This window comes from Bacillus sp. CCB-MMP212, assembly GCF_022748145.1.
Taxonomy (GTDB): domain Bacteria; phylum Bacillota; class Bacilli; order Bacillales; family Bacillaceae_G; genus Bacillus_A; species Bacillus_A cereus.
The window spans coordinates 288,358-346,028 of sequence record NZ_JALDQE010000005.1 but is presented as its reverse complement, the minus strand read 5'-3'; the positions used below and the strand labels follow the sequence as shown (position 1 = coordinate 346,028).

The window sequence follows — 57,671 nt, the reverse complement described above, 5'->3', positions numbered from 1 at the left end:
AACAGCGAGAGTTAAGCCCAACGTATTTAATGAATTAGAATATGGTCCCACATTAACAGTAAGAGTACTTGTTATACCTGGAGGTGTAGTGAAAATTGCGGGGGCTGATATAGAAGTGAATCCTGCAGTATATCCTAGAGAAGTACCTGAGCCAATGACTGGATTATTATTAAGATACATAGTGACACCTGCCGAATTACCTCCTGGTTGAATGATAACTTGCACTTCATAGATTGCCAAATAGGTTCTGCCACCTTCAAGTAAAACAGTTGTTGGCGGTGTGAATGAGATTGCCGTACCATTAGAATTTACCACGGTATCTAGTGGAATCGCAGAATTTACAGAAACTATTGATGGGGTAGTTTGAACAACATTTAAACTGTTAGCCGTGGGGGATGGACAAGAACAAGGTTTGTGAATGTTAGAGTTATTATCATTTTGGTAATTCACAAATAATCAAACTCCTTTATGTAAGATAATTTTTTATCCTATATAAAATGTAGTTCTTTGTGTATTTATATTATTTTTAATAAGTTTATAAAATTAGAACAATATTGTTGGGCATTCAATTTTTAACAGTATGATACTCTAAGAATTTTAAAGCGCATCTGATAAATATATATGAATGTTTTTTGGGGGACATTACTATAAGTTAGGAAACATAATAAAAGAACCCGTTTGTTATAAACGGATTCTTCCCACAAGATTTGCAAGAAATTCAAGGTAACTAGACCGGAGCACTTATTGAATTTCTTGGGATAATAGTGTATGCAAAGGAATCAATAAGGTTAAAGAAATTCAAACAAAAGCTTTATTTAATCGGACAAAGAGGCCCGGGAAAGCACTCTTTGACCAATACTCACATCATATTATGAAGTGAAAATGTAGCAGCAATATATTTTATGTATATTTTTAGGATATGTGCAAATGCTTATGTATTGAAAAGTTATTCAGTTATTTGAAATATAGTTTCATCAGGTCTAGAGAATCCATACAATTTCCTTGCGAACTTTAAAATACCTTCTTCGCTCTCTGTTAAAGTTTTAATATCGTTTTCAAAATAACGTCCTATAAGTTCTAATTCAGACAATTTTTTCTTTTCTTTATTAAGTGTAATTTGTTTTTCTTGAATCATTTGTTCTTGCTTATAAATGCAGATTTGAATGGAAATAACCATAGGTAGTATAAAAGCAAGTGCTAATAAAAGACGACGTCTTAGCTTTTTATTCGTTTGTCGATTCTTATTAGGATTAATTTGTTTTTTTGAGATTGATTGTTGTGGTGTTAAATTTGGGACACTACCCATTTTAAAGCCTCCATTACTTATGTATAGAATTTAAATTGTTTAAAAGTATTATATATGCTAAATAGATAAATTTGAACTTATTTTGGCAAAGAGAGGTTTTATGAAACTTAACAAAATAGTTATTTTGTATTAATCCAAAAAATAAAGAGCTCTTTTTAAAGAGCTCTTTACCAAAAGTGATCTTGAATATGAATACGCACGATATTGTATGCGTGCTATTCAGGTAGGTGCAAATTTAAAACAAAATTCTTATTTGGGCATAAAAAAGAGCACAATATATGTGCTCTTGGACAAGAAAGGTAGATTTCTATGAGTGGATGCCTCCATACAATAATATATGCTTGTCCAGTAAAAAGGTGAATAGATAAAAGAACCCGTTTGTTATAAACGGATTCTTCCCTTAAGGTGTGCAAGGAATACAAGGTAACTGGCCTAAGGAAACCTGTAGAATTCCTTGTGGTAATACTGTATGCAAAGGAATCAATAAGGTTAATAAATTTTAAAGAAAATCCTTATAGGAATAGAGAAGAGCATCCTTAGGGCGTAAGGCGCTCTTTGACCAAGAACTATATTGTGTATTTTTTATAGTCCGTATAAGTATATGGAAGTTGAAAATAAAGAGTGAATCAAATTTTAATAAAATATTTATTTAAAAAGGAGACGGGAGTTATGAGAGAACGTGAAAATTGGGATGTATTGTGTGAAGAGTGCGATAAGGTAATCATCATCGGTGTAAAAACGGAATTCGGAGATCATTATTGTAAAACATGTTATGACAAGCTAGCGTACGGAAACAAAGGAAAGTAATTTAATAAAATCCTTATTTAACAACAAATAAAAAGAGTGCATTTTTATATGCACTCTTAGTAAATCTGGTGAACGTCTCATGAAATATAAAAAATTCAAAAAATCGTAATCAGATTTTTTACGAGTAATTTTTTTATATTGTATGCCTTACTTGGAATTATGGAGCCTGTCATCAAAGAAAAAAGGAAAAAGAGGAAGGCGGAAAATTAAACAAAATCGTTATTTGAAACCAAATAAAAAAAGAGCACACATATAAGTGTGCTTCTAGACTAAAAGGTTTGAACGTATGGACTGTGGAGTGCCCTACACAATAATATATGCTTGTCTGATTAAAAGGTGAAAAATTTTTATATAAAGACGTTATTTAATTATGAAATACAAAAGAGCACTTATAGAAGTGCTCTTGATAAAAGCTATCCCTCTTGCTGGTAGAGGTACATGGTATTATATGTGAGATTTTTATAAGGGTGAAAAAATTAATGAAAACGCTGTTTTAGTAACCCCCCTTTTTAAAAAGGCCTGTTGTGAGGGTAGGCCTTTTTAAAAAATTTAAGGATAAAGTTTTACATGGAGATAAATTATATATTACTAGATTTAATTCATAAATCCTGTATGTTGAAGGTTGAAAAAATTTTTATGTATTTAATAAAAACTTCATTTTAATAAATAAGGAGGATGAATGATGGTTTTAGAGGCGAAGGTGAAATTTGAATTAGATGAAGAACAGAAATTACAGTTTCAAAATATAAGGGAAAACGAAGGGGAACAAGAAGCGTTTTACTTTCTAGAAGAATTGATAATGAAAGGAATTGATTTAGCTGAATTTGTAGAGATGGAGTACAAGGATAACAAATAACATTTCAGTCAAATCGAAAGGGGAATGGAGAAATGATTGAACAAATGGATATTGCGGAGGGGCAGTTATCAATATTCGAAATGGATGAAACGAAAATCAAATTGTATGAAGTCTTAGAAGCGAATGGATACCATTGCGAGATTAGGAGTTATTATCTACACAGCGATTACTTGGGTGAGGTTAAATACTTCTTCGTTAGAACAACTGATGACATGATCATCGATATGTGCTTGAGTCAGTTTCCAGAAGTGTTTACGGCGTATAAGGGATTCAGTGAAATTGAGATCAAGAAGATATACAGAGGAAGATTACAATAAAAATTTCATTTTGTTATAAATAAAAAGGCGGTTGTTTCCGCAACCACCTTTTTATAAAACAGAGCAACTTTTTCAGAAATAATATATGAATGATTCCTGAAAAGGTTATAGGATATAATCGCATTTTTATAACAAAAGTGACGAGCTCAGGTTATAAGAAAGGACTGACTATAGTGTATGCAATCCTACTTATAACAGTCACAAATAAAAGAGCAGCTAGTAAAAGCTAACTGCTCGATACAGATAAGTAGTGAAGGAATACATGGACGGTTAAAAGAGTTCTGGCTTATCGCCCATATATAGTATGTGTTTAATATTAAGGAATATTCGGATGTGTAAAATTAAAAAAGAGCACCTTCGAACAGTGCTCTTTCTCGGAGTGAATTTAAAACATTTAAGCAGGCCTTATGAAGGTGTATTGAAAAGTGTTCAATACAAAGTATGTCATTTTATAAAAAAGGTGATGAAAAATAAAAGAGCAGATAGCAAAAGCTAACTGCTCCACATTCGACAAAAGATTTCGGGCAGAAATCACTGCTAAGAAATCTGCTTATAGTTAGTATGTACAAGATTGCGCTTAGTATTCAAAGAAATAAAAAGCAGCCAGCAAAAGCTAACTGCTCCAAACAGGGATGTAACTCTAGATGTATATATATTATTGACGGAATGTTGGATTTTATTCAGGGGAGGAAGAGGGAAATGAAAGAAGTTGAGTTCAGAGCTTGGGATTTAAAAGATAAGCGAATGTATTATAACGTTGGTATTGTAGGAACTTTAATAATTTTAGAGCATGAACAAAGCGGTTATGAGTTCTGCGAATTGGAATTGAAATCATATGACCATATAGATAATAACTATGTGTTAATGCAGTATTCAGGCATTAAAGATGTAGAGGGAACAAAGATATTCGAGGGAGATATGGTAAGAATATTTGTTCCAAATGATCCAGAAGTAAAAGAATACACTTCTACAGTTTTTGAATTGGAAGGTGCACTTGTTGTTAAAATGGTTGGATTTGATATATACCAAGATGATCATTGTGTTGGATGGGTTCCGGAAGATTATGAATTAAAAGTGATAGAAAACATATATGAAAATAAAAACTCAATAAAATAATCCTTTTAATAGAAAGCGAGGTTAGGATAATGACTAATTTAAAGAAAAGAAAAATTAGAAAAGCTATCGCGCGTCGCACAAAACCAGTAGAGAAATATCATGTCGATAACGCTTGGAGAAATATTTTTGTGAAAGCTGGAATAATAAAATAACAGTACTGGAGGGATAGAAAATGAATGGTAAACAGTTTTTCGGAATGTATTTGGCTCTTTACTTAATCATCATGTTTGTGACCTTTAGTAATGCGAAAAGCTTCATACAAGCTGGAATTATTATGGTACTTGTAATTTTGATTTCAGAAGTTGATCATAGATATGGGTTTTATAAGGGAAGCAAGAAAGCTAAAAGCAAACAAATATAGTCCGGCTAGAAAACTAGAGGACACCAATTCATTAAAGCAGCAATAAAAGCTGTTTTAGGAATAGGTGTCCTTTTTATTTTGACAAGGGAGATGGGGAAATGAAGGGGTTAAAAGATCAGTTAAGTGAATGGAAAAAGCAATCGAATCAAGCAAAAAAGAAAAAGAAGAAAAAACGAAAAGAGAAATTTAGCACTCGTGAAATTGAGGATTTAATGGGAATGCATAGGCCTTGTTATGAACGAAGACGTGGAGCAATAAGACAAAAGTAATTTAAAAATAAAAAGGAGTGGTCTTACATGACTAAACAATTATCTTTCTTACCAAAAATCGATAGAACAGCGACACAAGAGGAATTAGAAGGTGTGTTGGAAAGCGTACGTATACATAGACAATTTGGGATGATGCGTAAAGAAATGAAAGTCACTCCTTCTTATGAAATACGTGAGCACGGTCCTACACATACAGTTGGTAAGCCGTTAGAAGATGTTGCTATAGCAAATATCCAACAAAGTAAACGAGAAGAGTGGCTTGAAAGAATGTCAGTACGTATAGATCAGTTTCTAAATCGATTAGGGAACGGACGTGCAGGAAGTATTCAAAGAGATATTATTTATAAACGATATTTAGAAGAAGAAGACGTATGTGATTACATGGTTTATAACGAAATAGGGATGTCAGAGCGCACCTATCGACGTTGGAAGTCTAAAGCGTTTTATAAACTTGCTTTCGCACTTGGATTAGAAGTTTACGAGACAGAAGAAACGGGAGGTAATGAATAATGAATTTTGTTCAACCGATACGTGATCCAGAGCAAATACAACAAATTAAGGAGTATTTAAAAGAAAAGAATGAGCGTAATTATATTTTGTTTGTAATGGGGATTAATACAGGTCTACGTATTAGTGACATTTTGAAACTGAGGGTTGGAGATTTAAAGGGAAGCCATATCTCAATGCGTGAAATGAAGACAGGTAAGCATAAACGTATTCAGATTACTGCAGCATTAAGAAGAGAGCTAAAGTGGTACATTGAAGATATGGGAGACTATGAGTATCTAATTAAGAGCAGGCAAGGAAAGAATCGACCAATTGGAAGAAGTATGGCATACAAAATACTTAGTACCACAGCAGCAGAGTTTGGCTTAGACGAGATTGGAACACATACACTACGTAAGACATTCGGTTATCATATGTACATGCAGACAAAAAATATAGCCTTATTAATGGAGATATTCAATCATTCAAGTGAACGAGTAACTTTGAGATATATTGGTGTAAATCAAGATGTAATGGATAAAGCGATGACTAAGTTTAGAATTTAAGATATAATTTACTATATATTTAAATTAATTTAGGTAAATATAACGTAATTTGATTTTAAATACAATTAAGTCAATGTAAGGATGGATTTAGGTGAAAAAAAACTTAGCTAATGAAAAAAGTACGAAAAAGGAAATGTTTAGTAAAAAATGGCACGGTGTTTTAGAAGAAATTGCACTTTTTAGAAGGGAATCAATGTCAAATTGGATATGGTTTAGAGGGCATAGTGATGAAAATTATAAGTTGAATTCAGGCCTATTTCGAACTGAAAATAAGAATAAAAAACTAATTTTGGAAGAGTATTTATTTATTGAAAACCAATTAATAGTGAATTTTAAGCAGCAATCGTCAACTTTTATTAGAGAAGATAATATTGATTTACAATTTCATATGCAACATCATGGCTTAAAAACAAGATTATTAGACTGGACAGATTCGTTTGCAACAGCTTTATATTTTGCTTTTGAAGGTTGGGACTATGATAAGGAAACTAATGCGTGTATATGGTTATTAGATCCATATGCCTTACATACTCATCTCCAAGGTGTTGCTTACATTGAAACTGCAGATTCGATTAGAGATATAGATGAAGAAGATATCGATGGTGAAATACGTAATTTAGCAGATGTTTTTACAAATACAGTTGCGGAGTATACGTTTCCAATGTATCCTTCAAAGAATAATGCAAGATTATTAGTGCAGAATGGATATTTTACAGTTCAAAGTAATCGGTTAGAAGATTTAGAAGTTGAATTAGAACAAGCTTGTCCAAAAAATAAAGAAAAAATATTAAAAAAAATAATTTTATCACCAGATTTATTAGAATCTATATATGAGTATTTGACTTTAAATGGAGTTAACCATTTCACGGTATATAATGATGTCGATGGATTGTCTAAGTATTTAAATAAAGAACTTACTGAAAATGCGTATGACGAAAAATTAAAACATATAGCTAAGTTTAGCAATTTCAGTTATATGACAAATAGATATGATTTATAAAAATTATGGCGGCCTTTGGTCCGTCTTTTTTATTAGGTGGTTTTTAAAAATTATAAGAGCTTAGGGTTAGCTAAAATTTTTGTACTGTGTAACTCAGAATGGAAAGGGTTATAAGACTATGATTGGCAAGAGCTGTAGCGATTGGCTTAGTTACACAAAATATAAGATATGGGTAACTGGTATTTATATGTAAATAGTTAAAGTGTATGATTAACATAGACTAATTTACAAAGGGGATGAGTATGTGAAGGGGAATGGTATGCAAGAAATTATGAGTGTAGCTAAAGAATTTGGTTTGGATAGTTTAGTTGATGTAGGAATGGATTTAATGCCTTATGTGAGTAATGTTAGAAATATGCTTAAATTTAATAGGTTAGAAAGTAGGATGAAGGAACATAGTGATCAACTTAAGGTTATTGGTCAATTGTCTCAAAATAGTATTCTTGCAGCAGATTATATATCTGAAAGAATATTCCCAATCGTATTAGCTGATTTAATCGAAGAACATGAAGATGCAAAAATCCATTTAATATTAAATGGATTCGAGAATGTTTTTATTGAGGAGAAGTCTGAAGAGAGCATAGTAATAAATTATTATGATACATTACGCAATTTAAGATATAGGGATGTTAGAAGATTATTGGATCTTGTAGGAGAAACTGGCACCTATGAAACACCTTTAATTAATACAGAAGAAGCTGCTGTTATTTCAAGTATTGATGTTAAGTTAGAACGATACGGATTAATCGAAATGCATAGGGTAGGCATAGGAGATGGAGAGTATGAGACTAATTATCCAGGTAATGTGAAACAAACACACTATGGCTATAGGTTTTTACAATTTATAATGTCTAATGAGAAAAAAGTGGCAGAGTCGTGACCGCTTTTTGGCAGTAAATGTGCCGGTTGTTTTGCATGTAGCGTGATAAATTTGTATTGTGAGAAATAGCAGAAATACATGTATTGTAATGTAACTAGAATGGAATTTAGATTTTATAATTGACCTCTTTAAATAAATAATGGAAAATATAGAGGGTTTTTTTAGTTTTTAACTAATTAAAACTATTATTAATCTAAATTGTTTAAGTAAGGGTGTAATTAGGATGTTAAAGTTGAAAGATTCTGATATTAGGGCTGTTTTATTGAGTAATCTAGACAAACGCTATAAGGATGAAGAAGGTACAAAAGTAGTAAATGAGATGGGAGTTCTTCATGGGCAATCCAGAGTAGATGTAGCTGTAATTAATGGTATTTTGCATGGATATGAAATTAAAAGTGAAAGTGATAATTTGGAACGTCTTCCTTCACAGATGAATGATTATAATAAAGTTTTCGATAGGATGACTATTGTTGTACAGAGAAAATATTTAGACGAAGTTAAAAAACTTATACCGAATTGGTGGGGTATTATGTTGGTAACTCGTTACAAAGGAAAACTACATTTGAGAGAAATTAGAAAAGGACGATTAAATAAAAATGTAGATTCCTTTTCTTTGAGTCATTTACTTTGGAGGGGAGAAGCAATTGATATTTTAAAAGAAAAAGGCTTACAAAAGGGGTACTTAAGTAAGCCAAGACATGATATTTATGAAAAAATTTGCAATTCAGTACCTTTGGACGAGTTACAGGCCATTGTTAACCAACGGTTAAAGATGCGTGGAAATTGGAAAGTTCATTAATAATAAGTGTTAAATGATGATTTGTTCCAATGGTTCTCCAAGTTTCTGCATTTCCAGTCCCTGTTTGATTATGAGCACAATCATAGATGTACTGATCACCGTAAGAATAGTCTTTTCCTGAATACTTAGAATGGGAAATGACACGCTGAGAGAGACCCCGTGTTTGTTGCCATTTTCCATATTTAGGACTAGTAACTGAAAAACCTCTAAAAATAAGATATTCATCGTCAGCAGTATAACGAATATTTGCAGACATTCTCATGAAGCGAGGATCAATTTTTGCATATTCGGGATTTGATATAATATAGTCGCCAAATGCTGGGTATCTTGGGAGTTTTGTATTAAATAACTTTTGATAAATAATCCATTCAATTCTTGGTATGCTTCCATCTGTACCAGAAGCAAATTCAGAAAGAGTTTCTGGGAAAGCTGTGGCTGTGAAAGTTAGTGTTCGCCATCTTTCTACATATGGTAAGGAAAGTATGGAGCCTACAACAAACTTTGTAATTCTACCCACAGGAGTTTTAGAATCAATGTATTTATAATCTATAATTATGTCAATTTCCTCAGGGGGACATTCTAATTCATAAAGAAATTTTTCAATGATAGGTTCTAAATCGTCTAGGTCATCTTCACTAACTCGTACGGCGTAGCCAGTATTAAAGGTCTTAATTATAGAATGAACAGCTTTTTGATAGTTAGTTCCACGATCCTTGCTAGTAACTGGAATTGCTTGTATATTTTCTTGAGAGAGAGTTTGAAAAATAGATTCTAAAGGATGAGTTGCATCCGCCATAACCTCATCATCATCTAAACAAATTTGTACTGCATCAATAAATATAACATTGGGATTATTCCAGGAATCTTTTAGCTGAGCAGTGAAATTTTTTAAATGTTCATCTATAGATTTTTTTGGACAGTCATTTTCAAAATCCCAATCAATAGGTGGAATCTCAATGACTGGCGTCATATTATTCTTTAGTTGAGGATTTAGTTCTGATAAAGCTGTTTGTTCACCTCTTTTCCATCTAATAATTGGTACATAATGTTCATGATTAAACATAATATTATTTCCTCCTATTAATATATTTAATAACTATTATTTCTTTGGAATTTACAAAAAACCTCTAAATTTGTAAAAAAAAACATTGATTTGTCACTGTATTTTGTGATTGAAAGAATAAAGGGATTAATTAGGTCATTAAAAGGGATTAACAAAAGCTGTTATCAATTATGATAGCAGCTTTAATTGTGTATAAATAATTAGTATGGGGTGAGGGTATTTTATGCAACCGCTAACAGTGCAAGAGATTAATAAACTATATGAGCAAGATAATATCATTAAGTTCTATAAGCATCCATATTGGCGTAAGAACATAAGATTGTTAGCACTCGAACGAGACAATAGCGAATGTCAGGAGTGCAAGCGTAAAGGTAAGTATAGTAAAGGTAGGAACGTCCATCACATCAAGGAGTTATGTGATAGACCAGACTTAGCATATATACTTAGCAACCTAGAAACACTGTGCATTCGTTGCCATAATCAGGAACACAACAAAGAGAAGAACATAGTGAAGAAGCGCTGCACGATAGTAGATGAAGAGAGGTGGTAAGTGTGGACACCTTAACGATACAAGGTAACACATATGTATTATCTTTTATTGAATCAATGAGAAAGAAAGAACCTGTAGATCTTATAAGGGAAAATCCTTTCGATGTATATAAACAGTTTCAACGTGACATCTACACAACATACAAACAGATAAGACACATATGTAATTCAAGAGCATGTGAGAAGACTACACTTGAAACAGTAAAGAAAAGTCTACGTGAACATTGGTTAGAACATTATCTAAACATGTCATTAACAGAAGCTCACATTATTATTGAATATGCTGAGCTATTCTTTGGTTTAGCTATCAAATGATTAACTTACTTATAAACATTCTTCTTATTCTTTTAATGATTTGCAATGTAAGTCTCATTGTTATTGATGAGTCAAATCGAAAGTTAGAGGAAGAAATATTTTAAGGTGAATTTCCTGAGACACCCCCCGGGTAAAATATAGAAACAATTTTGCTGGGGGACCGAACAACGCGAGGGGGGATTTCTCTTTTTATTTTCGCGTTACGCGCGTGGGAATAAAAAAAAGGCAAAAAAAATACCATCCCTTCTCTGGGATGATTAAAATTTTCGATATGTATTTGTAATCAGTGGACCGTCGCCACTGTTTCCTTCTAAGTAAAACTATACATAATTATTCTCGTCTTTACAAGTGTCATTTTTAAAATTAATCTTCGAAAAAATCCAATGAAAAAGCGTGGTGGTGATATTGTGAGCGGAAAACAAAGTAAATATAAATTAGCGTTCAAAGATTTCTTAGAAGGTGTTAAATACAAGGATATCGCGGATAAATATGGCGTATCTGTTAGCACTGTTAAATCATGGCGCAGCCGTTATTGGGAAGACATGATAAATGAAAAAGGTCTAAAAAATGTTTCGGAAAAGGTTGCAAAACTTCAAAAAAACAGAGAAAAAACGCTTAGAAATAAAATAAGAGATGATTTATATGAACAACTCGGCACGAACGGTATCATACACGCTCATTTTATGGATTTAGTAGAAGATTATATGTCATTTTGGGATATAAAAAACAGATTGATAGCTGATGTAAAAGATCGCGGTGTATCTGTACTAGGCGCTAATGGATTTATGAAAAAAAACGATAGCATTAACGAGTTGAATAAAACTAACACGCAAATGTTAAAGATTCTTAACGAGTTAGGACTTAAGGCGGTAAGTGAGGATGATGACGATGATGCAGAAGTCTAATCTTCCTTATAAATATCATCCTTTCATTAGTGAGTACATGCATGCTGTGGAAAGCGGATCTATCCGTTCTTGTAATGAACAAAAACAATTAATGACCTTAGTTCGAAAAACTTTAGATGATCCAAATGTTTATGTTGATGTTCAAGCTATTGAGGATAGTGTTAATATCCCAGCTAAATATTTTCCATTCGAATTATTCGCATGGCAACGTTTTGTTAACGCTTGTGTGTTCGGCGTTCGTTATAAGGACACCAACCGTCTTGTTTGGAATCAAATATTAATACTGATGGGACGTGGCGGTGGTAAAAACGGATATGCCGGATATTTAAACTTCTATATGCTATCTAAACAGTTTGGTATAGATAGATATCACATTGAATGGATCGCGACATCTGAAGAACAAGCAAAAACTACATTCGATGACGTGAAGGAAGTAATAGAAAATCCTGCAAATAAGGTTTTAAAGAAATCATTTAGTGCTACAAAGGTACTAATTAAACATAAAACAAACAAATCTCACATGAAATTCAATACTTCTAATGCTAGAACGAAAGATGGACGACGTCCTGGATCAGTTTGGTTCGATGAAATTCATGAATATGAAGATTATAAGTCGATTAAAGTATTCCGTTCAGCCTTGGGTAAAGTTAAAGATGGACGAACTTTCTATTTAACAACGGATGGATATGTCCGTGGTGGCGTTTTGGATGATATGAAAGAGAAGGCTCGAATGATTCTAAGTGGCGAAGTTGAAAGGAGTAAGTTATTCCCCTTCATCTGCAAATTAGACTCCGAAGAAGAAGTCGAAGATATTGCAAACTGGGAAAAAGCCAATCCTTCTATTCGAGATAATATGGAATTATTCGAAACGATGAAAGAAGAATGGGCCGATTGTCAAACCAACATTCCTATGCATGTTGAATTCATGACAAAACGGATGAACATTCCGAAGCAGCTATTTCAACATAAAATCGCTACTTATGAGGATCTTCTTGCAACAGATCAACCTTTACCTGATGATTTACACAAATATGAATGTATTGGTGGTGTAGATTACGCAGAATTACGCGATTTCTGCAGCGTCGGTTTGCTATTCAAACGGCAAGGGAAGCGTTATTGGATTCACCATACCTTTATATGGCATCAGGCATTGAAAATGCAGGATATTAATCAAGATATTATAGATATAGGTGTTGAAAAAGGACTCTTCACCATCGTCTATGATAAAGAAATCGAGCCCAAACGTGTTATCAATTGGTTTTTAGAAAAATCGAAAACATACGATATTAAGCGTATCGCGATTGATAAATTCCGTTCTGTAATCTTGAAACCTTTATTAGAAGAAGCTGGTTTTAACGAAAGAGTTGAGATAGTAAGGCGCGGGCAGTACATTCATGCTATGTTAGACCCATTAATCCAACATCTATTCATAAATCATAATATTGTTTTCCACGACGATCCTGTTATGCGTTGGTATTGCGGGAATGTTTATGTGGACGAACTAGGAAATGGCTCAAAAGAATATAAAAAAATCGACCCTGTCAAAAGAAAAACTGACGGGTTTTTTGCGTTCACACATGCGCTCAATTTCGACGGTGATCTTGAAGACTATGCAGTCGATTTAAACGATATGCAAGTATGGTCATTCTGAGAAAGGGGGTGAAAAAATGGGAATTCGTAATGTTTTTAAAACCTTTTTAGGAAAAAGTGATAATGGAACAGTCCCGGATGTTGATTGTAGTGTGATGACACTTAAAGCTGAAATTGCTTACAAGAAATTGTATGTTAACGCTGCTATCGATTTAATTGCTCGTAGTTTAGTAGCTTGTGATTTTGAAACATATAGAAGTGGCAAGTTAAAAAGAAGTTTGAACTACTACCAATTAAATGTGGCACCAAATAAGAATGAAAATGCCCATGAGTTTTGGTATAAGGTTGTCCATCAGTTAATTTACGAAAAGGAAGCGTTAATTTTACCTATAGGTGAGGAACTGTGGATAGCTGAATCGTTTCATCGTGAAACTACGAATGGTTTTAAGGAGTATGTTTATAAAAGTGTTTCGATTAACAATCAGCTTTTAACGAAGGAATTTAGAGAACAAGACGTTCTATACTTGAGCCTTTCTGTAGAGTCAATAAACAACGTGATTAATAGTTTATATAGTTCATATGGACTATTACTAGCTAAAGCGATGTCAGATTACAAAGGTAATGGAAGAATACGTTATTTGTTCAGAGGCCGTTTCATGAATTCGTTAACTGATGAAAACGGAAAAGCTTCGCAAGAACTTTTTGAAGAGAAAGCAAAAGATTATATGAATCCTGAAAAGTTAGCAGCAATCATGTTTTTACCTGACAACGTACAAATGGAAGATCAAAGCAAGGACCCACGTAATTTAGATACGAGGGACATCAAAAATCTTGCAAAAGATATGTTAGATTTCGTGGCAACTGCCTTCCACATTCCTCCGTCATTACTAAGTGGAATAAGTGAAGGTGGCATTTCAACTACCGGTAATCCTACTGGCGATTTAGATAACTTTATCATATTCGCAGTAAGACCAATAGGGGAAATGATTACTAACGAATATAACAAGAAGATGTTCTCTAGAGAGCAATATTTAAGTAAAACATACATTAGATTCAACATGGACAACTTCAAATTGTTCGACCTTACTAAGTTTGCTAATTCCGTTGACAAGCTATTTGCAGTCGGTGGCATGAGCATAAACGATGTATTAGAACGTTTAGGAAAAGAACAAATAAAAGAAGATTGGGCTAATGAACGTTATGTTACTAAGAACTATGAGAGAGCAAGGATAAGCGGAACTATGAAAGGGGGTGAAGATATTGGAAATGGAAAAGATTCAACCGAAGTTCCTAATGATGGACAACAATCAACAGGACAATAGTAAATCAGTCATTTATATGTATGGGAATGTTGGTAAAGCTCCTTTCGGTGACATTTCTTCTCAAGGTGTAAGAGAAATGTTAGATGGTGTTACAAATGACATTGAAATTCACATCAATTCAAATGGTGGCGATGCGTTTGAAGGGATTGCAATTTGCAACTACTTAAAAAATCACCCTTCTAATGTAACTGCCGTTATTGATGGTATAGCCGCTTCAGCCGCTTCATTAATTGCGATGGGTGCTAATAAAATCGAAATGCCTTCTAATACCACTATGATGGTACATCGTGCATCGACATATGCATTCGGTAATGCTGACTCATTAGAGAAGCAAGCTAAAATGCTACGTGACGTTGACGAAGCGTTAATTCAATCTTATAACAGCCGTTTTAACGGTGAGTTTTTCCAACTAGAAACACTTCTAGACAACGAAACTTATATGACCGCTGAAAAAGCTAAGTCATTCGGTTTCTGTGACGTAATCACTGATTCAATACAATCAAGTGTGGACAGTGAATCTGTAATTACAAATGAAGTTGAAGAACAACCCATCATCGCATCTATCGAAAACGAAGGTGACAAACGTACTCAAAACGCTGAAAAATCAGCTAACTTTATGGTTTCACTATTAAAATCTATTAAACTGTAGGAGGTAATTTACAATGATTAAAGACTTAGAAACGAAATTTGAAAATCAACAGAATTTAAGTAAGGTTTTAGCATCTGGTTCAGATGAAGAGGTGAATGATGCGTTAGTTGCATTCGCTCAAGGTATTCAAGAAAAAATTTTAGCACAAGCATCAGTACAATCTAGCGATCAAGCTATCTTAGCTGCTCGTGGTGGACGTGCTTTAACTAGTCAAGAAACGAAATACTACAATGAAGTAATTGCAGGTAACTCTTTTGCTGGTACTGAAGCATTAGTACCAGCAACTGTTATCGAACGAGTATTTGAAGACTTAGTTCAAAATCATGAATTATTATCTGAAATTACATTTGTTAACGTCGGTGCTTTAACTGAATGGATTCTGAAAAAAGGTGATATCCAAACTGCCTTCTGGGGTAAATTGTGCGCGGCTCACAAAGAACTTTTAGATGAAGGTTTCGAAACGATTAAAATTGAGGAATACAAATTATCAGCATTTATGCCTGTATGTAAAGCAATGTTAGACCTTGGCCCGACTTGGTTAGATCGCTACGTTCGAACTGTATTAGTTGAATCTTTAAAAATCGCTTTAGAATTAGCTATCGTTCGTGGTACTGGTAAAGATCAACCTGTAGGCATGATGAAAGATTTATTAACTGTTACAGGGGGCGTACATGCTGATAAAGCCGATACTGGTAAGTTAAAAGACCTTAATCCTTACACTTTAGGTAATATCATGGCTCTACTTACTAAAGATGGTAAACGTAATCCATCTAATGTGTTACTAATCGTTAACCCTGTAGACTACTGGTCTAAAATTTATGGTTATACTACACGACCTAACATGGATGGAACTTACACTTATAACGTTCTTCCGATTCCAGGTAAAATCGTTAAATCAAATGCTGTTCCTAAAGGTAAATTAATCGCTGGTATGGCAAAAGATTACTTCCTTGGATTAGGTGGAGCACAACGTTTAGACGTTTACGATCAAACACGCGCTATCGAAGACGAAGATTTATACATCGCTAAAATGTACGCTAATGGTCGTGCTGAAGAAAATGAATCATTCTTAGTTTATGATATTTCTGAAATGAAAGACCCAGGTACAGCGGTGACTACTCCAGCACCTACTAAATAGGGAGTGATCCTTTATGAGTGACAATCAATCAAAGGCGACGTTACAGTCGCCTTTTGATTTGTTAGAAGATGTAAAACATGCACTAGCAATCACTTGGGATGAAGAAGACAAGGACATCATAAAGCTTATAGATCGTTCCGTTTATTTTATCAATGATTTAGTAGGCGCTGAACTTGATCTAGCCGTCAATTTATCCGCAAGAGAGCTAGTTATTAACCGTATTCGTTATGAATATAACAATGCGTTAGACAGTTTCGAAAGTAACTTCAGACAACCACTTTCACGATTGATATTACATGTCGCAATCAATGAAAGGAAGAAGAATAATGGCAATTGAACAACATAGAAAAACATTTAATGATGGATTTATTAGCGTTAAGGAAAGTAAAACGATCCGGAATAGCGCTAAAAAAGTAATCGGACGTGAAAATGTCGAGATTATCAGACTTAGATTTTCGGAACTTTCGTGCCGTGAAGTTGATATTCAATTCGCTGAAAGTATTGATAAAAAGTTAGATATGAAAATTGAAACGTTATACGCTCCTATGTTCAAGAATAAGGATGTGGACAGCCTAATAATTGAATTACGAGGACATTCTTATAGCATCATTAAAGCGGATCGTTTTAAAAATAGCATGTATTTATACTTGCAAAAGGTAGGTGGTCTAGATGACACTGAATGATTTAATTGAAAAGTTTAATAGTAAACTAGTCCAGCATTTAGAGTCTTTCTTCCACACTGTAGAAGTATACCAAGACTCAGTTCAGGAGGATGAAGCGAATCTATCCACAATCAACCATGTTGTATTTGAAACAGGTGGGTTTGTTAGAGCGGGGGCAAGCGCATTTACACAAGATGTAACAGTTTATTATTTTTCGGAAAATCGTGAGGACTTAGATGTATTGCAAGTTGAGTTTATGAGTTCACTAAGTAAAACTGGCCACACATGTAATAAATCGCTCAAAGAAAAAATGAGGAAGAAAGATACAGAGTTTTTTGTTGATGTATTAACATTCGAGCTTACAAGGAATGTAAAATATGCCTGCTAATTTTAGTGTTGATGCTTCTAAATTTGAATCTTTGCAAAGAAACATTGAGCGATTACCAAACGTTGCGGAAAAGATAATAAATGAAGATTTAAAGTCTAGAATTGCACCAGTAATGAAAAAGTCAGTTCTTGGCTTAATGCCTATATCGAATAGAAAGAAAGCCCACGCTAAACTATATCAATCTATTAATGACGATAACAAAGAGAATTTAACATTAACATTAAAACCAAAATCAAAATATAGATATTTAGTTTTCCCTGATTTGGGATTAGGTACAAGTAAGAAAAAGGCGGCCAAAAAGTTCATGGAGCGTGGTGTGGATAAAAAGGTCGATTACTCTATTGAGGAATTAAATAAATCTTTAATAGAAGAAATAAATAAAACTTTAGGAGGGCAATAATATGCCAGTTACAGTTGATGTATTTGATGCGGTCGAGATTAAAAATGCTAGTGTACTTTTTAAAGGTGAACATGTAACTGACCCATTCGGTTGTGTAGGTAAATTAGATGCAGAAACAGAAATTAAATCAGTTGAAAAGAAATGCGGCGGCTTTACTCAAAAGAAAAAATCAAAACCAACACAAATGAATGTAAAAATTAGCGGTCACATGCAATTAAAGGTTATTCGTAACATTTTTGGTATTACAAACGAAGGGTTGATCGATGGCGTTTACTCATATGGTATCGACAGCTTAGGAAAAGATTTTGCGTTCGTTGCGGAAGAGCTTGACATATTCGAAGAAAACACACGTTTAATCGCATTCCCTAATTGTACAAGTGCAACAGGTTTTGTTAAGAGTGTAGAAAACGGTGCTGAAGAACTAGCCGAAGTAGAATTAGAAGTAACAGCGTTATCTGACGAATTCGGTCGTTTCTATTATGAAGGTATCGAACTACCGGAAACAGTTGCAAAAGAATGGATGACAAAATTTGATTCGGCTAAATTACGAAAAACAGCACAAACAAAATAAATTCTATCAAAGGTGCTCTTTATGAGTGCCTTTTAATTTTGATTATAGGGAGAGAAATTACATGACAAAAGAAATTACGTTATCAAATGGTGAAGTAGTGAAGGCGAATCCTAACTTAACAGCTTTAACATTATTCAAATTAGAAAAAGAAGGCATTATCGATAAAGGATTTTTAAGTACTTTATTAAACGCTGGCGGAATTCAGAACATTGATTTATTAGATACGTTCCGTATTGTTTATGCGGCTTATCGTCAAGCAAATCCTACTGGATATATGGAATTTGAAGCATTCATGGAAGTATATGAAGTTGATATGTCAGAGGCGTTCGATTATTTCGGTGCAGTTATGAAAAAAGAAGCTAAAAACAACATGGCAAAAGGTTTTCAACAAAAAGCCGGAAAAAAGGCTTAAAACTTCCTAAATTCGAAATTGAATTCGTTGTGGACTTATACAGTCTATACGTATTTATTTTTGAAATATCGGAAAGTGACTTTTGGAATTTACCCTTAAGGGATGTTCAAAGAATAGCAGAAAACAAAAGTGCTTACGAAGGGTGGAAAGCCTATATCCAAGAAAAGGAGAGTGGAAAATAAATGGCTACTCCTTCAAAAGAAACCATAATTAAATTTAAGGCTGACACCGCTGATTATAAATCTAAGATAAACGAAATGAATCAGGCGAATAGAGCCTTAACACAAGAGTTAAAGTTAGCTCAAACACAAATGAAGTTAACCGGAACTGATGTTGATAAATATAAGACTTCGTTATCCACACTTGAGAAGCAATATGATATCGCTAAAAACAAAACAAGAGAGACAGCGGAACAACTTCAAAGAACAAAACAAGTGTGGGGAGAAAATGCAACAGAAACAAAGAAGGCTGAAGAAGCGTTACGACGTGCACAAATTGCTGAAACTGAAATTTCTAACAAAATAAAAACTACTACCGAATCATTAAAAGAAGCTAAACAAGCTGAAGCATTACGAAATAGTGAAATAGGTAAGTCAAAGCAAGCGTTAGAAGGTTTGAAAACAGCCCATTCCAGTTTAAAAACTGAAGCTGATAAATTAAAATCGGCGTACGATCTCCAAGCAGCTTCACTAGGAAAGAACGCTTCGGAAACTTCCAAGGCGAAATTACAATATGACTATTTAAAGCAAGCGCAACAAAACGCTGGTGAACAGTCTCGAAATTTAGCGCGACAATTAAATAATGCTAAAACTGCATTCGGCGCTGGATCTGAAGAAGTTAAAAGGTTAGAAACCGAATTAAATAGGGCAAGACAAGCTGAAATTGAACTAGGCAGAGAAACGCAAGCTCTAGAAAGAAGAGTTGGAGACAGCTTTAAAACAGCTAAATCACACGTTCAAGAATTCGGTAACAAAGTAAAAGAAGTCGGTCAAAGTGTTTCTAGTGTAGGAAAAGACATGTCAATGAAAGTGACAGCTCCTATAGCTGGCGCCATGGGTTACGCTGCAAAAGAAGCATCGAAATTCCAACATGAAATGGCTGATATTCGAAAAGAGGTAAACGCAACAGGGTTAACTTCTCAACAAGTTAACGACGTTATGAGCAGAATGTGGGATAGTTCCCTTGCTAACTCTCAAAAGTTTGGTGTTAGTACCGAAAAAATAAATGAAGGTTTACTTGTGTTAGTTAAAGACGGTTACACAGCAGAAGAAGCGATGCGAATCATGACTGTTTCTCTCCATACTGCCCGTGGCGCGAATGAAGATTTATCAAAAACTGTGGACGGATTAGGATCTGCTTATGAAGCTACAGGACAAAAAACAAATAACGCTGAGCAGAATATAGCTGGTATCAATAAGATGGCTGACATATTCGCTTATACAGCTAACCATACAAAAGCTAGCGTTCATTCTCTAACAGAAGCAATGTCAATTATTGGGCCAACTGCAAATTCAGCTGGACAAGATTTATCAACAACCGCTTCTGCTGTAGGTTTATTACAATCTAATGGTATTGAAGCGTCTGTAGCGGCAAGGGCTTTGAAATCTGGTTTCGTTAACTTAACTAAGCCAACAAAGGCTATGTCTAAAGCTATGGCGAAAATGGGATTCAGTGCATTTGATGCAAACGGACAAATGAAACAATTACCTCAAGTCATGGACGAACTTGAACACGGTTTACAAGGAATGACACAAGAACAACAAAACGCTACAATCGCTACAATATTCGGTAAAGAACATTTAGCATCGTGGCAAATACTTGTTCATAGTGGCGGCGAAAAGCTTAAAAAAATGTCTGATGATGCCCGGAATGCTACCGGAGAGGTTAAACATTTATCTGAACAAATGGAGAACACACCGGAAAATAAATTCAAAGAATTACAACAAACACTTCATACTTTAGCCGTACAATTCGGGACTGAAATATTACCTGCTTTAATGCCTGTTGTTGAAAAATTAAAAGAATTAATGGACTGGATTTCTAAACTTGATCCTAAAACTAAACAAACAATCGTAATTATTGCGGCATTAGCGGCGGCAATTGGCCCGTTATTAATAGTCATAGGAGCTACGATAACAGCCATAGGGACGATAATAACCGCCGTCGGTTCGGTAATTGGTTTTATCGGTACTCTAATAGGTTGGATTTCAGCTATAGCTGAAGCGATAGGGATAGTAGTCACCGTAATAGCTGCATTTGTTAGCGCTCCTGTCGCATTAGTTGTAGCCGCAATAGCTGCAATAATAGCAGCAGTCGTAGCAGTTATAGCTATATTTAACAACTGGGGAGGTATTACAGATTGGCTTAAAGAAAAATGGAGCCAATTTTCAACATGGATGTCAGAATTGTGGACAACAATTAGCGATGCTTGTTCTAAAGGTTGGGATAATGTAACCCAATCGATTCAAATGGCATGGGATATGATATCGCAATGGTTTAGTCAACAATGGGAAGAGTTTAAAAATAATTGGAATAACTTTTGGGCTGAAGTTGGCAACATAGCAAATGAAATGTGGACAGCAACGATTGAATGGTTTTCAAGTACATGGGATTCGTTCAAACAAATTTGTTCTGACGCATGGGAAGCTGTAAAATCAGGTTTCTCAGCATTCTGGGAAGGTTTGAAAGAGATCGCGCAAATAGCTTGGAATATTCTATTCCAAATCATAACATTCCCTTTACAGTTGTTATTAACTGCTTTCATTTTAGGATGGGAATTAATAAAAGAACCGGTAACACAATTCTGGGAATGGATTAAACCTTACATCGAAGAAGCTTGGAATGCTATTTCCTCTACTTTTATAGAATATAGAGATATGTTAGTTAACACTATCACAGAATTGTGGAATGCAATCACAAGTGCAACCAGTACAGCGTGGAATTGGATTACTAATATAATCCGTGAAGCATGGCAATGGATCACTGATACTGTAAATGAATTTTTGGGCCCTATAAAACTTAAAATACAGGAAGGTTGGAATTACGTATTAAATATAACATCAAAGGCGTGGAACGCGGTTTCGACGTTTATTTCTGATGTTTGGAATGAGATTGTTGGATATATTAGGAACAAGATAAATAAAGCAACAGATACTGTTACAAGCGGTTGGACTTCAACTAAAAATACAACATCCAACAAATGGAATGAAATAACTTCTACTATTTCGAGAGTTTGGAATACGATAACTTCGAATATTAGTAATGCAGTAAATGAAGTGAAAAGCAGAATTGAAGGCGCTTGGAATGTAGTTTATGCCATAACTTCTGGTATTTGGAACAATGTCGTATCTAATGTAACTGGCGCTTGGGATAGGTTGTCTTCTGGCGTGTCTGGAACATTCAATTATATCTCTAACATCGTGCGTAGCAATTGGAGTTATGTTTCAGATATCCTTCAAAGTGTTTACAAACCGATTAATAGTGTAGTTGGTTTCTTTTATGATCTTTGGAATTCTATTATAAGAGTAATGAACGGTATTATCGATACGGTTACAAGAGCGTGGAATAAAGCTGGTGGCATTTTAAATAAATTAAATCCATTTAGCAGTTCTTATTCTATAAGTGTTAACGATAATACAGGAAATCAAGGAATTGCCCCAGCATCATTCGCAGCACCTGCATCGTTCGCCGCGCCAAGGGCATTAGCTGTTAATTTAAATCAAGGCATTCCATTAGCTCCATTCTCTTCTGGAGGTGCACTAGGAGATACGGTACAAAGGATTACTAAAACAATAGGTGGCAATGGTATTCTTTCTAATTTACCTAACATTGTTAACAATTCATTGTCATTGAGTAAAGGTGTTAACGCTAATCAGCAACAACAACCACAAGAAATTAAAAATGAAGTGACTTTTAATACAACTGTTAAAAATGAAAGTGATCTAAATAAAATGTTTGAAAAAGCTGATGATTGGTTTGCAAAGAAAGGACAAATGTTAAATATCGGTATAGGGAGGGCGCGACGTGGTTGATATTCGAATAAATGAAATATTAGGACGTGACTATCTTCTTTGTATGGTAGAGCGCCCTGACATACCAACAGCAAAAGAAAAAATAGAGTTTATTGAAGTTCCTGGTAGAGAAAACGGATCATTAACAAAGAAAAATGGTTATGAAGACGTTACTTTCAAGATTGACTTTAACTTGTTAGAAGATTATAACATCAAACCATTGTTACGACGTATAAAAGCGTGGCTATTGAACGCTAAAACCCTTTCTTTTACAGATGATAACGTTTATAGAAAAATAAAAAGTGTGGAAATAGGTAGTATCGCTAATGAAATAGAAGAATATGGACAATTCGAAGTTACTTTTGTAGCTGATCCATTCGAATACGCTATTCTACAACCTTTGGAAATAACTAAGACAACTACTCTTGTAAACTCGGGCACTAAGTATTCATTACCTAAAATAACGATTTATGGTAGTGGATCAATTACTGTTACGATAAATGATGTTTCATTCTTAATTAAAAATGTAAATAGTTCAGTAGTAATTGATTCCGAGTTAAAAGAAGCATATTCGAACACTACGCCGATGAATAGTAATATGATCGGTAATTTTCCCACATTCTCTGAAGGTGCAAACACAATAAAATGGACTGGAACTGTTACAAAGTTACAAATTGACCCGAGGTGGCGTTACTTATGATTACATTATATAAACCAACTGAAACGGATTTTACTCACAATGGTATAGGTATTTTAGACGATAATATTTACGATGCAGTTATTGAAGAAGAATTAAATGGTTTATATGTCTTAAGTTTTAAATATCCGTTATTCGCTCCGCACGGATTAGAAATAGGTGGTCAATGTTTAATCAAAGCGCCAACACCTGATGGCAATCAATTGTTTCGTGTAGCACGACCTGCACCTTCTATGGGTGAATTACACGTATTTTGTTATCACGTATTCTATGATCTCGTTGATAACTTGATTGAAGATACATTTATTCAAGAAAAGGGCGGACAAGCAGCATTACAACAAATGAAAGAACGTATGCAATATAACACTAATTTTAATTTCATTAGTGATATCAATACAATTTCTAGTTCTCGTTTGGTTAGAAAAAACCCAGTCGAAGCAATACTTGATAACAGCCAGGACAACTCTTTTCTTAGTCGTTGGGGCGGGGAATTAAAAAGGGATAATTTCACCGTCCACATGCTAAGAGAACGTGGAAAAGATCGCGGTGTTGTTATTCAACACAAAAAAGATTTATTAGGATATGAAGGCGATGTTGATTGGCAAGGTGTTATAACTCGAATGATGCCTAAAGGTTTTGATGGACTACTGTTACCAGAAAAGTACGTGGAAAGCTATAACGCTAGTAAATATATTAAACCTAAAATTAGAGTTGTTGAATTTGAACACATTAAAGCAGCTATTGGTGATTATGCTGACGACGAAGACGCAGTTCCGTTACCACAAGCATATGAAATGTTACGCAATGCCGCAAAAAAAATGTACGATGAACAACATGTTGATTATCCAAAAGCGACATATAAAGTAGAGTTTCAAGAGCTATCTCAAACTGAAGAGTATAAAGATTTGGCGGTATTACAACGTGTATATATGGGAGATACAGTAACAGTTATACATGAAGAAGACGGTTTCGAAATTGAAGCTAAAGTTAATCATTACAAATACGACCCGATCAATGAAGAGTATATCGAATTGACATTAGGCAATTTTAAAGAGTCATTCGTTGATATAACAGGCAGAGTTGATAATGTTGAGAATAACTTCAATGATATTAGAGATAGCGTCAATGGTATTAAAAACAACGTTAAAGGAATGGAAAAATCAATATTAGAACAAGCACGCGAAAATGCTACGAATTTAATCAATAGCGGTTTCGGTGGCCATGTTCGTATATATCCAGAAAGAATTTTGATTATGGATACAGCTGATGAAAGAACCGCTAAAAAAGTGTGGCAATGGAATATCAATGGATTTGGTTATTCCTCCACAGGCATTAATGGACCCTATAATACGGCAATCACAATGGATGGAAGGATTGTCGCTGATTTCATTACAACGGGTGTGCTAAACGGTAACTTAGTACGTGGTGGAGAGATAGTTGGTTCTACAGTACGGACAGACAACGGTACTAACTATGTACACATCCAAAAACAATTCATACGCTTGATGGAATCGAATTTAACGCGAATGTTTATTGGTTATTACAAAAGAGCTGTTGATAGCCAAATACAACCAACAATACTTATGCATGATGATGTGGATACATCACGTTTCCGCGATGGTACTTTAACAATATCTCAATTCCCAGTGAAAGGAGAAAATTACTATACCGGTACCTTTGGTATTGTTAAAGGTTATGATGCGGATCAAACTCCACATTATTGCGCTAAATTAAATGTGGATACAAAGGGGGATGTATCTCTTAATGGAGATAACTATATTTATATTACTGGTAATAACGGAGTTACCCTAAGGTCTGATAAACAATTTAGCGCTTATACTAATACAATTCGTTTAGATTCTGTAAGCCATGTAGATATTCTTACTGGTGGGGCTTTGTTTATGAAAAGTAATCAGAATACAGAGGTCAATTCTGGTGGGCATACAATTATCACTTCTGGAAAAGGTATAAGTCAGTATGCAAAAAATGGATCATATTGGGTTGAAGTAGCCAACGGTGCTACCTTCACAGTATCTAATCCATCGAACGCATTTTGGGTAGACTCTGCTGGTGGAATAACGTTAAAAGGTGGATCTAAATCCGTATGGATGGACAGTCAGTCTTCCATTGTATTCAACTTAAAAGGAAAAAATATGCTTGATATAGTTGCAACGCCCAACGCTGAAACAGACCTTCGATTCCAAACAGTAATGCTACGAAATGGTAACGTTGAGGGATATAAAACACTTCAAGTTAAAAATGGGTCAGGAAGTGCATATAACGCTGTTACGGCATCAGCTTTCCAAACAGCATCGAAACGTGAATACAAAACAAATATTCGTGACGTGCAGTTTAGCGCAATAGAAAAAATTATGGCACTTCAAATCCAACAATACAACTTGAAAACAGATATAGAAGACTTATATGAGAAGCGAATGAATCGTGTTGAAGGTGACCCAATTCTTACGACAAACGATATAGAAACTCACTATGGGTGGATTGCAGATGATGAAAATACTCCTGAGTGTTTTGTTACAAAAACAAAAAATGCATCTGAAATATATTCTTCAGTAGCAATTCAAATAAAGGCATTTCAAGAAGAAAAACAAGCGAAAGATGCTGAAATTCAAGAGTTAAAAGAAGAAAATAAACAAATAAACAGTAGAATTGAAGTTTTAGAACAACTATTACTTCAAAATTTAATTGATAAGAAACCAGAACAGCCATAAGCTGTTTTTTATTTTGCATAAAATACGGCTTTTATAGACAAATGTATGATAACCTGCTTTTTATTTTTAGAAAAAGTTTATGGTGGTGTTCTATAATGACACGATTAGAACAGGTACTGAGTATAAGGAAAGGGCGACTGTAAGCGGAGTATAAATGGTTCAAAATATTAACGAGCAGATTTGATTCATGGCAAGTTATCTTTGTAAAAGAATCAAACATTAAGATTAATAAAAAGTGATTTAAAAAACGTTACTCTTGATGTCAATTAAATCACTAATATTAATTAATCTTGTGAATTTACGTTTTCATGATTCCCTAAGTTTGAATCATGATGATTACTTTCCGAATGATCCTGAGCACTTTTCATAGATGCTGTAATAAATGCGGTTGTCATAACGGCATTCATCCAGTCAGCTTCAGCATCATTAGTATTTGTTCCTGAATCGTTATGACTACCATTTTTTTGTATTGAGTAAGGATTTTTTAATTCTTTTTTAATAGATTTGTTATCTTGTTTCTTCCTGTCAAAACGCTTCATTATTATTAATAACATCAAGCATACAATGAAGACTATTAAAGAGAAAATTATACTTTCCATGTGCACACCCACTTTCTACTTTATACAATAACAAATAAAACGGTACAATAATAGATTATAAGGGGATTCCTAAAAGTAATACTATTCTGAATAGAATGTGGTTTTTGTTTTGAAATTTCTGCAAAATATTCACCATAAATAAGGTTGTCTCATATCATGTAGAGATTGCTTTATTAAGATTTTAAAAGGATGTGAATATATTGGAAGATGTATATGTAAAAATCGACAGTTTAAAAGCAGAACAAAAAGAAATTATGCGAGATATTCGTAATTTAGAAACTCGCACAACAATTAATGAGAAAGACATCACCACAATTAATAAGCAATTAGAAAAGATTAGCATGAATACAACTTGGATTTTACGAATCATTATTAGTGCAATCACTATGTCAGTCTTAGGTTTAATATTAAAAGGGATGATTTAATATTTTAAAATAAAAGTACTTATTGAGAGAGGGACAAGCGTCTCTCTTTTTTATTATAAATAAGGAGATGGAAAGATGGATCGTATGGATGTATTAATAAAAGTATTTATCGCTACATTTGGTGGCTTCTGTGGGTATTTCTTGGGAGGATGGGATGCAACATTGAAAATCTTAGTAACAATGGCGTTTATTGATTATTTAACTGGCATGTTTGCAGCAGGGTATAACGGAGAATTAAAAAGTAAAGTTGGTTTCAAAGGCATTGCCAAAAAGGTGGTGCTTTTTCTTTTGGTCGGAGCTGCAGCTCAATTAGATGCAGCGCTAGGAAGTAACAGCGCTATTCGTGAAGCAACAATTTTCTTCTTCATGGGTAATGAATTACTTTCACTTTTAGAAAATGCCGGACGAATGGGTATTCCGCTTCCGCAAGCTTTAACAAATGCAGTTGAGATTTTAGGTGGTAAACAAAAACAAGGAGATAGAAAAGGAGATGTTAAGTAATGGGACAAATTATTGATATTTCAAAATGGAATGGTGATATTAACTGGCCTATAGCAAAGCAATACATTGATTTCATCATCGCTCGTGTACAAGATGGTTCAAATTATACAGATCCATTGTATAAAAGATATGTACAAGCCATGAAGCAACATCGTATTCCTTTTGGTAACTATGCATTTTGTCGGTTTGTTTCTGAAAATGATGCGCGAATAGAAGCTCGTGACTTTTGGAATCGTGGAGACAAGAGCGCTACAGTATGGGTTGCGGATGTTGAAGTAAAAACAATGAATGATATGAGAGCGGGCACACAAGCATTTATTGATGAACTACGCCGATTAGGTGCTCAGAAAGTTGGTTTATACGTTGGTCATCATCTGTATGCTCCGCTTGGTATGGCAAATGTAAAATCTGACTTTGTTTGGATCCCTCGTTATGGTGGGAATAAACCAGCTTATCCATGTGATATCTGGCAATACACCGAGACAGGACATGTACCAGGTATCGGAAAGTGTGATTTGAACAAATTAATTGGTAGTAAATCATTATCTTGGTTTACAGAAGAAAAACAACCAGAACAAGCTATTACCAATGGCGGCTATCAATATGTGAAATCTGGTGGTTTTGGTATTTCATTGGTTCAGGAAGTCGTAAATGCTATGAATGAGCGTGGAACAAAAGGGAAGGTTGTCTCCGATCCATTAACTGGTTTAGCGTACTTACAAACTGAAGTACTACCTAATGGTGAACTTGATAAGATCACAGCTTGGATGGATGAAAGAAACTGGTGGTACGAGTACATTAAAAAATAAAACAAAAGAATAGTTTGATAATTAAAGAGGAGTTATCTATTGGATAGCTCCTCTTTAATTAATATTCAATCATTCATTAATATCCTATAACAGCAGTATTAACTTCATTGATAATTTCATCAGGTATTGTATTTATAGGTAATAAATAAACTTTATTTAGACGAGGATTAAATATCCCTAAGTTCTCGATTTGTTTGAATTCAGAATGGACAGAGTGAATACCCATTAAATAGTACATAAGTAATTGTAATGTATGCTTGTTAGTTGGTGCTGATTTTGAAACTTTAAAATCCCATAATGTGTTTTTTGTCAAGAAATCACCATCACCAGTATTAATTAAAGATGTATATCCACCTTCAAAAGTAAATCCGTCTTTTACTATAGGCCCATAGGATTCGAAGAAACTTAAACTTCTATTAATCATAACTCGTATGTTTGATATAGTTTCTTTATCAGGATTAATAAACTCTACAGGTTTATACATCGCTTTTCCTGCACGATACGCCACATCAAATCCTACCATTTTGCATGTGTTTTCAATTGAAATATCATCTATTCCTTTTATATTGAGTAGTAAATTATGTGCTAACTCAACCTCTTCAACATTAATTGCACCCATTATTGAAATTTTAAATGCTTCCTCAATGGATGTACCATTTAAAAATCTGGTTAAATAATCTACTGCTAGTCCAATTAAGGTACTATGAATATTTTCATTTCCGTGTAAAATATCAGTATCTAATAAGTCTGTAACCATAAAGTCTTTTGGCTTTATATAGCCTCCTCTTGGCTGTTTGAACTTAGAAATTCTCTGAGTAACTGATACCATAAAATAATTCTCCTTTTGTATGTTATTTTTCTTTTTGAAAAATCTTAATTAAGCGTAACAAATACGATTATCTATAGTGTGTCGTATCCTGTCGAAGGTAAATAAAAAAAGAACTGAATATATATTCAGTTCTTTCTTGAATCGTGAAACAGCCACGAATTAATAACAAGTAGTAATATCGTAGAAAAACGTTATCAGATAAACATATATTTAATAAGACGTGTGAAACGAAATGAAACTATATAATAGGATGGTATATCTTTAGAACAAAAATAACTAAATGGGAATATATTCAGTATATAAGAAGGAATGTGTGTATTATCTAAACAAAAAAGTGCTAACAAGTTTGCAAACGAACTTGCTAACACTTATACGAAATAGACATAAATTATCGCTGATATGTTGTCTTTGAAAATAGCTTTAATCAGTTACATCATACTTATACGAAATGCTCATAAAAACAGTCTTAATATCAAGAATATAATCATCCAGATATTCCTTTACTTTTAAGACGAAAACGAGGCATGATATTGATTTCTACCTCAGAGTTTGCGTCAAATAATAAAAAAATACGGTTTGTAAAACTAAAAATACAACAAGCTACAACCGGCATGAAATGGATTAAGATATTTAGAAATTTAAAAGATGATTTTCAAATAGGGGGAGAGGTGGATTTAGACCATATTCTCCAATATCCGAAAGATTATATTGTAGGAGAAAATAAAAGGGTGTTATTTCCATACAATGAGAGAATTTATAAAGTTCAAGGTACTAAAATAGAACCGGGTATAACAGTAAAGGAAAGAGAGTATTTATTTAAAGAATTTCAGCGTAAATTCTCTTATTTCACAATACTTCCAGAATGTAAAAAGGTATCTACAAATAACAAAAATGAATTATTTCCTTTATTTGCACCAAAAGGATTAGAGACATTAACATTAGAAGTTTGGTCTGAAAATATAGCGCTGGAAATAGAACAAGCATTACTTGATAGCGAAATTGTTTTGACTAAAGTTGGTGAAAATTCTTATGTATTGAATACAGATTTTCCAGTGTTATTAAAGATTGTGAGATACAATATTGAAAAGGTGCTACAAAATCCATATAAAATGCAATATTGCCAAAAATATAAAACAAATCTTGTAGATGATGTTAAGAAAGCTGTCTATGCTACCGCGGGTAAGCGCAGTGATGCGACATTAGCATTAATCGCAATGAAAAATTGTGATGGACGCGAAAAAATTGATCCAAAACAAATCATTAGAGAGGGATTTGCACGAACAAACCGTATTTCAACATTTATTAATTTATTTATAGGACAAAATGTATCTCGTAAAACAATTGTAAATAGTGTTTTTAGTCTATTAGAACAAAAAGGATTTTTGAGGCGTAGTTGGAATAAGATAAATTTACCTTGTACATATGTTAGTTTATCAATTGAACGAATATCGAAATTCGATTTCTTACCTATTTTTTCAAAAATAAAAGGAAAAGAAATTTTATATAAATTATATGGGAGTACAGAGTGGCAAACGATTGATTACGTATTATTAAATATAAATAAACATAATGCATTTTTACCACAACCATCAAAGAGAAATGATATGGGGGCTCTTTTTAAACAATATGTTTTCGAAACATTAATGGAAATTGTACAATATGCAAAAGAACAAAATGAACAAGTTTACTTCATTGTAGATGCAAATTTGAGAAAATATTGGATAAAAGAGTTACAAAATAAAGAAATTAATATAGATATTTTACCTGATATTGTTCCAGAGGTGTTAAAGGTTCCAAATTTAAATATTATTAGAATAAATACAGGTTTTGATGTACCGAGTTACGGTGTAATAGAATCTGATGATGCTCTAGATAGCATTGGCTTATATGCAGATCAAAAAGGGATGTATTATAGCACTGGTGAATATTCACTTAATTGTAGTGGGATTTTTCAGCGATATATACTTGAAATTTTACCATTGGGTGTAAAACCTGTAGAAAGGGATTATATCGCTAAAATGATACATTACATGTGCTGTAATTCTAGTATGCTTTCGAAAAAGAATGTACACATGACATATTCCGTACATATGGAAAAGGTAATGAAGACTTATATTACTGACATAGATGCAAGAGAGTTTAAAGAATTTGATGATGAATTGGATGTAGATGTAGTAAAGGTAGAAAAGAAAGATTCAATTACTCTACTTTAAATACTAGTAAACAAATCCTGCTCGTTATATCGATCAGGATTTGTCATTTTTTTATGTAAATAAGGATATCCTTTGTCAAGTATCTTTTCGTTTACATATTTACTTTATGTGCAGACAGGATTAATATGTTTTTTAGAAATACAAAAACTATATCATATGAAAAAAGATTTTTATTAATTGAAAAAATTTGAAAGGAATGGGGAATTGTGAAGAAATTAGATGTGCTCTTAATGCTATTGAGCGGCCTCTTTCCAATTGCAGGACTTACAAAGCAAATCCCTCTAGAACAATCTATATATATTGGAGGGCTTTTATTTTTTACTAGTTTCGGTAGTTATTTTGCTAAAAAGATGTATTCACGTATATGCAGCTGGATAGCGTATGCGCCATTTATAACATTACTGTTAGTTATTTGGCATCAGGATATTTCAACAAGTTCAATCATAGCAAATGCGAAAATTGCTGCATGTGTCGCGTTAATTCCATGTTTATTCCGTTTTCGTACATATGGACTTACTTTGGGCTTATTCTCATTATGGGCCGCTTTACTATGGGATATAAAAGAAGTACAGTCGTTAGTCATACTTGAACGCATAACGAGTTTAATGACAAGCCATTATGTATATATATTACTATTAATTGGAGGACTTGTATTAGGAGGATTACTTGCGATGTTCATTCACCGCAAAGAGAAAGATAATAAAGAAAATATAAATCTACTTGGACCAAAAAAGAAACGCAAAAGATTATCAATTAAGATTCGACTTCCAAGATTGCCGAAATTAAAGATGAAACTATTTAAGTTTGGTGGGAAAGAATCTAAAAGTAAAATGCCAGAAAAGATCCATGAGTATAAGTACGAAGAACCAGTTGCAACATATGAAATGACAGAGCAAATAGATCCATTCAAAGAAAATGCAGTTCAAGGTCAAACAAGGATGGAACGCCGAAGAAATAGGTATAATGCATAATGAGGTTTAATAACCCCGTAATGACTTATCTTAATATTGATAAATCATTACGGGGTTTTTTATGTAATTAAATGAAGGTTGCTAATGAAAGGGGAATAGCATATTTTATAGATGAGAAGTTAAATAAAATAAGGGGAGGATAAAATGCTTATTATTACATATATATCTGTTTGTATATTATTCTTAGTTAGTTTTTTACATGTATATTGGGCTTTCGGAGGTAATTGGGGGACAAATAGTGTTATTCCAACTAAAGCAGGGGAAAAGGCGTTTACACCTCATGCCGGAATGACATTGGTCATTGCATTATTATTAAGTATGGCAGCAATAATTTTGTTGCAACAAGCAAAAATTGTTCATTTTGCAGTTCCTAATGTTATTATTCAAGTCGGTTCCTGGATTTGTATGATCGTCTTTTCTATTAGAGTAATTGGTGAGTTCAATTATTTTGGTATCTTTAAACGACAAAAAGATACACACTTTGCTAGAATGGATACCGGTTTATATATTCCACTTTGTGCATTGTTATCTTTATCTTTCTTATTAACAATAATTTTGTGAGTAAATAATAGTAGTTTCTTTTCTCAAAATACATGTAAACGTGAGAAATCTAAGAGTAAATAAAAAGGATGTAAGCGCATTCTTGTCGAAATGTAAATTATTATGAAAGGCGGTGACACTATGAAGTATGTAAAAGTTAGTATGAATGGTGGAAGTGAACACAAATTCTCAATGACTTTAGATCGGTTTGAAGAACTTATTACTACAGAGAATGGGATATTAGAAAATAAATTAGTATGTATTGAAAATGTAATGATTAATCCTACTAATATATCTTCTGTAGTTGAAAAAATTGGTGTACCGGCTAAGTTTATGGAAGCTTAAAATGTTAGATAAAAAACATCCATTGGGGATGTTTTTTAATTTATAAATATGATAATCGTACAGTAAATATTTGAGTAAATTTTATAGCAATGACTATGCATATATTAAGTACCTGAACATGTTGCATAATATATGCACGAAATAATAAGTACAAGCATATATTATGTAGTAGGACAAGATCTTCGTGTCCTATTTAATACTCAGAAAAAACCTCTAATCACATAAGAGCATCCAATTGCAGGGTGCTCTTATTTTTTATGAAAATCTACTACGAGCCTTATTTTATAGTAGGATGCAATAATAAAGGGCTATTTTGAAATAGTGTTTTTTAGCCTTTAATTTTAAATTTATCTTTAACGTTAATAAATATTAAAAATAATATGATAGCAGAAATTAAGTTAGATAGGTAGAAATCTTGATGAAACAGTAGTTCGAAGATGACATAGAAAGTAACGAATAAGGCGATAGCAGGTAGTATGCAAATAAATATAAATCTCCAATTTTTTAAGTAATGTTTATAATTTGTAAGTACTTTATCCATAAATATAGCTCCTATATTTTTGTTTTTATATAATTATACATTTAGATACAAGGATTTTCAAAGTAAAAATATTTAGCAATTCAAAAATATAAGAAGAGCTTTTGTTAAAAATCCAGATTGCTGTAGTAATCTGGATTTGACTTTAAAGAACTATACTAAAATGATACACTATAATCTACGTTATTTTTGAAATGAATAGAGGGATTTGTGTGATAGATAAAATTAAAAATGCTGTAGAGGATATGTATGAAGATGAGGCTAAAGATTTACTTCAAAGTATTCTCATACAGTTAAACTTATTAGAAGAAAACTATAGTGAAGATACAATTAAAAATTTGATGGATATTCCGAAACAATTAACAAGTAATCCTACTTATAAAAGGAATGTAAAAGAAAGTACGCACGTACATATTGCTTTTGATGATTCAACGGCTGGTTGCTTAAAATATATGTTAAGTCAAGAAGAATTATTTGAAGAGAGTGTTGTTGCTTTTTCGGAATTTTTTTCAATTGGACCGATATATAGGTTGCATACGAATGAGGGGCAACTAGCAAGACAGGAGTGGTTAATAAATAACTTAACTGCTTATGATAGTTATTTTGAAGAAGAATATTTATTAAGATTTATAGCAACTATAGAAGAACTACATACTATTCCTGTTGAAACGCCTATTACAATTTGGAGGGCTGATAATGCACATGAACATGTAGGTCTAAGTTTTGTAATAGCACAATTAAAGGATAAGAAAAACATTCGAATAATTAATACGTCTGAAGCAAGCAGAGAAATATTAAAACAAGAGTATGATATTCGTGGCACGGGAGAATTACCACCTGAAAGTTTAGCTCTATTCCAAAAAAGTTTTATAAAGTTACCTTATTTAACTGAAGAGAAGCGCATGAAGTTTGAACATGAGTGGAATAGATTATCGGAAAGCATAGAATGTTTAAGAGTGTGGAAAGAAAATGAAGTGCATTTTGTACAAGAAGATTATTTTGATCAATTTATAATTGAATGCGCGAAAAGTGTGGGTGCTGATCGAGAGTTCCTCAAAGCTCCTAGAGTAATTGGTGAAGCACTTGGTCTTGTTGAACAATTGGTTGGAGATACTTTCTTAGAATATCGCTTGAAACAATTAATTAAACAAGAAGTATTTGAATTTGAAGGTTCGTTAGATGAAATGCGTTTTTATAGTGTGAAGTTAAGGAGATGATAAAAATATTCTATTTTTGAAAAACTCGTATTTTTAATAATACGAGTTTTTTAAGTTGAATTTGGGCTATACATAAGCTTCCCAGAGAGGGCATATCACATATGAATGATAAAGGTAATGAATGAAAAGAAGGTGATTTGTTAATATGTATAACCAACAAAATTATCCATATGATCAAGCGATGTATTATAATCCACAAAACTACGGGTATGAACCTACAAATGAAGTGAGAGATATTGAACAAGAAGATTACAGACCAGATGATGCGGAGGATGCTCCAACGTCACCACCACCGTCACAAGCGCCATCGTTACCGTCTACATTTGTTTCTCCAGCACAACCAGGCAATATGAAATCATGGATGTGTAACTGTTTAGGAAGATGGGGCTATTTACGTTTACATCGTCCTGGACCTTTTGGAAGGGATTTATGGTTCTTTCCGACTGAAGTGAGAAGAAGCGGAGTATCAGGTTACACTTGGCAAGGTGGTCGTCGTCGTAAAGTAAGTTATCGCTATCAACAAATTAGTAATTTTATGTGCTTCGCATAAAGAGAAGTGGGAGAGTAAAACGATTGTACTCTCTCACTTTTTTATTTTTCAATATACGAAGTAAGATTTCCATTGAAAATTTACAATTTTCGCGTTTTTATTAGAGTATAATGCATATGTTGGTTGGTTTTCAAAAACAAATGAGAGTGAGGGAATACAATGTCAATGAAAAACAAAGTTGGGTTAAGCATAGAGGATGGCATTAATTTAGCTTCAGCTCAGTTTAAAGAAGATGCGTATGAAATTTATAAAGAATCTAGAAAAATGCAACCTATCTTATTTGTGAATAAAACTGAACTAGGTGCGGAATGGCTTATCACAAGATATGAAGATGCCTTGCCGCTTTTAAAAGACAGTCGCTTAAAAAAAGATCCAGCCAATGTATTTTCTCAAGATGCATTGAATGTGTTTCTTACCGTTGACAATAGTGATCATTTAACTACTCATATGTTAAATTCAGATCCACCTAACCATAATCGTTTACGATCACTCGTACAAAAAGCTTTTACACCGAAGATGATCACGCAATTGGAAGGAAGAATACAGGATATTGCAGATGATTTGTTAAATGAAGTCGAGCGAAAGAATTCATTAAATCTTGTTGATGATTATTCATTCCCTTTACCGATCATTGTAATAAGTGAAATGCTCGGTATTCCAAAAGAAGATCAAGCGAAATTTAGAATTTGGTCTCATGCTGTCATTGCTTACCCAGAAACACCAGAAGAAATAAGAGAAACTGAAAAGCAACTATCTGAGTTTATTACATACCTTCAATATTTAGTTGATATTAAACGAAAAGAGCCAAAAGAAGATTTGGTGAGTGCTTTAATACTTGCAGAGAGTGAAGGACATAAACTTAGCGCTCGGGAACTATATTCAATGATAATGTTACTAATTGTGGCGGGACACGAGACGACAGTGAATTTAATTACAAATACGGTATTAGCACTTCTTGAAAATCCAGATCAATTACAGTTATTGAAAGAAAATCCAAAATTAATTGATGCCGCTATTGAGGAAGGATTACGATATTATTCTCCAGTTGAGGTTACAACTTCAAGATGGGCAGATGAACCTTTTCAAATTCATGATCGAAAAATTGAAGAAGGAGATATGGTTGTCATTGCCTTAGCTTCTGCAAACCGTGATGAAACTGTATTTGAAAACCCAGAAGTATTCGATATTACTCGGGAAAATAATCGCCATATTGCCTTTGGTCATGGTAGCCATTTCTGCTTAGGAGCTCCACTTGCGAGGTTAGAAGCAAAGATTGCTATTACTACTTTGTTTAATCGAATGCCTGAACTACAAATAAAAGGGAACCGTGAAGAAATTAAATGGCAAGGTAATTATTTAATGCGTTCTTTAGAGGAATTGCCTTTAACTTTCTAGAATAGTTAAAAGTAGACATGCATACATCGAAAATGATTTACATAGAGTATGTATGTGTTATTTAAATTCGAAACGGAAGGGTGAAGACATCCCAATGATCAACTAATTCTATTTGTAAGAGATCTTCGTTAAAAAACGAAATATTCTTCTGAATAGGGTTAGTCTGTACATTTATAGAAAAGGGATGTATTTCGCTCTGCGAATATATAGTCTTTTTATATGATTTGTGCTGCCTCCTGTTCAGAACATGAAATAGGAGGCTTTTTTATGTCGACAAATGTAGTAACGAAACAAAACAATGGGGTATCACAAGTATTAAAAAATCGGTTTGTACAAGGGATTTTAGCATCAGCATTATTTTTACAAATAGGAATATGGGTTCGAAACTTTGCGGTATTACTATATGTAATGGAAATGACAAAAGGTGATGCTTTTGCTATTTCAATGATTTCAGTTGCTGAATTCGCTCCAATTTTTATTTTTTCATTTATTGGCGGTACTTTTGCTGATAGGTGGAAGCCAAAGAAGACAATGATATGGTGTGAAACGTTAAGTTCCATTTCAGTATTCGCTGTATTAATTACGCTTATGTTTGGAACGTGGAAAATTGTGTTTTTTGTGACACTCATCTCTGCAATCCTTTCACAGTTTTCACAACCATCTGGAATGAAGTTGTTTAAACAACATTTATCAACGGAACAAATTCAATTAGCAATGTCTATATATCAAACGATATTTGCAATATTTATGGTATTAGGACCAATCCTAGGGACATTTATCTTTCATAGTTTTGGAATTTACATTTCAATCATCATAACAGGTATCTCGTTTTTACTTGCGGCAGTTGTATTGTTATTTCTTCCGAAAGATCTTGAAAACGACGTAGAAAAGAAAGATATCACTCTGCTGCAGGAGATGAAGGATGGTATTAAGTATGTCAAAAAGAAAAAAGCGTTAACTTTGCTAGGGCTTTGCTTTATGGCTGCAGGACTAGGTATAGGATTAATTCAACCATTAGGTATATTTATTGTGACTGAGCAGCTAGGATTATCAAAAGAGAGTTTACAGTGGCTACTAACAGTTAATGGTGCGGGAATGATTGTTGGCGGAGCATTAGCAATGGTATTTGCGAAAAACGTTGCTCCGCAAAAGATGTTAATTATCGGTATGCTTGGTCAAGCAATTGGTATTGGCATTATAGGATATTCTACAAATTTATGGGTGACACTTACTGCGCAGCTTTTTAGTGGTTTAGCTCTTCCTTGTATCCAAATTGGTATTAATACGCTTATTATTCAAAATAGCGATACTGATTTTATAGGTCGTGTAAATGGTATTTTAAGTCCGCTTTTTACCGGTTCAATGGTGGTAACGATGAGTATTGCCGGTTCTTTAAAAGAGATGTTTTCATTAAGTATGATGTATGAAGGGACGGCTTTACTTTTTATAATTGGATTATTGTTTATTTTACCTATATACAATTTAAAGCCAGTAATAGTGGTGGAAAGTGAAATAAGTGGTAAAGGAAGTGCCGTACAAAATGAATCCTAATCCAAATGTTAAATACCCTATTGAAGGAAATCAAAACGTTCAATTTATAAAAAATACAATAACAAAACCTAATATACTTGTTGGTGACTATTCTTATTATGATGCGAAAGATGGAGAAACATTTGAAGATCGAGTATTACATCATTATGAATTTCTTGGGGATCGCCTTACTATTGGAAAGTTTTGTTGTATTGCATCTGGAGTTAACTTTATTATGAACGGAGCGAATCATCGGATGGATGGATTTTCGGCATATCCATTTAATATCTTTGGAAATGGGTGGGAGAAGTATACACCTAGTTTGTCTGATTTACCTTACAAAGGCGATACAGTTATAGGAAATGACGTTTGGATTGGTATGGACACAACTATTATGCCCGGAATAAAAATAGGAGATGGTGCAATCATTGCAGCTAAATCTGTTGTGACTAGAGACGTCGCACCATATACAATTGTTGGTGGAAATCCAGCAAATAAAATAAAAGAGAGATTTTCAAATGAAATAATAGAAGAATTATTACAAATTCAATGGTGGCATTTTGACATTGAAAAAATAACTGAAAATATAGATGTGATTGTACGAGGAGATATTGAACCATTAAGAAAGCTAAAAAGGGAATAAAAAATGCATGACAAAGAGTATCATACCTCCGAATTTTGTTAATGATAATAGAACAAGGAGGTGTGATACTATGGCACAAGACGTTTTATGTGAAGTAAATAACTGTAAATTTTGGGCGAACGGTAATAAATGTAGTGCAGAGGCAATTTACGTAGTAAGTCATAAAGGTAAACATGCATCTACAACGGAAGAAACTGATTGCAAAACTTTCGATCCAGAAGTGTAAATGTTTGAAGGGTAGCCAAATCGTGGTTGCCCTTTTATTAATTATAGTATTGATAATAAATATCATTTTCATTCATTGTTTTTAACTTTTCTTGTTATTTTTTCATATTTTTTTCATAAGTGATGTAATCCAACTCAATTCATGTTCAATTCGTGATTTACTAAATTCAATGACTTCAGTAATAAAAGATGAGGTAACATCTAGAGACTGAATAGCAGTAAGCTGATTATATAGTACGTTTTGACGTACAGTCAAAATCTCTTTTCTATCCTCATAGTCAAGTTTTTCAAATAGCGCAATACGAACAAGAAATTCTGTATTGTTTGTCGCAAGTTTTTCGGGAAACTCTCGTAACATTTCAGAAAAAATTTCTTCTCCTGTTTCTGTTATATCGTACATATTTCGGTTTGGTTTTCCGACTTGTTTATGTATTTTTTTCGTTATAGCACCCATATTTTCAAAGCGCCGAAGGGCAGGATAAAGCATGTTGTGATTTAATTCGAAATTTTCACCTAAACGATTTTGAACATTTTTTTTAATTTCATATCCATGTTTTGGTCCTGTCGTTAATTCTGCTAGTAGTAAAATGTCAACGTACATAAAAATCCCCCTTATATATTTCTCAAGTTCTCTAATGAAAAATCCCCTTTGGTATATGTTAAAATAACATATGATAGTTTATACAACTTTGGACTGCCGACCTATCACTTTTATTGTAAAAGAAAAGGGAGGAAAGAACTATGGCTTCACCTGAAAATGTTATTTTAGTTCATGAAATTTCAAAGCTGAAAACAAAAGAAGAATTATGGAATCCATATGAATGGTATCGTTTGATGAGGGATAATCACCCAGTTCATTATGATGAAGAGCAGGATGTATGGAATGTTTTTTTATATGATGATGTAAATCGTGTATTATCAGATTATCGCTTATTTTCAAGTAGAAGGGAGCGCAGACAATTCTCAATCCCTCCTTTAGAAACTAGAATAAATATAAACTCTACAGATCCACCAGAACATCGCAATGTACGTTCCATTGTTTCTAAGGCATTTACTCCAAGAAGTTTAGAACAGTGGAAACCTCGAATACAGGCTATCGCAGATGAACTTGTACAACATATCGAAAAATGTAGTGAAGTTAATATCGTTGAACAGTTTGCTGCACCTTTACCTGTTACCGTTATTTCCGATTTATTAGGAGTCCCAACAACAGATCGTAAAAAAATTAAAGAATGGTCTGATATTTTATTTATGCCGTATAGTAAAGAAAAGTTTAATGACCTGGATGCCGAGAAAGGGATAGCATTACATGAATTCAAAGCATACCTTCTACCGATTGTTCAGGAAAAGAGATATCATTTAACCGATGATATCATTTCTGATTTAATTCGAGCTGAATATGAAGGCGAAAGATTAACCGATGAAGAAATTGTAACCTTTTCATTAGGTTTACTAGCGGCTGGGAATGAAACCACTACAAATTTAATTATTAATAGCTTTTATTGCTTTTTAGTAGATTCACCTGGAATTTATGAAGAGTTAAGAAAAGAACCTAACTTAATTTCAAAAGCGATTGAGGAAGTATTACGCTATCGCTTTCCTGTTACATTGGCCCGGAGGATTACAGAGGATACAAATATATTTGGTCCTTTCATGAAAAAGAATCAGATGATTGTTGCGTGGGTTAGTGCAGCGAATTTAGATGAGAAAAAATTTTCACAAGCCTCTCAATTTAATGTACATCGAACAGGAAATGAAAAGCATTTAACCTTTGGGAAAGGTCCTCACTTTTGCTTAGGAGCACCACTTGCACGTTTAGAAGCTGAGATTGCATTAACTACCTTTATAAATGCTTTTGAAAAAATAGAGCTATCTCCATCTTTCTGTTTAGAAAAATGTATATTGGAAAATGAACAAACATTAAAATACTTACCTATTCGATTGAAAGCCAAATAAAAATCTTAACAAGGTGCATACATTTGCATCTTGTTTTTTTGTTTCTCAATTGTGAGTTTTCGGCAATTACCTTAATATGGAATTGTATAAAACGTAGAGGAGGATTCTTATGTTGACTTGTAATGGAAGTAAATCATTTCAAAAGTTTATTAAAGGTGTTACAGATCTTATGGAAAACGGTTTATTTGAAGAAGAAATAGTGTGTGGCATTGAAAAATTACTAGAAGAACTTTTAGAAAAGAAAACATGGCTTCCGTTAGAAAAACAGAAGGCCAATTTGACCCAATATGCAAGACATTTATTGTATGAAGATCCGCTCAAACGTTTTGAAGTACTAGCTCTCGTATGGAAAGATGGACAATCTACACCTTTACATGATCATGACGGCACATGGGGAGTAGAAGGCGTTTTTTCAGGAAGGATAATGGTGCAGAACTTTATACAAACGAAACAACTTGGAAATTCACTTGTTTATTTAACACATACAGGAAATCTTTATTTGGGAGAAGGAGAAACTGATAAAGTAATTCCACCAGCAGATTGTCATATTCTTGAAATTAGCGAAAATGAAAGCGTTATTACGATTCATGTCTATGGAAAACGATTAGAAAAGTTTAAAGTATATATCCCAACTGAAGAAAAAAACGTGTACATGTGTGAGACAAAATACATTAGTTATAATTCATAGTTTAAAATCCAAAGCTTTTTTAAAAAGAAAAGCTTTGGATTTTATTTTTAATTATTTCTTGACCTGAAACGCTTTTCATAAATTATAAATAAGAAGTACCTCACGAGGATTGTATGGAAACGATACCTAATAATTAATTAGAACTCGTGTATTTATAGAAAGTGGTGAAGAAATAATGAAATTAATCGCAATTGATTTAGATGGAACTCTTCTTTCGGGGAATAAAATGATAAGTAAAGAAAATGCAGAAGCAATTCGAACATGTCAAGAAGCTGGCCATGTTGTAGCAATTTGTACAGGACGTTCTATTGTTGACATTGAGCGATTATTGTTAGAAGTTAATTTAGAGTGTCCAATCATTGCGGAAAATGGGGCTCTTATATATAAAGATAAAAAAATGATGAAGAGATATCCAATTCAAAATATGCAGGCACTTGAAATTGTAGAATATCTTGAAGAGAATGGTTTATATTATCAGCTTTATACTGATAAAGGTGTGTATGTACCGGATTATGGAGTAGAGAGTGTACGTAATGAAATTGAGTATGTGAAGAATTCAAAAGAAAATTTCGACTTGAAAGAGTTAGAAACAATCGCAGCATTATATCTTGAGCATACAGCGTTTCATAGTGCGGAAAGTTGTAAACCAATTGTAGAAACAGATATACATGTGCATAAACTATTACCATTTTCTTATGATATTGAGAAATTAAAAAAACTAAAAGAAACATTTCTTCATAATACAGATTTAGCAATTACATCTTCATATTGGCACAATTTAGAGATTAATCATCGAGATGCTCAAAAAGGGAATGGATTATATACTTTAGCAGAACATCTTAATATTCCGGTTGAAAACACTGTAGCGATAGGAGATGGACTAAACGATGTTTCTATGATGGAAAAAGCGAATATATCAATTGCAATGGGAAATGCAGTTGAAGAAATAAAAGCAATGTGTAAATACGAAACGTTATCAAATGAAGAACATGGTGTGGCACATGCTTTATATAAATATGTAATGTAATTAAAAAAAGAAAAAAGAATCCAAATGGATTCTTTTTTCTTTTTTATTAGGGGTAAGGTATTCTATGAGATTCATAGAAGCCTTATTACATTTTATTATATAGAATATATTGGAATAAATGTGTATATTTTTCATAAAAATTGTGAATATTTTATGAACTTTATACTTATTGCATGTTTATACCGCTATTAGTGACGCGTATGACTCTCAAGTGAAAATTCAGTGAATGTAAGGAGGAATTCAAGTTACCTAGACAATAAATGAGGAATGAACGAAATATATTCTTTTCTTGTTTTAATTGAAAAATAAAATTTGTTCGAATAATTATTCTACAGCTATATACCTACACTAGCTTTCTTCGTATAATGGAGAAGTATGAATTTTAGATTTGTATTAATTTTACATATTGAGGTGAACAAAGAATGAATTCGCGGCTAATGGAACTTATTGATGTGAGTACAATAGAAACCATGGCAGAACAATTTTATAAATTAACTAACATATCACATCAACTTCTTGATGCTGAAAAAGAGTGTGTTTTTTCATTCGGAATGAATGAGATAAAAAAGAGTAAACTTCCAAAGATTGAAATCCCCATTTTCTTATACAATCAACATTTAGGATCTTTTGTTGTATGGTCCAAAAAAAGTGAAATTTTCAGTTGTCAAAAATACTTTGAAATGCTCTCAAGTTTAATTTTAGATGGTGCAATAAAAGTATTTCAAAGTAAAAATACAACGTTGCTTTCTCGGAAAGAGGAGGAACTACATACGATTTTACAAAACATGCCTGTTATGGTCGATGCGCTTGATTATAATGGAGATTTTGTTTTGTGGAACCGAGAATGCGAAATCGTAACAGGTTATACCGCTGAAGAAATAATTGGAAATCCAAATGCACTGCAATTATTGTATCCTGATCATAATTATCGCCATCAAATACAAAAGAAATTTTTAACTTGTGGAAAAAATTTCAGAGATTGGGAAATGCACTTAACATGTAAAAATGGTGAAATCAAAACAATAATGTGGTCGAATATATCAGAACAGTTTCCTGTAACAGGATATAGTTATTGGGCTGTTGGTGTAGATATTACGCATTTAAAAGCGATAGAAGAGCAGTTAAAACAACAAACATCTGAACTGGAATTAATTTTTAAAGCTTTACCAGATTTATGTTTCTTAACAGAAGATGATGGCACGATTATTGATTACAAGGCAGGATCTCCTACGAAGTTTTACGTACCCGCAGAAGCTTTTATGGGAAAAAAGTTTTACGAAGTATTACCATCTTCAGTAGCACAGCAGTTTCAGGAAGCCATTAATCAAGTGAAGGAAAAAGGAACGAATGTAATTGTAGAATATCCACTCACACTTAATGGAAGTATTGATTTCTTTGAAGCTAGGTTCTTACCATTATTACGTGATAAAATTATGATTATTGTACGCGACATTACAGAGCGAAAAAAGACAGAAGAATTGTTAAACAAATCAGATACGCTTGCAGCAATTGGTCAATTAGCAGCTGGCGTGGCTCATGAAGTAAGAAATCCTTTAACTGTAATTAAAGGTTTTATACAGTTATTCCAAATTAATAAAGAAGATCAAGAAAGATATTTTGATCTTATGCTTTCTGAAATTGAAAGGATAGAAGCAATCCTACAAGAATTTCTATCAATCGCTAAAACAGATGAGATAAATACAGAAAAGAAAAATATTTATCAAATTTTTAAAAATGTCGTATCGTTAATGAATACAAAAGCAATTATGACAAATATTCAAGTTGAACTTTTTACGGGTGACAAAGATATAATTATTGAATGCTCAGAAAATCAATTGAAACAAGTATTTATTAATATTTTGCAAAATTCAATCGAAGCTATGCCAAATGGTGGGGGAATTTCAATTCACATAAAAGAAATAAATGATGATGGTGTCATTATTCATGTAATAGATGAAGGAATAGGAATACCTGAAGAAAGAATTAAGAGATTAGGTGAACCTTTTTATAGTACGAAAGAAAAAGGGACTGGTATTGGATTAATGTTAAGTTATAAAATTATTGAAAGTCATCAAGGGACAATTAGTATCATGAGCGAGGTTGGGGTCGGGACAACAGTAACTATTTACTTACCGAAAGTACTAAATAAACAATCTCTTTCTAATTGTGACGACAAATGTATAGCGATACGCACTAGTAGTAATTCTTAAATCAATTAATACCCAATAACAAAGCGATTAGTGAAAACTAAACTTTTTGTTATTGGGTATTTTTTATATTTAATTTAGTAAACTTTACCTTTTCTTTACCTTTGTTTTAATTTCTATTAAGTTTTAAACATTATATTAATATTTGTACAAAGCAATGTATAGAAATTGTACATTACTTTTAATATAGAAATATGATTATTATTTGGAATATTGTAAGGAGGAGATTATGACAAGGTGAAAAAGCAAGAGAAGAAAAGTGGTAGAGTAGTACCTCTCCGGTTAAATATTTTATTCCTTTGTGTATTTTTATTATTTTCTGGCATTATTATTCAGTTAGGGAAAGTGCAAATTTTTGATGGAGAAACATATAAAAATGAAGTAGAGAAGAGAGAAAATGCAACCGTGGGCCTTTCTGTACCACGTGGGAAAATATTTGATCGTGAAGGAAATCCAGTAGTTGATAATAAGTCTTTACGTACGATTACATATACAAAGGTGAAAGGTGTAAAACAAGAAGAAATATTAAAATCAGCAAGACAACTTGCAGACATTATTGAAATGCCACAAGAAGATATTGATAAGTTAACTGAGACTGATAAGAAAGACTTTTGGATGCAATTAAATCCAGAACTTGCTCAAGACTTAGTATCCAAAAAAGAAATAGATAAGTTCCGAAATAAGGATATTACCGGAAAAGAGCTAGACAAAAAAATAGAAGATTTAAAAAGGAAGCGCGTTACAGATAAAAATCTTAAAGAACTAACAGCTAAAGATATAGAAGTGTTAGCTATTAAAAGTAAAATGACCTCAGGTTTTCAAATGGCACCTCAAATTATTAAAAAGGACGTTAGTGAACAGGAATATGCGGTGATTAGTGAAAATTTAGCGAACCTCCCAGGGGTAGATGCATCAGTTGATTGGGAGAGAATCTATGTAAATGATGGTCTATTCCGTTCTGTCCTTGGTAACGTTTCAAATGCTGATGAAGGATTGCCACGTGAAAGATTAGATTATTATTTAGTGCGTGATTATAGTCGAAATGATAGGGTCGGCAAAAGTTATATCGAACAGCAATACGAAGATGTACTTCATGGTACAAAAAAAGAAGTAAGAAGCATTGCTGATAAACAAGGAAATACTATTAAAACGGAAACTGTTACTGAAGGGAAAAGCGGTAAAAATTTAACTTTAACAATAGATATGGAATTGCAAAAAAAAGTAGAGGAGAGCATAGAAAAAATATTAAAACAATATAAAGGATCAGAATCAATGTTAGACCGTGCTTTCGTAGTGATGATGAATCCAAAAAATGGTCAAGTATTATCAATGGCTGGGAAAAAGCTTGTAGAAAAAGACGGGAAAATGGAAGTAGAAGATTACGCTTTAGGCACGCTGACTAGTTCTTATGAGCTTGGATCAACGGTTAAAGGTGCGACAGTGTTAACAGGGTTTGAAACAAATGCAATAACTCCTGGAACACATTTTTATGATGCACCTATGAAGTTTAAAGGAACTAAGGAGAAGAAGTCTTGGAAAAATTTTGGTGATATAGACGATCTAAGAGCGTTACAAGTATCTTCAAACGTTTATATGTTTAATATAGCATTAAAAATTGCTGGAGTGGATTATGTGAAAAATAGTTCACTAGATATTAAACAAGAATATTTTGATAAAATGAGGTATTATTTCAGGCAATTTGGATTAGGCGTACAAACTGGTATTGATTTACCAAATGAAACTGCAGGGCAAATTGGAAGAAAAGATAATCAGCCTGGTTTCTTATTAGATTATTCTATTGGACAATATGATACGTATACACCACTTCAGCTTGCACAATATATTTCGACTATCGCAAATGGAGGGTATCGAATGAAACCGCAAATTGTTCAAGAAATTAGAGAACAAACCGTTCAAAAAGATGAGGTTGGTAAAGTAGTACAATCAATAGAACCCGTTGTTTTAAATAGAATCGATATGAAACAAGAATATATTAATCAAGTAAAAGAAGGATTTAGAAAAGTATTTCAAGAAGGAGATGGAACGGGAGTAAGAGCGTTCCAAAAAGCACCATATAAACCAGCTGGTAAAACAGGGACCGCACAAACTGTATATGGTGGAGAAAATGAAATTGGGCGAAATGCGAAAGGCGATCGTAGAGAATGTTATAACTTAACATTGGCTGGATATGCGCCATATGATGATCCAGAAGTAGCATTTTCTATTGTAGTACCGTGGGTTGAAAATGATAAATCGGGCATTAACTCCGACATTGGAAAAGAAGTTTTAGATGCTTATTTTGATTTGAAAAATAAGCGATTAACTGGTGAAGCGCCAAAAACAGATAACTCTAAAGAGAATTAAAATGGACGAAACGTCTCTAGCATTAATGTGAACTAGAGGCGTTTTTATCTGGGAATAGATTGGAAATGAGGTATATATGAAGCTGTTTATTCTAAAATATTGGAGGAACATATGTAGCTACATCTTAATTATAATAGGGGTTATTTTTATTAATAAGTCATTTTTATTTTGTATGGTAGAAGGAATTTCGATGCAACCTACTTTAAATGAAAAAGATTATATACTTGTTAATAAGGTAAACGTCTGTTTATCGTCTTTTCATCATGGGGATGTTGTCATCATAAAAAAAGAAGACGAGCCTACTTACTATGTGAAACGAATTATTGGATTATCGGGGGATAATATACAATTAAAAGAGGATGAGGTATATATTAACGGTAAAAAGCGTGATGAGTCGTATATACATTTAGATATGTTACAAGTATCCAATCGTTTTTCAAATTTTAGAGAAATAAACGTTCCTACGCATAAATTATTTGTGTTAGGTGATAATCGTAATCATAGTAAAGATAGTAGGAATACACTTGGACTTATTGATGAGTCAAATATAATAGGTAAGGTAGAAATGGTATTTTATCCATTTGATCATATAAAATGGATAAAATAATTCTATTAACGATTCACATTTTATAAAATAAATCATATATTGATAGCATAGGACAAGCAGAAAAGCTTGTTCTAACCTCACAGAACACTCCTTATCACGGTTAGGCATCTACATAGGTAGATGCTTTTTTTTATGTTGATGACTGAAAATTATTTATCAACATAATGTAACAAGCACTTTAGGACTATTAGGGGACGATTATATGTACAAATAACAGTATGCTTAATTAAAACAGTGAAATATAAGGAGTGAGGAATAAGTGCTAAATATTTTAGTGGTTAATTTTCCAGCAGAGGGACATGTAAACCCTACATTAAATTTAGTAAAAGCCTTTACTGAACGAGGGGATCACGTACATTATATTACAACGACAAACTTTAAGGATAGAATTGAAGATTTAGGAGCTACTGTACATACTCATCCGGATCTATTAAAGGAAATTTCTATTGATGCTGAAACCTCATCTGGATTAAATGCTTTCTTTCATGTGCATGTTCAAACTTCTTTATATATATTGGAAATTACGAAAAAATTATGTGAAAGTATAAATTTTGATTTCGTAATTTATGATATATTTGGCGCGGGAGAGTTAGTAAAGGAGTATTTACAAGTTCCAGGTGTAGTTTCCTCACCTATATTTTTAATTCCTTCAGAGTTTTTGAAGACATTACCTTTTCATCCAAATGCAGATATACCATTCCAACCAGAGGAGATCTCTGAAAAATTACTAAATCAGATGGAACATAAATTTGGAGTAAAACCAAAGAATAATCTTCAATTTATGAATAATAAGGGTGATGTTTGTTTCGTATACACAAGTCGTTATTTCCAACCTAATAGCGAATCGTTCGGAGAAAATAACATTTTTATTGGACCGAGCATTTCAAAGCGTAAAACAAATATAAAGTTTCCACTGGAATCACTTAAAGAGAAGAAAGTTATTTACATTTCAATGGGAACACCGCTTGAAGGACTCGAACCATTCTTTAATACTTGTATTGATACTTTTTCAGATTTTGATGGGATAGTTGTAATGGCAATTGGTGATAGAAATGATATTTCAAAAATAAAGCAAGCGCCAGATAATTTTATAATTGCTCCATACGTACCTCAATCAGAAATATTAAATGAAGCAGATGTTTTTATTACACATGGTGGTATGAATAGCGTACACGATGCCATTCATTATAATGTCCCATTTGTAATAATACCGCATGATAAAGATCAGCCTATGATAGCGCAAAGATTAACTGAGCTTGAAGCGGCACATAGACTATTGAAAGAACATGTTAATGTACACACTTTAAAAGAGGCCGTAACAGATGTTCTTTCAAATGAAAAGTATAAACATGGTATAAGAAAACTTAATGATAGCTTTTTAGAATGTGGTGGTTCAAAAGAAGCAATTGCAGTTATTGAATCTCTTTTAAATAAAGTAAAAATTTAATTGGTGGGGCTTTACTGCCTGCAAATAGCAGGATAAATAGTCATAACTTTATACAAGCATAGAGGTTCTCACCTTTATGCTTGTATATTCTTATCCAGCAAATTGCACAGCAGTATTTGCATGTAAAAAAGCAGTATCAAAAACGGGAACAGTGAGATCATTTTGGGAGATGAGTAAAGGTATTTCAGTGCAGCCTAATAATATACCTTCAGCACCATTTTGAATTAATGATTTTGTAATTTGTAATAACTCTTCTTTAGATGTTTCTGAAATAATCCCTCTACTTAATTCATCTAATATGACATGGTGGATAAAAGTTCTTTCCTCGTCATTGGGGATAATTGTCTCAATGTTATATTTCGCTAATCGTGATTTATAGAAATCTTGCTCCATCGTTTGTTTTGTTCCTAATAGTCCGATACGTTTTATATTCTGTTCTACCATTTCTTTAGCACTTACATCACCAATGTGAAGAAGCGGGATAGATATTGCTTGTTCTACTTCCTCGGCAAATAGATGTACGGTATTTGAACACATTAATAAACATTCAGCCCCAGATTTTTCAACTTTCTTTGCAACTGTAACTAGTTCATTTTTCACTTCTTCATATTGATGGTTTTGTAATAAAGTAGTTACTTCACCAAAATCCATACTATATAAAACTAACTTTGCATTTTGATCGTATTGAGAGAGTGTAAGCGTATTAATATGTTTATAGTATAATGATGTAGATTCCCAACTTAATCCTCCAATCAAACCAATCACTTTCATAATGCATTCCTCCCGAAACGATTTTGAATTCATTATTTCATAATTCCGATAAGAATACAATGATTTAAATGCGCCATTTAACAAAAAATAAAAATAGTAAGAAAAGTGTTGAAATTTACACTTTTTAGTGCCATAATACGAATTACAAATTAATACTTATCCAGAGAGGTGGAGGGAACGGCCCTAAGAAACCTCAGCAACCCCTATGCAATTTTATAGGAAGGTGCTAATTCCGCAGAGGACACGTTGTGTTTTTTGAAAGATAAGAGGATTCTTGAACGTGAAAGAAAATGACCTCTTATATAAGAGGTCATTTTTTGTTGTATAGAAAGGGAGTGTAGATGCATAATTCATTTTTAAATTAAATATAGAGTAATAAAAGTTGACTAATATGAGAGGGGAATTGTAATGAACAAATTATCAACAAAGTTAGTAGTAGCAATCGGTATTGGAGCAGCATTATACGGGATATTAGGACTTTGGGGATTTTCTATTGCACCGAATACATTTATTAAACCAGCATTAGCTATATTAACTGTTTTTGGAGCATTATTTGGTCCAGTGGCAGGACTCTTAATCGGACTTATCGGTCATACTGTAACAGATACGATTGCTGGATGGGGGATTTGGTGGGGCTGGGTTATTAGTTCAGGGATTATTGGTTTTTCGATGGGTCTTATTCAAAAAAGAGTTGGTTTTAGTGTGAAAAACGGGTCGTTTAACAAGGGGCATATTTCTTATTTAGCAATTACTGGGTTAGTTGGTATTGTCATTGCTATTATATTTGCTGGGGCATTCGATATTATTGTGATGGGAGAACCATTTGACAAAATTGTTATACAAGTATTAGGAGCAACAATTTCCGATGTTATCGTTTTCTTAGTAGTTGGATTGCCACTTACAATTGGCTTGACAAAATCTAATAAGAAACATACACATTTAAAAATTGAAAAGTAGGGATGTTAACATGAAACCAATTATTTCGTTTGAACAATTCACCTTTCAATATGGGCATGCTGCGCAGCCTACTTTAAGTGATATTACCTTTCATATATACCCTGGGGAAAAAGTACTAATTGCTGGACGAAGTGGTTCAGGAAAGTCGACATTAGCTCATTGTATAAATGGGCTAATCCCATTTTCTTACGAAGGGACTAGTACAGGTAACGTTTTAATTGCCGGTAAAGACCCGAGGGAAGGAAGTATTTTTGAACAAAGTAAGCAGGTAGGAACAATTTTGCAAGATCAAGATGCTCAATTTATTGGTCTGACAGTAGAAGAAGATGTAGCTTTTTATTTAGAAAATGAATGTGTAAAGCAAGATGATATGAAAAAGATTGTTTCGGACTCATTAAGAAAGGTGAAGATGCATACGTTTCATAAACAAAGTCCACATGAATTATCAGGAGGTCAAAAGCAAACAGTTTCTCTAGCTGGTTTATTAACAACAAATGCGGATATATTATTGTTCGATGAACCGTTAGCGAACTTAGATCCACTAAGCGCCGTACATACGATAGAGCTTATGAAAGATATACATGAGCAATATAATAAAACGATTGTTATTATCGAACATAGGATAGAAGAAATTTTAAAGCTGGATTTAGACAAAGTTATATTAATTGATGAAGGTAAAGTCATTGCAATAGGAACACCAAAAGAAATCTTAGCGTCAAATATATTGCCACGTATTGGCTTAAGAGAGCCTATTTACATCGAAGCATTAAAGAGATTACATTTTGATCGTAATAATGACGTAATATATCCAATGGAAAACCTTCAAAAAGAAAAGGTAGGCAACGTTCTAAAAGAGTGGATGGAGAAACAAGTCATATTAAAAGGTAATACTAAAAACAAGGAATTACTTAAAGTGGAGAATTTATCATTTTCATACCCTAATAAACAAAAAGTATTAGAAAATGTAAACCTTTCAATATATGAAGGAGAAATTGTGGCACTGTTGGGACATAATGGAGCAGGGAAATCCACATTAGCTCATAGTCTTATAGGCATAAACAAAATGAAAAATGGGAAAATCTTGTTAGAAGGTGAAAATATTAGTTCTTGGTCTATTCGTAAACGTGGGGAAATCATATCTTACGTGATGCAAAATCCAAATCATATGATTACACAGCCTACTGTTTTTGAAGAAGTTTCATTTACATTAACATTACATAATTTTTCTAAGGAAGAAATTAAGAATAGAGTAGAAGGAACTTTAAAAATTTGTGGTTTATATCCATTTCGTAATTGGCCAATTCAAGCACTAAGCTATGGGCAAAAAAAGAGATTAACAATCGCATCTGTATTAACAACAAATCCTAAGCTTATCATATTAGATGAACCGACAGCGGGACAAGATTATTATCATTATAAACAATTTATGTCGTTTATTAAAAAACTAGCTAAGAAGGGTATTTCATTTATTTTTATTACTCACGATATGAATCTCGCACTAGAATATGCAGACCGTGCAGTAGTTCTACATAAAGGGAAAATTATTGCGGATAATACAGTGTCTAATGTATTTGGTGATCAAGAAACGTTACAAATAGCTAACTTAAGAGAGAGTTCTTTAACCAAGCTTGTTAAATTTAGTGGGATTGCATGTCCGGAAAAATTTATGGAACTTTATTTAGATAGTAATAGGAGGGAGGAAGGTGCATAGTACATATTTTCATCGTATGGATGGGGTAGTGAAATTGTTTTTATTTATTTTTTGTATGACGCTTACTTTTTTGTTTTTTGATTTTCGGGTGTTGCTAATACTATTTATTATTGGGTGTATCGGACTCAGCATTGCTAAAATTCCATTTTGTAAAATTTTAATTGTTTTTAGTGTCATATTTACATTTAGTTTATTAAACTCTGTCATGATTTTATTTATTACACCAACTCATGGATCTGAATTAACTGAATCATATACCGCGTTTTTACATATTGGATATGCAACGATTACATATGAAACATTATTTTATGCAGTTACACTTTCATTAAAGTATTTTACGTTATTACCATTTACACTTCTTTTTATTTACACGACAGATCCAAGCGAATTTGTAAGTAGCTTAAGTAAACTTGGTATTCATTATAAGATTACATATGCAGTAAATATTGCACTACGTTATATTCCTGACATCCAGTCTGAGTATAAAATTATTAAACACGCGCAAGAAGCGAGAGGAGTGGCTTTTGAAAAAGGAGAAGCAAATATATGGGTTCGTATGAAGAATCGTGTTTTAATTTTCTGGCCGCTAATCATTCTTTCTCTAGAAAGAATAGATACGATTTCAAATGCAATGGATTTAAGAGGATTTGGAAAGAAGGATAAACGTACATGGTTTTATACAAGTAAGGCGAAACGTGAAGATTTCATCGTTTTATTTGCCGGTGTTTTCATATTCATTGCTGCGGTATATTTAAAATTAAACGTATTTCAAAACTTTTGGTATCCATTTTAAAGCACTCTTTAAACGAGTGCTTTTACTTATTTTTATGTAGACATGCTCAAAAAAGGGATATATACATAATGTATAATACGAACCAGTTAAAATGATCAACTACCTATTAGTTTTCAAACCAAAAGGAGGAGAAAATATGAGTTACGGTGGTTCTTGTGGTTTTGGTGGAGGTTTCGCTTTACTAGTTGTGTTATTCATTCTATTAATAATTGTAGGATGCAGCTGCTGGGGCGGAGGATACTAATTTTTAATTAGTCTTCACAAATGTAAACTAAAAAAACATTGAAGATACTTATGTATCGAAACAAATAAAAAAGGAGCAACTATGCTCCTTTTTTATTTGTTTAAATGCGTATTCTCACTATATTTCGGGAACGTAATCGTTAAAGTCGTTCCTTTACTAACGATACTTCGGATTTTTAAACTTCCATGCATCGTCTCAATAATCTTAACAGCAACCATCGTACCTAAACCAGTTCCTTTTGTTTTTGTACTAAAATACGGTTCACCGAATCGATGTATTTGCTCCTGTGACATTCCAACTCCGCTATCTTCAATTCGTATTTCAACTTCACTATTATTGATAGATGAGGAAATATTTAAGGTACCACCATTAGGCATTGCTTCAATACTGTTTTTTATTAAGTTTAAAAAACATTGTTGAAAGTGCTGTTTATTACCAACAATGGTTGCCTCAGAAAAATCCTGTGTAATATGTATCGTATTCATATTACACAATGGCAATATCATATTAATAACTCGATTTAACTCTTGCTTTACTGAAATTTGATCTAATTTTTCTGGAGCAGGTTTGGCAAACGTTAAGTAATCATCGATAATTTCTTGGGCACGATTTAACTCTTCAAGTATATGTTTAATATATTCGTCTCTTGATTCAGGAGTTAAATTTGGTGTTTTTAAAAGCTGTGTAAATCCTTTTACAACCGTTAAAGGATTCCTTACTTCGTGCGATATACTTGCAGCGAGTTGGCTAACAATCTCCATTTTTTCCATTTTAATTAATTTTGAGCGCATTAATACAGCATCTTTTATAACTTCATTTATATAAACAATAAATAACATTAAAGTAGTCGGTAATACCATGAAATAAATAATATACAAATTATTCACTTCAAAATCTGATAAAGTTAATACAATTACAGTTGTAAATATTGCTAGGAAAAAGGTTAAAAACATGGAAAAAGCTACTTTAAGCTTTCTATTATATGTATTAAATTTTGAAGATGCGAGTGCTGTAACGATGAACATTATTCCGTAAACAACGACTGTCAGCATATTAAAGCCATAAAATATAAATCTTGTAATTAATAAAATTGTAAACAATATGATACCGACAGGAAATCCACCATAAAGCGTACCTATTATGACCGGAATTTGTCTTAAATCATGAATACAACTTTCATCCATATAGATAGGGTATCGCATACATAAAATAAGCGGGATACTAGAACAAAGGGTAATCAGTAATATTTTGTATTTTTTCAAATAATGCCTGCTATCATATATGAAATAAAAAACAAATATACTACATAAAATGTATAGAAGATTATTTAATACGTTTTGATTAATATAAACAAAGTCCATAATATTTGCCTCGTTATTCTGAATTTACTTAACATATGTATTATACATGATAACATGTGTTAGGATGTATAAACCTTGTTCATACAAGATTTATTTAGCTTTTTTTATAAAATGCAAACATTAGCTATTCAAAGATACTTTTACCAAAACTTTTTACTACTTCTTTCTGCATGTTCGGTAAAACATGGTGGGTTATGTTGCTACTATAAGAAACGTAGGTATTCTTTTCTAAACTCATCCTTTTAATTTCTAGCCACTGAACGAGATAGTCTTTTAAAGTAAGCTTAGACGGCTCCACAAAAGTCCCTTCATTTAAATCCGTAATCTTTTTCGTCACATTTTTTACTGCTTCTTTTTTGTCTTATAACCAGAAACACACTAAGTACTTATTTCCTCTTTTTCGAATATGTCCTTTCACTTAAAACACTCCTTCATTTTGTTTTGAATTATGTTGTATAAGTCTAGTTGTAATGTTGCTACTTTGAAAATTGCATAGTTGGACATATGAGCGATGGATATATTTTATCATATTTAGATTGTTATTAAGGAATAAAAAAAGAGCCATAGGGCCTCTTTTTTTGCTGTATTCATGGAAATAAAATTAAAAGCGTTATTTTATTATAAAAAAATAGGTGACTCAACAATTGTGCTAGCCGAGTCACCTAGTACTATCGAACCAAATAATGTACTTTTTCTATATGTAGTTATGGGGAGTTCTTAGAGGCTAGCCCAATAGACAGTTAAGGGACAAATAAAATCATTTTAGAGAGTTTTACATTTTATTATGTTAATGCTACAACAGCAAGAGTTAAGCCCAACGTATTTAATGTATTAGAATATGGTCCTACATTAACAGTAAGAGTACTTGTTATACCTGGAGGTGTAGTGAAAATTGCGGGGGCTGATACAGAAGTGAATCCGGCTGTATATCCTAGAGAAGTACCTGATCCAATGATTGGATTATTATTCAGATACATAGTGATACCTGCCGAATTACCTCCTGGTTGAATGATAACTTGCACTTCATAGATTGCCAAATAGGTTCTTCCACCTTCAAGTAAAACAGTTGTTGGTGGTGTGAATGAGATTGCCGTGCCATTAGAATTTACCACAGTATCTAGTGGAATCGCAGAGTTTACAGAAACTATTGATGGGGTAGTTTGAACAACATTTAAACTGTTAGCCGTGGGAGATGGACAAGAACAAGGTTTGTGAATGTTAGAGTTGTTATCATTTTGATAATTCACAAATAATCAAGCTCCTTTACTTAAGATAATTTTTTATCCTATATAAAACGTAGCTTTTTTGTATCTAAGTTATTTTTAATAAGTTTTTAAAGATAATTCGAATATTATTGGTCAGTCAACTCTTAAAAGTATTTGATACTCTGGGATTTAAAAGTGCATCTGATAAATATATATGAATGTTTTTTAAGGACATTACTGTAAGTTAGGAAACATAATAAAATCGTTATTTTAATAAAAAACGGGAAAATGAGGGGAGTAAAAGGAAAAGAACCCTTTATATAAAGGGTTTTTCTGGTGATTTAATCTATCAATTACATTCTTGGTAATATTCATCACATGAATCGTTATTATCGTTATTATCGTTACAGCATATACAAAATGTTTTTTGAACAAATAAACTAACTACACTAGTAGAACCTTCCTGCTTTGTAAGAGTAAGACTTTGAAAATCTTCAACTTGAAATATTTTTGTTTGAACAGGTTGTAATGTAGTAGTAATTGGTACGCTAGATCTTCTTGTTAGAATAGTTACTTGAACGGGTGCACTCATACTAACAACGAATAACTGAATTAATGTTTTGTTATGATTGTTTGTAAAATCCTCAAATACAGTTTGTGGAGCGGTGGTTTCAAGGAAAACTGACACAGGTATATTTCCATTTTCATTTTCTGCAGAACCAGCTATCGTATGAGTTTCAATAAAACAGTTATTTTTTTGATTGTTGGAATGTGATTGGTTTTTATAATATTTTTTACCATCTTTATAAAAGTAATCAGCCATGTGAATTTAAAGCTCCC

Annotated in this window: 63 protein-coding genes, 1 pseudogene and 1 riboswitch (1 of these 65 running past the window's edge); of the genes and pseudogenes, 52 read left to right on the top strand and 12 right to left on the bottom strand. The window is 33.0% G+C overall.

The genetic code is table 11. The features are described from left to right. Together MRP26_RS16525 and MRP26_RS16520 are read right to left on the bottom strand one after the other, a co-directional pair. Positions 1–450: the 5' portion of a hypothetical protein gene (locus tag MRP26_RS16525; protein ID WP_242806369.1), read on the bottom strand. The gene continues 15 nt to the left of window position 1, outside the view; the window shows 450 of its 465 coding nt (coding positions 1–450); its start codon is at positions 448–450; the stop codon falls past the left edge of the window. 496 nt (positions 451–946) lie between these two features. After that, positions 947–1,306 (bottom strand): FtsB family cell division protein, encoded by a 360-nt coding sequence (locus MRP26_RS16520; protein WP_242806367.1) that lies wholly within the window; start codon positions 1,304–1,306, stop codon positions 947–949. 669 nt (positions 1,307–1,975) lie between these two features. Here MRP26_RS16520 and MRP26_RS16515 point away from each other — a divergent pair. The 12 genes from MRP26_RS16515 (at position 1,976) to MRP26_RS16460 (ending at position 8,763) form a co-directional block, all read left to right on the top strand. Beyond that, positions 1,976–2,113, top strand: a complete 138-nt coding sequence (locus tag MRP26_RS16515; protein ID WP_078404562.1) for a hypothetical protein — start codon at positions 1,976–1,978, stop codon at positions 2,111–2,113. A 679-nt stretch (positions 2,114–2,792) separates the two neighbouring features. Further along, on the top strand, positions 2,793–2,969 hold the full coding sequence (locus MRP26_RS16510; RefSeq protein WP_242806365.1) for a hypothetical protein: 177 nt from the start codon (positions 2,793–2,795) through the stop codon (positions 2,967–2,969). A gap of 32 nt (positions 2,970–3,001) precedes the next feature. After that, positions 3,002–3,286: a hypothetical protein gene (locus MRP26_RS16505; RefSeq protein WP_242806363.1), complete on the top strand. Its 285-nt coding sequence runs from the start codon at positions 3,002–3,004 to the stop codon at positions 3,284–3,286. A gap of 699 nt (positions 3,287–3,985) precedes the next feature. Further along, positions 3,986–4,402, top strand: a complete 417-nt coding sequence (locus tag MRP26_RS16500; RefSeq protein ID WP_000665664.1) for a YopX family protein — start codon at positions 3,986–3,988, stop codon at positions 4,400–4,402. 29 nt (positions 4,403–4,431) lie between these two features. Then, positions 4,432–4,554, top strand: coding sequence for a DUF3983 domain-containing protein (locus tag MRP26_RS16495; RefSeq protein ID WP_242806354.1), 123 nt, complete (start codon positions 4,432–4,434; stop codon positions 4,552–4,554). A gap of 20 nt (positions 4,555–4,574) precedes the next feature. After that, entirely contained in the window at positions 4,575–4,763 is a 189-nt protein-coding gene (locus MRP26_RS16490) for a hypothetical protein (protein WP_078400816.1), read from the top strand. A gap of 98 nt (positions 4,764–4,861) precedes the next feature. After that, positions 4,862–5,032: a hypothetical protein gene (locus MRP26_RS16485; protein ID WP_078400839.1), complete on the top strand. Its 171-nt coding sequence runs from the start codon at positions 4,862–4,864 to the stop codon at positions 5,030–5,032. Positions 5,033–5,059: 27 nt separating this feature from the next. Then, positions 5,060–5,542, top strand: coding sequence for an ArpU family phage packaging/lysis transcriptional regulator (locus tag MRP26_RS16480; RefSeq protein WP_000166181.1), 483 nt, complete (start codon positions 5,060–5,062; stop codon positions 5,540–5,542). Continuing rightward, positions 5,542–6,084 (top strand): site-specific integrase, encoded by a 543-nt coding sequence (locus MRP26_RS16475; RefSeq protein WP_242806352.1) that lies wholly within the window; start codon positions 5,542–5,544, stop codon positions 6,082–6,084. Before MRP26_RS16480 ends, MRP26_RS16475 begins: the two co-directional genes overlap by 1 nt. A 193-nt stretch (positions 6,085–6,277) precedes the next feature. Beyond that, positions 6,278–7,084, top strand: a complete 807-nt coding sequence (locus MRP26_RS16470; RefSeq protein WP_242806350.1) for an FRG domain-containing protein — start codon at positions 6,278–6,280, stop codon at positions 7,082–7,084. Positions 7,085–7,328: 244 nt separating this feature from the next. Further along, positions 7,329–7,964, top strand: coding sequence for a hypothetical protein (locus MRP26_RS16465; RefSeq protein ID WP_086421875.1), 636 nt, complete (start codon positions 7,329–7,331; stop codon positions 7,962–7,964). Positions 7,965–8,187: 223 nt separating this feature from the next. Next, a complete protein-coding gene (locus MRP26_RS16460) occupies positions 8,188–8,763 on the top strand; it encodes a sce7726 family protein (protein WP_242806348.1) in 576 nt (191 codons plus the stop codon). On the opposite strand, the gene MRP26_RS16455 is transcribed toward MRP26_RS16460, so the two are convergent. Continuing rightward, entirely contained in the window at positions 8,720–9,826 is a 1,107-nt protein-coding gene (locus MRP26_RS16455) for a beta family protein (RefSeq protein ID WP_086421873.1), read from the bottom strand. The genes MRP26_RS16460 and MRP26_RS16455 overlap by 44 nt on opposite strands. 223 nt (positions 9,827–10,049) lie before the next feature. Between MRP26_RS16455 and MRP26_RS16450 the strand changes: the two genes are divergently transcribed. The 16 genes from MRP26_RS16450 (at position 10,050) to MRP26_RS16375 (ending at position 26,163) form a co-directional block, all read left to right on the top strand. After that, on the top strand, positions 10,050–10,376 hold the full coding sequence (locus MRP26_RS16450) for an HNH endonuclease (RefSeq protein ID WP_086421872.1): 327 nt from the start codon (positions 10,050–10,052) through the stop codon (positions 10,374–10,376). A gap of 2 nt (positions 10,377–10,378) precedes the next feature. Continuing rightward, positions 10,379–10,690 (top strand): hypothetical protein, encoded by a 312-nt coding sequence (locus MRP26_RS16445; RefSeq protein ID WP_242806346.1) that lies wholly within the window; start codon positions 10,379–10,381, stop codon positions 10,688–10,690. Positions 10,691–11,097: 407 nt separating this feature from the next. Beyond that, the gene (locus MRP26_RS16440; protein ID WP_000015467.1) at positions 11,098–11,595 is read left to right on the top strand and encodes a P27 family phage terminase small subunit; all 498 of its coding nucleotides are present in this window, start codon (positions 11,098–11,100) and stop codon (positions 11,593–11,595) included. Then, complete coding sequence (locus MRP26_RS16435; RefSeq protein WP_000988815.1) at positions 11,570–13,246, top strand: terminase TerL endonuclease subunit; 1,677 nt, start codon at positions 11,570–11,572, stop codon at positions 13,244–13,246. The genes MRP26_RS16440 and MRP26_RS16435 overlap by 26 nt, the downstream gene beginning before the upstream one ends. A 16-nt stretch (positions 13,247–13,262) precedes the next feature. Continuing rightward, positions 13,263–14,507 (top strand): phage portal protein, encoded by a 1,245-nt coding sequence (locus MRP26_RS16430; RefSeq protein WP_242806344.1) that lies wholly within the window; start codon positions 13,263–13,265, stop codon positions 14,505–14,507. Positions 14,508–14,523: 16 nt separating this feature from the next. Continuing rightward, positions 14,524–15,156, top strand: coding sequence for a head maturation protease, ClpP-related (locus MRP26_RS16425; protein WP_003272656.1), 633 nt, complete (start codon positions 14,524–14,526; stop codon positions 15,154–15,156). Between the two features lie 13 nt (positions 15,157–15,169). Further along, positions 15,170–16,294, top strand: a complete 1,125-nt coding sequence (locus tag MRP26_RS16420) for a phage major capsid protein (RefSeq protein ID WP_242806342.1) — start codon at positions 15,170–15,172, stop codon at positions 16,292–16,294. A gap of 13 nt (positions 16,295–16,307) precedes the next feature. After that, entirely contained in the window at positions 16,308–16,631 is a 324-nt protein-coding gene (locus tag MRP26_RS16415) for a hypothetical protein (RefSeq protein WP_242806340.1), read from the top strand. Further along, positions 16,621–16,977, top strand: coding sequence for a hypothetical protein (locus tag MRP26_RS16410; protein ID WP_000963758.1), 357 nt, complete (start codon positions 16,621–16,623; stop codon positions 16,975–16,977). Before MRP26_RS16415 ends, MRP26_RS16410 begins: the two co-directional genes overlap by 11 nt. Then, a complete protein-coding gene (locus MRP26_RS16405) occupies positions 16,964–17,344 on the top strand; it encodes a hypothetical protein (protein WP_016512759.1) in 381 nt (126 codons plus the stop codon). The genes MRP26_RS16410 and MRP26_RS16405 overlap by 14 nt, the downstream gene beginning before the upstream one ends. Then, positions 17,334–17,744, top strand: coding sequence for a hypothetical protein (locus tag MRP26_RS16400; protein WP_001111193.1), 411 nt, complete (start codon positions 17,334–17,336; stop codon positions 17,742–17,744). The genes MRP26_RS16405 and MRP26_RS16400 overlap by 11 nt, the downstream gene beginning before the upstream one ends. Before the next feature lies 1 nt (position 17,745). Beyond that, the gene (locus tag MRP26_RS16395; RefSeq protein ID WP_001145608.1) at positions 17,746–18,315 is read left to right on the top strand and encodes a hypothetical protein; all 570 of its coding nucleotides are present in this window, start codon (positions 17,746–17,748) and stop codon (positions 18,313–18,315) included. 61 nt (positions 18,316–18,376) lie between these two features. Then, positions 18,377–18,727 carry a hypothetical protein gene (locus MRP26_RS16390; RefSeq protein WP_000159510.1) on the top strand — a complete coding sequence of 117 codons (351 nt, stop codon included), beginning with the start codon at positions 18,377–18,379 and terminating at the stop codon, positions 18,725–18,727. A 182-nt stretch (positions 18,728–18,909) separates the two neighbouring features. Beyond that, entirely contained in the window at positions 18,910–22,758 is a 3,849-nt protein-coding gene (locus tag MRP26_RS16385; RefSeq protein WP_242806338.1) for a phage tail tape measure protein, read from the top strand. Continuing rightward, entirely contained in the window at positions 22,751–23,437 is a 687-nt protein-coding gene (locus MRP26_RS16380) for a hypothetical protein (protein ID WP_000227695.1), read from the top strand. The genes MRP26_RS16385 and MRP26_RS16380 overlap by 8 nt, the downstream gene beginning before the upstream one ends. Continuing rightward, positions 23,434–26,163, top strand: coding sequence for a phage tail spike protein (locus MRP26_RS16375; protein WP_242806336.1), 2,730 nt, complete (start codon positions 23,434–23,436; stop codon positions 26,161–26,163). The genes MRP26_RS16380 and MRP26_RS16375 overlap by 4 nt, the downstream gene beginning before the upstream one ends. A 284-nt stretch (positions 26,164–26,447) precedes the next feature. On the opposite strand, the gene MRP26_RS16370 is transcribed toward MRP26_RS16375, so the two are convergent. Next, a complete protein-coding gene (locus tag MRP26_RS16370; RefSeq protein WP_242806335.1) occupies positions 26,448–26,762 on the bottom strand; it encodes a hypothetical protein in 315 nt (104 codons plus the stop codon). Positions 26,763–26,962: 200 nt separating this feature from the next. Between MRP26_RS16370 and MRP26_RS16365 the strand changes: the two genes are divergently transcribed. The 3 genes from MRP26_RS16365 to MRP26_RS16355 all read left to right on the top strand — a co-directional run bounded on the left by MRP26_RS16365 (position 26,963) and on the right by MRP26_RS16355 (position 28,497). After that, positions 26,963–27,187 (top strand): hypothetical protein, encoded by a 225-nt coding sequence (locus MRP26_RS16365; protein WP_050843043.1) that lies wholly within the window; start codon positions 26,963–26,965, stop codon positions 27,185–27,187. A gap of 75 nt (positions 27,188–27,262) precedes the next feature. After that, positions 27,263–27,688, top strand: a complete 426-nt coding sequence (locus tag MRP26_RS16360; protein ID WP_242806334.1) for a phage holin family protein — start codon at positions 27,263–27,265, stop codon at positions 27,686–27,688. Further along, positions 27,688–28,497 (top strand): GH25 family lysozyme, encoded by an 810-nt coding sequence (locus MRP26_RS16355; protein ID WP_242806333.1) that lies wholly within the window; start codon positions 27,688–27,690, stop codon positions 28,495–28,497. The genes MRP26_RS16360 and MRP26_RS16355 overlap by 1 nt, the downstream gene beginning before the upstream one ends. A 76-nt stretch (positions 28,498–28,573) precedes the next feature. Here MRP26_RS16355 and MRP26_RS16350 read toward each other — a convergent pair whose 3' ends face one another. Further along, a complete protein-coding gene (locus MRP26_RS16350) occupies positions 28,574–29,326 on the bottom strand; it encodes a hypothetical protein (RefSeq protein ID WP_242806332.1) in 753 nt (250 codons plus the stop codon). Between the two features lie 530 nt (positions 29,327–29,856). On the opposite strand from MRP26_RS16350, the gene MRP26_RS16345 reads away from it, so the two are divergent. From MRP26_RS16345 to MRP26_RS16330, 4 genes are all read left to right on the top strand, one after another. Beyond that, positions 29,857–31,539, top strand: a complete 1,683-nt coding sequence (locus MRP26_RS16345; protein WP_053564349.1) for an RNaseH domain-containing protein — start codon at positions 29,857–29,859, stop codon at positions 31,537–31,539. A gap of 206 nt (positions 31,540–31,745) precedes the next feature. Continuing rightward, positions 31,746–32,510 (top strand): DUF3959 family protein, encoded by a 765-nt coding sequence (locus MRP26_RS16340; RefSeq protein WP_053564348.1) that lies wholly within the window; start codon positions 31,746–31,748, stop codon positions 32,508–32,510. A gap of 144 nt (positions 32,511–32,654) precedes the next feature. Then, entirely contained in the window at positions 32,655–33,071 is a 417-nt protein-coding gene (locus tag MRP26_RS16335) for a DUF3995 domain-containing protein (protein WP_053564347.1), read from the top strand. Between the two features lie 120 nt (positions 33,072–33,191). Beyond that, on the top strand, positions 33,192–33,395 hold the full coding sequence (locus MRP26_RS16330) for a hypothetical protein (RefSeq protein ID WP_000878369.1): 204 nt from the start codon (positions 33,192–33,194) through the stop codon (positions 33,393–33,395). A 328-nt stretch (positions 33,396–33,723) separates the two neighbouring features. On the opposite strand, the gene MRP26_RS16325 is transcribed toward MRP26_RS16330, so the two are convergent. Further along, a complete protein-coding gene (locus tag MRP26_RS16325) occupies positions 33,724–33,936 on the bottom strand; it encodes a hypothetical protein (protein ID WP_000362069.1) in 213 nt (70 codons plus the stop codon). A 209-nt stretch (positions 33,937–34,145) separates the two neighbouring features. Between MRP26_RS16325 and MRP26_RS16320 the strand changes: the two genes are divergently transcribed. The 6 genes from MRP26_RS16320 (at position 34,146) to MRP26_RS16295 (ending at position 39,494) form a co-directional block, all read left to right on the top strand. Continuing rightward, positions 34,146–35,150: a DUF1835 domain-containing protein gene (locus MRP26_RS16320; RefSeq protein ID WP_069355656.1), complete on the top strand. Its 1,005-nt coding sequence runs from the start codon at positions 34,146–34,148 to the stop codon at positions 35,148–35,150. 145 nt (positions 35,151–35,295) lie between these two features. Beyond that, complete coding sequence (locus MRP26_RS16315) at positions 35,296–35,700, top strand: hypothetical protein (RefSeq protein WP_242806331.1); 405 nt, start codon at positions 35,296–35,298, stop codon at positions 35,698–35,700. 159 nt (positions 35,701–35,859) lie between these two features. Next, positions 35,860–37,095 (top strand): cytochrome P450, encoded by a 1,236-nt coding sequence (gene cypA, locus MRP26_RS16310; protein ID WP_069355657.1) that lies wholly within the window; start codon positions 35,860–35,862, stop codon positions 37,093–37,095. Between the two features lie 267 nt (positions 37,096–37,362). Next, positions 37,363–38,646: an MFS transporter gene (locus tag MRP26_RS16305; RefSeq protein WP_000106397.1), complete on the top strand. Its 1,284-nt coding sequence runs from the start codon at positions 37,363–37,365 to the stop codon at positions 38,644–38,646. After that, positions 38,636–39,268 (top strand): Vat family streptogramin A O-acetyltransferase, encoded by a 633-nt coding sequence (locus tag MRP26_RS16300; protein ID WP_053564343.1) that lies wholly within the window; start codon positions 38,636–38,638, stop codon positions 39,266–39,268. Before MRP26_RS16305 ends, MRP26_RS16300 begins: the two co-directional genes overlap by 11 nt. A 70-nt stretch (positions 39,269–39,338) precedes the next feature. After that, positions 39,339–39,494, top strand: a complete 156-nt coding sequence (locus MRP26_RS16295) for a DUF1540 domain-containing protein (RefSeq protein WP_000046095.1) — start codon at positions 39,339–39,341, stop codon at positions 39,492–39,494. Positions 39,495–39,596: 102 nt separating this feature from the next. Here MRP26_RS16295 and MRP26_RS16290 read toward each other — a convergent pair whose 3' ends face one another. Continuing rightward, entirely contained in the window at positions 39,597–40,094 is a 498-nt protein-coding gene (locus MRP26_RS16290) for a PadR family transcriptional regulator (RefSeq protein WP_000289127.1), read from the bottom strand. Between the two features lie 140 nt (positions 40,095–40,234). On the opposite strand from MRP26_RS16290, the gene MRP26_RS16285 reads away from it, so the two are divergent. The 7 genes from MRP26_RS16285 (at position 40,235) to MRP26_RS16255 (ending at position 49,789) form a co-directional block, all read left to right on the top strand. Continuing rightward, positions 40,235–41,449, top strand: a complete 1,215-nt coding sequence (locus MRP26_RS16285; RefSeq protein ID WP_053564342.1) for a cytochrome P450 — start codon at positions 40,235–40,237, stop codon at positions 41,447–41,449. 109 nt (positions 41,450–41,558) lie between these two features. Further along, positions 41,559–42,137: a cysteine dioxygenase family protein gene (locus MRP26_RS16280; protein WP_023522059.1), complete on the top strand. Its 579-nt coding sequence runs from the start codon at positions 41,559–41,561 to the stop codon at positions 42,135–42,137. Between the two features lie 175 nt (positions 42,138–42,312). Next, positions 42,313–43,164 (top strand): Cof-type HAD-IIB family hydrolase, encoded by an 852-nt coding sequence (locus MRP26_RS16275; protein ID WP_000766393.1) that lies wholly within the window; start codon positions 42,313–42,315, stop codon positions 43,162–43,164. Positions 43,165–43,586: 422 nt separating this feature from the next. Continuing rightward, complete coding sequence (locus MRP26_RS16270) at positions 43,587–45,374, top strand: ATP-binding protein (RefSeq protein WP_242806330.1); 1,788 nt, start codon at positions 43,587–43,589, stop codon at positions 45,372–45,374. A gap of 234 nt (positions 45,375–45,608) precedes the next feature. Next, positions 45,609–47,735, top strand: a complete 2,127-nt coding sequence (locus MRP26_RS16265) for a peptidoglycan D,D-transpeptidase FtsI family protein (protein WP_069355660.1) — start codon at positions 45,609–45,611, stop codon at positions 47,733–47,735. Positions 47,736–47,811: 76 nt separating this feature from the next. Next, positions 47,812–48,342 carry a signal peptidase I gene (gene lepB / locus MRP26_RS16260; protein ID WP_071730400.1) on the top strand — a complete coding sequence of 177 codons (531 nt, stop codon included), beginning with the start codon at positions 47,812–47,814 and terminating at the stop codon, positions 48,340–48,342. 259 nt (positions 48,343–48,601) lie between these two features. Next, positions 48,602–49,789 (top strand): macrolide family glycosyltransferase, encoded by a 1,188-nt coding sequence (locus MRP26_RS16255; RefSeq protein ID WP_242806328.1) that lies wholly within the window; start codon positions 48,602–48,604, stop codon positions 49,787–49,789. Positions 49,790–49,879: 90 nt separating this feature from the next. On the opposite strand, the gene MRP26_RS16250 is transcribed toward MRP26_RS16255, so the two are convergent. Next, entirely contained in the window at positions 49,880–50,560 is a 681-nt protein-coding gene (locus MRP26_RS16250) for an aspartate/glutamate racemase family protein (protein WP_053564339.1), read from the bottom strand. A 153-nt stretch (positions 50,561–50,713) separates the two neighbouring features. After that, positions 50,714–50,829, top strand: a riboswitch (SAM riboswitch). 139 nt (positions 50,830–50,968) lie between these two features. Between MRP26_RS16250 and MRP26_RS16245 the strand changes: the two genes are divergently transcribed. The 4 genes from MRP26_RS16245 to MRP26_RS16230 all read left to right on the top strand — a co-directional run bounded on the left by MRP26_RS16245 (position 50,969) and on the right by MRP26_RS16230 (position 54,265). Then, positions 50,969–51,517 carry an ECF-type riboflavin transporter substrate-binding protein gene (locus tag MRP26_RS16245; protein WP_095690805.1) on the top strand — a complete coding sequence of 183 codons (549 nt, stop codon included), beginning with the start codon at positions 50,969–50,971 and terminating at the stop codon, positions 51,515–51,517. A 10-nt stretch (positions 51,518–51,527) separates the two neighbouring features. Continuing rightward, the gene (locus tag MRP26_RS16240; RefSeq protein WP_242806326.1) at positions 51,528–53,228 is read left to right on the top strand and encodes an ABC transporter ATP-binding protein; all 1,701 of its coding nucleotides are present in this window, start codon (positions 51,528–51,530) and stop codon (positions 53,226–53,228) included. Continuing rightward, positions 53,221–54,021, top strand: a complete 801-nt coding sequence (locus tag MRP26_RS16235; RefSeq protein ID WP_242806324.1) for an energy-coupling factor transporter transmembrane component T family protein — start codon at positions 53,221–53,223, stop codon at positions 54,019–54,021. Before MRP26_RS16240 ends, MRP26_RS16235 begins: the two co-directional genes overlap by 8 nt. 136 nt (positions 54,022–54,157) lie before the next feature. Further along, positions 54,158–54,265, top strand: a complete 108-nt coding sequence (locus tag MRP26_RS16230; RefSeq protein ID WP_000120182.1) for a YjcZ family sporulation protein — start codon at positions 54,158–54,160, stop codon at positions 54,263–54,265. 92 nt (positions 54,266–54,357) lie between these two features. On the opposite strand, the gene MRP26_RS16225 is transcribed toward MRP26_RS16230, so the two are convergent. The 4 genes and pseudogenes from MRP26_RS16225 to MRP26_RS16210 all read right to left on the bottom strand — a co-directional run bounded on the left by MRP26_RS16225 (position 54,358) and on the right by MRP26_RS16210 (position 57,654). Then, the gene (locus tag MRP26_RS16225; protein WP_098679919.1) at positions 54,358–55,626 is read right to left on the bottom strand and encodes a sensor histidine kinase; all 1,269 of its coding nucleotides are present in this window, start codon (positions 55,624–55,626) and stop codon (positions 54,358–54,360) included. A gap of 169 nt (positions 55,627–55,795) precedes the next feature. Continuing rightward, a pseudogene (locus MRP26_RS30915) lies at positions 55,796–56,044 on the bottom strand (tyrosine-type recombinase/integrase); the annotation flags it as partial. Positions 56,045–56,408: 364 nt separating this feature from the next. Beyond that, entirely contained in the window at positions 56,409–56,873 is a 465-nt protein-coding gene (locus tag MRP26_RS16215) for a hypothetical protein (RefSeq protein WP_001109242.1), read from the bottom strand. A gap of 307 nt (positions 56,874–57,180) precedes the next feature. Further along, positions 57,181–57,654 (bottom strand): exosporium protein D, encoded by a 474-nt coding sequence (locus MRP26_RS16210; protein ID WP_242806323.1) that lies wholly within the window; start codon positions 57,652–57,654, stop codon positions 57,181–57,183. Positions 57,655–57,671 lie beyond the last annotated feature (17 nt).

Coding starts and splice junctions, on each gene's coding strand:
- MRP26_RS16520 (WP_242806367.1), bottom strand. CDS start 1,306: ATGGGTAGTGTCCCAAATTTAACACCACAACAATCAATCTCAAAAAAA.
- MRP26_RS16515 (WP_078404562.1), top strand. CDS start 1,976: ATGAGAGAACGTGAAAATTGGGATGTATTGTGTGAAGAGTGCGATAAG.
- MRP26_RS16510 (WP_242806365.1), top strand. CDS start 2,793: ATGATGGTTTTAGAGGCGAAGGTGAAATTTGAATTAGATGAAGAACAG.
- MRP26_RS16505 (WP_242806363.1), top strand. CDS start 3,002: ATGATTGAACAAATGGATATTGCGGAGGGGCAGTTATCAATATTCGAA.
- MRP26_RS16500 (WP_000665664.1), top strand. CDS start 3,986: ATGAAAGAAGTTGAGTTCAGAGCTTGGGATTTAAAAGATAAGCGAATG.
- MRP26_RS16495 (WP_242806354.1), top strand. CDS start 4,432: ATGACTAATTTAAAGAAAAGAAAAATTAGAAAAGCTATCGCGCGTCGC.
- MRP26_RS16490 (WP_078400816.1), top strand. CDS start 4,575: ATGAATGGTAAACAGTTTTTCGGAATGTATTTGGCTCTTTACTTAATC.
- MRP26_RS16485 (WP_078400839.1), top strand. CDS start 4,862: ATGAAGGGGTTAAAAGATCAGTTAAGTGAATGGAAAAAGCAATCGAAT.
- MRP26_RS16480 (WP_000166181.1), top strand. CDS start 5,060: ATGACTAAACAATTATCTTTCTTACCAAAAATCGATAGAACAGCGACA.
- MRP26_RS16475 (WP_242806352.1), top strand. CDS start 5,542: ATGAATTTTGTTCAACCGATACGTGATCCAGAGCAAATACAACAAATT.
- MRP26_RS16470 (WP_242806350.1), top strand. CDS start 6,278: ATGTCAAATTGGATATGGTTTAGAGGGCATAGTGATGAAAATTATAAG.
- MRP26_RS16460 (WP_242806348.1), top strand. CDS start 8,188: ATGTTAAAGTTGAAAGATTCTGATATTAGGGCTGTTTTATTGAGTAAT.
- MRP26_RS16455 (WP_086421873.1), bottom strand. CDS start 9,826: ATGTTTAATCATGAACATTATGTACCAATTATTAGATGGAAAAGAGGT.
- MRP26_RS16450 (WP_086421872.1), top strand. CDS start 10,050: ATGCAACCGCTAACAGTGCAAGAGATTAATAAACTATATGAGCAAGAT.
- MRP26_RS16435 (WP_000988815.1), top strand. CDS start 11,570: ATGATGACGATGATGCAGAAGTCTAATCTTCCTTATAAATATCATCCT.
- MRP26_RS16430 (WP_242806344.1), top strand. CDS start 13,263: ATGGGAATTCGTAATGTTTTTAAAACCTTTTTAGGAAAAAGTGATAAT.
- MRP26_RS16425 (WP_003272656.1), top strand. CDS start 14,524: ATGTATGGGAATGTTGGTAAAGCTCCTTTCGGTGACATTTCTTCTCAA.
- MRP26_RS16420 (WP_242806342.1), top strand. CDS start 15,170: ATGATTAAAGACTTAGAAACGAAATTTGAAAATCAACAGAATTTAAGT.
- MRP26_RS16415 (WP_242806340.1), top strand. CDS start 16,308: ATGAGTGACAATCAATCAAAGGCGACGTTACAGTCGCCTTTTGATTTG.
- MRP26_RS16410 (WP_000963758.1), top strand. CDS start 16,621: ATGGCAATTGAACAACATAGAAAAACATTTAATGATGGATTTATTAGC.
- MRP26_RS16405 (WP_016512759.1), top strand. CDS start 16,964: ATGACACTGAATGATTTAATTGAAAAGTTTAATAGTAAACTAGTCCAG.
- MRP26_RS16400 (WP_001111193.1), top strand. CDS start 17,334: ATGCCTGCTAATTTTAGTGTTGATGCTTCTAAATTTGAATCTTTGCAA.
- MRP26_RS16395 (WP_001145608.1), top strand. CDS start 17,746: ATGCCAGTTACAGTTGATGTATTTGATGCGGTCGAGATTAAAAATGCT.
- MRP26_RS16390 (WP_000159510.1), top strand. CDS start 18,377: ATGACAAAAGAAATTACGTTATCAAATGGTGAAGTAGTGAAGGCGAAT.
- MRP26_RS16385 (WP_242806338.1), top strand. CDS start 18,910: ATGGCTACTCCTTCAAAAGAAACCATAATTAAATTTAAGGCTGACACC.
- MRP26_RS16375 (WP_242806336.1), top strand. CDS start 23,434: ATGATTACATTATATAAACCAACTGAAACGGATTTTACTCACAATGGT.
- MRP26_RS16370 (WP_242806335.1), bottom strand. CDS start 26,762: ATGGAAAGTATAATTTTCTCTTTAATAGTCTTCATTGTATGCTTGATG.
- MRP26_RS16360 (WP_242806334.1), top strand. CDS start 27,263: ATGGATCGTATGGATGTATTAATAAAAGTATTTATCGCTACATTTGGT.
- MRP26_RS16355 (WP_242806333.1), top strand. CDS start 27,688: ATGGGACAAATTATTGATATTTCAAAATGGAATGGTGATATTAACTGG.
- MRP26_RS16350 (WP_242806332.1), bottom strand. CDS start 29,326: ATGGTATCAGTTACTCAGAGAATTTCTAAGTTCAAACAGCCAAGAGGA.
- MRP26_RS16335 (WP_053564347.1), top strand. CDS start 32,655: ATGCTTATTATTACATATATATCTGTTTGTATATTATTCTTAGTTAGT.
- MRP26_RS16330 (WP_000878369.1), top strand. CDS start 33,192: ATGAAGTATGTAAAAGTTAGTATGAATGGTGGAAGTGAACACAAATTC.
- MRP26_RS16325 (WP_000362069.1), bottom strand. CDS start 33,936: ATGGATAAAGTACTTACAAATTATAAACATTACTTAAAAAATTGGAGA.
- MRP26_RS16315 (WP_242806331.1), top strand. CDS start 35,296: ATGTATAACCAACAAAATTATCCATATGATCAAGCGATGTATTATAAT.
- cypA (WP_069355657.1), top strand. CDS start 35,860: ATGTCAATGAAAAACAAAGTTGGGTTAAGCATAGAGGATGGCATTAAT.
- MRP26_RS16305 (WP_000106397.1), top strand. CDS start 37,363: ATGTCGACAAATGTAGTAACGAAACAAAACAATGGGGTATCACAAGTA.
- MRP26_RS16300 (WP_053564343.1), top strand. CDS start 38,636: ATGAATCCTAATCCAAATGTTAAATACCCTATTGAAGGAAATCAAAAC.
- MRP26_RS16295 (WP_000046095.1), top strand. CDS start 39,339: ATGGCACAAGACGTTTTATGTGAAGTAAATAACTGTAAATTTTGGGCG.
- MRP26_RS16290 (WP_000289127.1), bottom strand. CDS start 40,094: ATGTACGTTGACATTTTACTACTAGCAGAATTAACGACAGGACCAAAA.
- MRP26_RS16285 (WP_053564342.1), top strand. CDS start 40,235: ATGGCTTCACCTGAAAATGTTATTTTAGTTCATGAAATTTCAAAGCTG.
- MRP26_RS16280 (WP_023522059.1), top strand. CDS start 41,559: ATGTTGACTTGTAATGGAAGTAAATCATTTCAAAAGTTTATTAAAGGT.
- MRP26_RS16275 (WP_000766393.1), top strand. CDS start 42,313: ATGAAATTAATCGCAATTGATTTAGATGGAACTCTTCTTTCGGGGAAT.
- MRP26_RS16270 (WP_242806330.1), top strand. CDS start 43,587: ATGAATTCGCGGCTAATGGAACTTATTGATGTGAGTACAATAGAAACC.
- lepB (WP_071730400.1), top strand. CDS start 47,812: ATGAAGCTGTTTATTCTAAAATATTGGAGGAACATATGTAGCTACATC.
- MRP26_RS16250 (WP_053564339.1), bottom strand. CDS start 50,560: ATGAAAGTGATTGGTTTGATTGGAGGATTAAGTTGGGAATCTACATCA.
- MRP26_RS16245 (WP_095690805.1), top strand. CDS start 50,969: ATGAACAAATTATCAACAAAGTTAGTAGTAGCAATCGGTATTGGAGCA.
- MRP26_RS16240 (WP_242806326.1), top strand. CDS start 51,528: ATGAAACCAATTATTTCGTTTGAACAATTCACCTTTCAATATGGGCAT.
- MRP26_RS16230 (WP_000120182.1), top strand. CDS start 54,158: ATGAGTTACGGTGGTTCTTGTGGTTTTGGTGGAGGTTTCGCTTTACTA.
- MRP26_RS16225 (WP_098679919.1), bottom strand. CDS start 55,626: ATGGACTTTGTTTATATTAATCAAAACGTATTAAATAATCTTCTATAC.
- MRP26_RS16210 (WP_242806323.1), bottom strand. CDS start 57,654: ATGGCTGATTACTTTTATAAAGATGGTAAAAAATATTATAAAAACCAA.